52 protein-coding genes and 1 tRNA gene (2 of these 53 only partly in view) are annotated in these 56,324 nt (G+C 60.8%); 29 read left to right on the plus strand and 24 right to left on the minus strand.

The genetic code is table 11. The annotated features are described in order from the left end of the window. The 4 genes from coaBC to ACR0JN_RS13620 all read left to right on the plus strand — a co-directional run. Positions 1-867 carry the 3' portion of a bifunctional phosphopantothenoylcysteine decarboxylase/phosphopantothenate--cysteine ligase CoaBC gene (coaBC, locus tag ACR0JN_RS13605; RefSeq protein ID WP_480886280.1) on the plus strand. 330 nt of this gene lie to the left of the window's left edge, so only the last 867 of its 1,197 coding nucleotides appear in the window; its start codon lies off the left edge, out of view; its stop codon occupies positions 865-867. A 21-nt stretch (positions 868-888) separates the two neighbouring features. Next, positions 889-1,344 carry a dUTP diphosphatase gene (gene dut / locus ACR0JN_RS13610; protein WP_480886282.1) on the plus strand — a complete coding sequence of 152 codons (456 nt, stop codon included), beginning with the start codon at positions 889-891 and terminating at the stop codon, positions 1,342-1,344. After that, the gene (locus ACR0JN_RS13615; protein ID WP_480886284.1) at positions 1,344-2,390 is read left to right on the plus strand and encodes a HesA/MoeB/ThiF family protein; all 1,047 of its coding nucleotides are present in this window, start codon (positions 1,344-1,346) and stop codon (positions 2,388-2,390) included. The genes dut and ACR0JN_RS13615 overlap by 1 nt, the downstream gene beginning before the upstream one ends. 74 nt (positions 2,391-2,464) lie before the next feature. Further along, positions 2,465-4,480: a M3 family metallopeptidase gene (locus tag ACR0JN_RS13620; protein ID WP_480886286.1), complete on the plus strand. Its 2,016-nt coding sequence runs from the start codon at positions 2,465-2,467 to the stop codon at positions 4,478-4,480. 13 nt (positions 4,481-4,493) lie between these two features. Here ACR0JN_RS13620 and ACR0JN_RS13625 read toward each other — a convergent pair whose 3' ends face one another. The 6 genes from ACR0JN_RS13625 to ACR0JN_RS13650 are packed head-to-tail and all read right to left on the minus strand — an operon-like array spanning position 4,494 to position 11,060. After that, the gene (locus tag ACR0JN_RS13625) at positions 4,494-5,426 is read right to left on the minus strand and encodes a 2-hydroxyacid dehydrogenase (protein ID WP_480886288.1); all 933 of its coding nucleotides are present in this window, start codon (positions 5,424-5,426) and stop codon (positions 4,494-4,496) included. A gap of 15 nt (positions 5,427-5,441) precedes the next feature. After that, positions 5,442-6,581, minus strand: a complete 1,140-nt coding sequence (gene rodA / locus ACR0JN_RS13630) for a rod shape-determining protein RodA (protein WP_480886290.1) — start codon at positions 6,579-6,581, stop codon at positions 5,442-5,444. Beyond that, positions 6,578-8,527: a penicillin-binding protein 2 gene (gene mrdA, locus ACR0JN_RS13635; RefSeq protein WP_480886293.1), complete on the minus strand. Its 1,950-nt coding sequence runs from the start codon at positions 8,525-8,527 to the stop codon at positions 6,578-6,580. Before mrdA ends, rodA begins: the two co-directional genes overlap by 4 nt. Beyond that, the gene (locus tag ACR0JN_RS13640; protein ID WP_480886295.1) at positions 8,524-9,060 is read right to left on the minus strand and encodes a rod shape-determining protein MreD; all 537 of its coding nucleotides are present in this window, start codon (positions 9,058-9,060) and stop codon (positions 8,524-8,526) included. The genes mrdA and ACR0JN_RS13640 overlap by 4 nt, the downstream gene beginning before the upstream one ends. Further along, positions 9,053-9,955, minus strand: coding sequence for a rod shape-determining protein MreC (mreC, locus tag ACR0JN_RS13645; protein WP_480886297.1), 903 nt, complete (start codon positions 9,953-9,955; stop codon positions 9,053-9,055). Before mreC ends, ACR0JN_RS13640 begins: the two co-directional genes overlap by 8 nt. A 58-nt stretch (positions 9,956-10,013) precedes the next feature. Continuing rightward, a complete protein-coding gene (locus ACR0JN_RS13650) occupies positions 10,014-11,060 on the minus strand; it encodes a rod shape-determining protein (RefSeq protein WP_480614337.1) in 1,047 nt (348 codons plus the stop codon). Between the two features lie 155 nt (positions 11,061-11,215). On the opposite strand from ACR0JN_RS13650, the gene ACR0JN_RS13655 reads away from it, so the two are divergent. Next, positions 11,216-12,001 (plus strand): 23S rRNA (adenine(2030)-N(6))-methyltransferase RlmJ, encoded by a 786-nt coding sequence (locus ACR0JN_RS13655; RefSeq protein WP_480886299.1) that lies wholly within the window; start codon positions 11,216-11,218, stop codon positions 11,999-12,001. A 76-nt stretch (positions 12,002-12,077) separates the two neighbouring features. Here the strand turns inward: ACR0JN_RS13655 and ACR0JN_RS13660 are convergent, their stop codons facing one another. Continuing rightward, positions 12,078-13,646 carry a 2-isopropylmalate synthase gene (locus tag ACR0JN_RS13660; protein ID WP_480886301.1) on the minus strand — a complete coding sequence of 523 codons (1,569 nt, stop codon included), beginning with the start codon at positions 13,644-13,646 and terminating at the stop codon, positions 12,078-12,080. A gap of 275 nt (positions 13,647-13,921) precedes the next feature. On the opposite strand from ACR0JN_RS13660, the gene ACR0JN_RS13665 reads away from it, so the two are divergent. After that, the gene (locus tag ACR0JN_RS13665) at positions 13,922-14,587 is read left to right on the plus strand and encodes an SDR family NAD(P)-dependent oxidoreductase (protein ID WP_480886304.1); all 666 of its coding nucleotides are present in this window, start codon (positions 13,922-13,924) and stop codon (positions 14,585-14,587) included. A 4-nt stretch (positions 14,588-14,591) separates the two neighbouring features. Here the strand turns inward: ACR0JN_RS13665 and ACR0JN_RS13670 are convergent, their stop codons facing one another. Then, entirely contained in the window at positions 14,592-16,100 is a 1,509-nt protein-coding gene (locus ACR0JN_RS13670) for an MORN repeat-containing protein (RefSeq protein WP_480886307.1), read from the minus strand. A gap of 129 nt (positions 16,101-16,229) precedes the next feature. Between ACR0JN_RS13670 and ACR0JN_RS13675 the strand changes: the two genes are divergently transcribed. The 3 genes from ACR0JN_RS13675 (at position 16,230) to ACR0JN_RS13685 (ending at position 19,916) form a co-directional block, all read left to right on the plus strand. After that, on the plus strand, positions 16,230-17,888 hold the full coding sequence (locus ACR0JN_RS13675; protein ID WP_480886309.1) for an NAD+ synthase: 1,659 nt from the start codon (positions 16,230-16,232) through the stop codon (positions 17,886-17,888). Between the two features lie 257 nt (positions 17,889-18,145). Next, complete coding sequence (locus ACR0JN_RS13680) at positions 18,146-18,421, plus strand: hypothetical protein (protein ID WP_480817583.1); 276 nt, start codon at positions 18,146-18,148, stop codon at positions 18,419-18,421. A 163-nt stretch (positions 18,422-18,584) separates the two neighbouring features. After that, entirely contained in the window at positions 18,585-19,916 is a 1,332-nt protein-coding gene (locus ACR0JN_RS13685; RefSeq protein WP_480886312.1) for an NAD(P)/FAD-dependent oxidoreductase, read from the plus strand. Between the two features lie 5 nt (positions 19,917-19,921). On the opposite strand, the gene ACR0JN_RS13690 is transcribed toward ACR0JN_RS13685, so the two are convergent. Beyond that, positions 19,922-20,854 carry an MBL fold metallo-hydrolase gene (locus ACR0JN_RS13690; RefSeq protein ID WP_480817581.1) on the minus strand — a complete coding sequence of 311 codons (933 nt, stop codon included), beginning with the start codon at positions 20,852-20,854 and terminating at the stop codon, positions 19,922-19,924. Positions 20,855-20,970: 116 nt separating this feature from the next. On the opposite strand from ACR0JN_RS13690, the gene ACR0JN_RS13695 reads away from it, so the two are divergent. Further along, a complete protein-coding gene (locus ACR0JN_RS13695) occupies positions 20,971-21,405 on the plus strand; it encodes a DUF1801 domain-containing protein (RefSeq protein WP_480886315.1) in 435 nt (144 codons plus the stop codon). Between the two features lie 89 nt (positions 21,406-21,494). After that, positions 21,495-22,820 (plus strand): glutamate--tRNA ligase, encoded by a 1,326-nt coding sequence (gene gltX / locus ACR0JN_RS13700; protein WP_480886319.1) that lies wholly within the window; start codon positions 21,495-21,497, stop codon positions 22,818-22,820. An 82-nt stretch (positions 22,821-22,902) separates the two neighbouring features. On the opposite strand, the gene ACR0JN_RS13705 is transcribed toward gltX, so the two are convergent. Beyond that, positions 22,903-23,472 (minus strand): gamma-glutamylcyclotransferase family protein, encoded by a 570-nt coding sequence (locus ACR0JN_RS13705; RefSeq protein ID WP_480886321.1) that lies wholly within the window; start codon positions 23,470-23,472, stop codon positions 22,903-22,905. Positions 23,473-23,567: 95 nt separating this feature from the next. Between ACR0JN_RS13705 and ACR0JN_RS13710 the strand changes: the two genes are divergently transcribed. Further along, a complete protein-coding gene (locus ACR0JN_RS13710) occupies positions 23,568-24,014 on the plus strand; it encodes an RrF2 family transcriptional regulator (RefSeq protein ID WP_480817577.1) in 447 nt (148 codons plus the stop codon). 2 nt (positions 24,015-24,016) lie between these two features. On the opposite strand, the gene ACR0JN_RS13715 is transcribed toward ACR0JN_RS13710, so the two are convergent. Together ACR0JN_RS13715 and ACR0JN_RS13720 are read right to left on the minus strand one after the other, a co-directional pair. Then, complete coding sequence (locus ACR0JN_RS13715; RefSeq protein ID WP_480886322.1) at positions 24,017-26,545, minus strand: ABC transporter permease; 2,529 nt, start codon at positions 26,543-26,545, stop codon at positions 24,017-24,019. Further along, positions 26,542-27,237 (minus strand): ABC transporter ATP-binding protein, encoded by a 696-nt coding sequence (locus ACR0JN_RS13720; protein ID WP_480886324.1) that lies wholly within the window; start codon positions 27,235-27,237, stop codon positions 26,542-26,544. The genes ACR0JN_RS13715 and ACR0JN_RS13720 overlap by 4 nt, the downstream gene beginning before the upstream one ends. 50 nt (positions 27,238-27,287) lie before the next feature. On the opposite strand from ACR0JN_RS13720, the gene ACR0JN_RS13725 reads away from it, so the two are divergent. After that, positions 27,288-27,929 carry an arylesterase gene (locus tag ACR0JN_RS13725; RefSeq protein ID WP_480886325.1) on the plus strand — a complete coding sequence of 214 codons (642 nt, stop codon included), beginning with the start codon at positions 27,288-27,290 and terminating at the stop codon, positions 27,927-27,929. 3 nt (positions 27,930-27,932) lie between these two features. Then, positions 27,933-28,544 carry an SOS response-associated peptidase gene (locus ACR0JN_RS13730; protein WP_480886328.1) on the plus strand — a complete coding sequence of 204 codons (612 nt, stop codon included), beginning with the start codon at positions 27,933-27,935 and terminating at the stop codon, positions 28,542-28,544. Positions 28,545-28,552: 8 nt separating this feature from the next. On the opposite strand, the gene ACR0JN_RS13735 is transcribed toward ACR0JN_RS13730, so the two are convergent. From ACR0JN_RS13735 to ettA, 4 genes are all read right to left on the minus strand, one after another. Continuing rightward, positions 28,553-29,107, minus strand: coding sequence for a L,D-transpeptidase (locus tag ACR0JN_RS13735; protein ID WP_480886330.1), 555 nt, complete (start codon positions 29,105-29,107; stop codon positions 28,553-28,555). A 188-nt stretch (positions 29,108-29,295) separates the two neighbouring features. Next, entirely contained in the window at positions 29,296-29,502 is a 207-nt protein-coding gene (locus ACR0JN_RS13740) for a cold-shock protein (RefSeq protein ID WP_480614380.1), read from the minus strand. Between the two features lie 405 nt (positions 29,503-29,907). Further along, positions 29,908-30,768: a hypothetical protein gene (locus ACR0JN_RS13745; protein WP_480886332.1), complete on the minus strand. Its 861-nt coding sequence runs from the start codon at positions 30,766-30,768 to the stop codon at positions 29,908-29,910. A gap of 380 nt (positions 30,769-31,148) precedes the next feature. Beyond that, on the minus strand, positions 31,149-32,816 hold the full coding sequence (gene ettA / locus ACR0JN_RS13750) for an energy-dependent translational throttle protein EttA (protein WP_480886334.1): 1,668 nt from the start codon (positions 32,814-32,816) through the stop codon (positions 31,149-31,151). 137 nt (positions 32,817-32,953) lie between these two features. Between ettA and ACR0JN_RS13755 the strand changes: the two genes are divergently transcribed. The 3 genes from ACR0JN_RS13755 to dacB all read left to right on the plus strand — a co-directional run bounded on the left by ACR0JN_RS13755 (position 32,954) and on the right by dacB (position 35,622). Continuing rightward, complete coding sequence (locus tag ACR0JN_RS13755; RefSeq protein ID WP_480886335.1) at positions 32,954-33,424, plus strand: MOSC domain-containing protein; 471 nt, start codon at positions 32,954-32,956, stop codon at positions 33,422-33,424. Between the two features lie 32 nt (positions 33,425-33,456). Continuing rightward, entirely contained in the window at positions 33,457-34,077 is a 621-nt protein-coding gene (locus tag ACR0JN_RS13760; RefSeq protein ID WP_480886339.1) for a nicotinate-nucleotide adenylyltransferase, read from the plus strand. Positions 34,078-34,143: 66 nt separating this feature from the next. After that, entirely contained in the window at positions 34,144-35,622 is a 1,479-nt protein-coding gene (gene dacB, locus ACR0JN_RS13765) for a D-alanyl-D-alanine carboxypeptidase/D-alanyl-D-alanine endopeptidase (protein WP_480886342.1), read from the plus strand. Positions 35,623-35,630: 8 nt separating this feature from the next. Here the strand turns inward: dacB and ACR0JN_RS13770 are convergent, their stop codons facing one another. Next, positions 35,631-36,053 carry a tellurite resistance TerB family protein gene (locus ACR0JN_RS13770; protein WP_480817566.1) on the minus strand — a complete coding sequence of 141 codons (423 nt, stop codon included), beginning with the start codon at positions 36,051-36,053 and terminating at the stop codon, positions 35,631-35,633. A 215-nt stretch (positions 36,054-36,268) separates the two neighbouring features. Here ACR0JN_RS13770 and ACR0JN_RS13775 point away from each other — a divergent pair, with 215 nt between their 5' ends. From ACR0JN_RS13775 to ACR0JN_RS13795, 5 genes are all read left to right on the plus strand, one after another. Continuing rightward, complete coding sequence (locus tag ACR0JN_RS13775) at positions 36,269-37,843, plus strand: lysine--tRNA ligase (protein ID WP_480886344.1); 1,575 nt, start codon at positions 36,269-36,271, stop codon at positions 37,841-37,843. A gap of 48 nt (positions 37,844-37,891) precedes the next feature. Next, the gene (locus ACR0JN_RS13780; protein WP_480886346.1) at positions 37,892-38,293 is read left to right on the plus strand and encodes a DUF4864 domain-containing protein; all 402 of its coding nucleotides are present in this window, start codon (positions 37,892-37,894) and stop codon (positions 38,291-38,293) included. A 138-nt stretch (positions 38,294-38,431) separates the two neighbouring features. Further along, positions 38,432-40,717 carry a glycosyl hydrolase family 28-related protein gene (locus ACR0JN_RS13785; protein ID WP_480886347.1) on the plus strand — a complete coding sequence of 762 codons (2,286 nt, stop codon included), beginning with the start codon at positions 38,432-38,434 and terminating at the stop codon, positions 40,715-40,717. A 130-nt stretch (positions 40,718-40,847) separates the two neighbouring features. Then, positions 40,848-41,174 (plus strand): antibiotic biosynthesis monooxygenase family protein, encoded by a 327-nt coding sequence (locus ACR0JN_RS13790; RefSeq protein WP_480886351.1) that lies wholly within the window; start codon positions 40,848-40,850, stop codon positions 41,172-41,174. 64 nt (positions 41,175-41,238) lie between these two features. Next, positions 41,239-41,646 (plus strand): universal stress protein, encoded by a 408-nt coding sequence (locus ACR0JN_RS13795; protein ID WP_480886353.1) that lies wholly within the window; start codon positions 41,239-41,241, stop codon positions 41,644-41,646. Between the two features lie 3 nt (positions 41,647-41,649). On the opposite strand, the gene ACR0JN_RS13800 is transcribed toward ACR0JN_RS13795, so the two are convergent. Beyond that, the gene (locus ACR0JN_RS13800; RefSeq protein WP_480886356.1) at positions 41,650-42,132 is read right to left on the minus strand and encodes a HugZ family pyridoxamine 5'-phosphate oxidase; all 483 of its coding nucleotides are present in this window, start codon (positions 42,130-42,132) and stop codon (positions 41,650-41,652) included. Between the two features lie 212 nt (positions 42,133-42,344). Here ACR0JN_RS13800 and ACR0JN_RS13805 point away from each other — a divergent pair, with 212 nt between their 5' ends. Both ACR0JN_RS13805 and ACR0JN_RS13810 read left to right on the plus strand, forming a co-directional pair. After that, complete coding sequence (locus ACR0JN_RS13805; protein WP_480886359.1) at positions 42,345-42,665, plus strand: excalibur calcium-binding domain-containing protein; 321 nt, start codon at positions 42,345-42,347, stop codon at positions 42,663-42,665. Between the two features lie 149 nt (positions 42,666-42,814). Then, positions 42,815-43,105, plus strand: a complete 291-nt coding sequence (locus tag ACR0JN_RS13810; protein ID WP_480886363.1) for a hypothetical protein — start codon at positions 42,815-42,817, stop codon at positions 43,103-43,105. Positions 43,106-43,177: 72 nt separating this feature from the next. Here the strand turns inward: ACR0JN_RS13810 and ACR0JN_RS13815 are convergent, their stop codons facing one another. After that, entirely contained in the window at positions 43,178-43,408 is a 231-nt protein-coding gene (locus tag ACR0JN_RS13815) for an aspartate aminotransferase (protein ID WP_480886366.1), read from the minus strand. A gap of 90 nt (positions 43,409-43,498) precedes the next feature. On the opposite strand from ACR0JN_RS13815, the gene ACR0JN_RS13820 reads away from it, so the two are divergent. After that, positions 43,499-43,852 (plus strand): MmcQ/YjbR family DNA-binding protein, encoded by a 354-nt coding sequence (locus ACR0JN_RS13820; protein ID WP_480886367.1) that lies wholly within the window; start codon positions 43,499-43,501, stop codon positions 43,850-43,852. Here ACR0JN_RS13820 and ACR0JN_RS13825 read toward each other — a convergent pair. The 3 genes from ACR0JN_RS13825 to uvrB form a co-directional block, all read right to left on the minus strand. Then, the gene (locus ACR0JN_RS13825; RefSeq protein WP_480886368.1) at positions 43,849-44,550 is read right to left on the minus strand and encodes an ORF6N domain-containing protein; all 702 of its coding nucleotides are present in this window, start codon (positions 44,548-44,550) and stop codon (positions 43,849-43,851) included. The two genes, ACR0JN_RS13820 and ACR0JN_RS13825, sit on opposite strands and share 4 nt — an antisense overlap. A 90-nt stretch (positions 44,551-44,640) precedes the next feature. Then, positions 44,641-45,459, minus strand: coding sequence for a S1 family peptidase (locus ACR0JN_RS13830; protein ID WP_480817554.1), 819 nt, complete (start codon positions 45,457-45,459; stop codon positions 44,641-44,643). Then, positions 45,460-47,649 (minus strand): excinuclease ABC subunit UvrB, encoded by a 2,190-nt coding sequence (gene uvrB, locus ACR0JN_RS13835; RefSeq protein ID WP_480886369.1) that lies wholly within the window; start codon positions 47,647-47,649, stop codon positions 45,460-45,462. It lies immediately after the preceding gene. 259 nt (positions 47,650-47,908) lie between these two features. On the opposite strand from uvrB, the gene ACR0JN_RS13840 reads away from it, so the two are divergent. From ACR0JN_RS13840 to ACR0JN_RS13850, 3 genes are all read left to right on the plus strand, one after another. Next, entirely contained in the window at positions 47,909-48,220 is a 312-nt protein-coding gene (locus ACR0JN_RS13840) for an ETC complex I subunit (protein WP_480886370.1), read from the plus strand. Continuing rightward, a complete protein-coding gene (locus ACR0JN_RS13845; RefSeq protein ID WP_480886371.1) occupies positions 48,221-48,697 on the plus strand; it encodes a GNAT family N-acetyltransferase in 477 nt (158 codons plus the stop codon). A 22-nt stretch (positions 48,698-48,719) separates the two neighbouring features. Continuing rightward, positions 48,720-48,796, plus strand: a tRNA-Arg gene (locus ACR0JN_RS13850). A gap of 22 nt (positions 48,797-48,818) precedes the next feature. Here ACR0JN_RS13850 and ACR0JN_RS13855 read toward each other — a convergent pair. Beyond that, on the minus strand, positions 48,819-51,758 hold the full coding sequence (locus tag ACR0JN_RS13855; protein WP_480886372.1) for a caspase family protein: 2,940 nt from the start codon (positions 51,756-51,758) through the stop codon (positions 48,819-48,821). Positions 51,759-51,933: 175 nt separating this feature from the next. Here ACR0JN_RS13855 and ACR0JN_RS13860 point away from each other — a divergent pair, with 175 nt between their 5' ends. Beyond that, entirely contained in the window at positions 51,934-54,900 is a 2,967-nt protein-coding gene (locus tag ACR0JN_RS13860) for a glycosyltransferase (RefSeq protein WP_480886375.1), read from the plus strand. Here ACR0JN_RS13860 and ACR0JN_RS13865 read toward each other — a convergent pair. After that, on the minus strand, positions 54,890-56,324 hold the 3' portion of the coding sequence (locus ACR0JN_RS13865) for a glycosyltransferase (RefSeq protein ID WP_480886376.1). Its footprint extends 770 nt past the window's final position; 1,435 of the gene's 2,205 nt are visible here — the last part of the coding sequence; its start codon lies off the right edge, out of view; its stop codon occupies positions 54,890-54,892. The two genes, ACR0JN_RS13860 and ACR0JN_RS13865, sit on opposite strands and share 11 nt — an antisense overlap.

The raw sequence follows: 56,324 nt of genomic DNA on the forward strand, positions 1-56,324 counted from the left end.
ATGGCGACGGATACGCCGGTTCTGTGTGCGCCCGCAATGAACGTACGCATGTGGGATCACCCCGCGACCCGACGCAACCTGCAGCAATTGCAGGCGGATGGGATCACGTTTGTCGGGCCCAACGAGGGCGACATGGCCTGCGGAGAATACGGCCCCGGTCGCATGTCCGAACCGTTGGAGATTGCTGCGGCGATCGAAGCGCAGCTTGCCGATGGGCCGCTGAAAGGGAAGCGCGTTCTGGTGACCTCTGGCCCAACTCATGAACCGATTGATCCGGTGCGTTATATCGCCAACCGGTCCTCGGGTGCGCAGGGCACCGCTGTGGCGCGGGCGCTGTCGGCATTAGGGGCCGAGGTGATTTTTGTTACCGGTCCCGCCGATGTCCCTCCGCCCGACGGCGTGCAGGTCGTGCGCGTGGAAACTGCGCAGCAGATGTCGGATGCGGTGGATGCTGCCTTGCCCGTGGATGCAGGCGTGTTTGCCGCGGCGGTTGCTGATTGGCGGGTTGCGTCGGCCTCGGACCGGAAGCTGAAGAAAAGTCATGATGGGCTGCCGTCGCTGGAGTTCGCGGAAAACCCCGACATCCTGAAACGGGTTGCTCAGATGGATGCGGGTCGGCCTGAACTGGTCGTGGGATTTGCAGCAGAAACCAATGATGTTGTCGAAAACGCCACCGCCAAACGGGCGCGTAAGGGATGTGACTGGATCGTCGCCAATGACGTCAGCCCGGCCACCGGCATCATGGGCGGGTCGGAAAACACGGTGATCCTGATCTCGGAATCCGGGGCCGAAAACTGGCCGCGCATGGGCAAGGATGCGGTGGCGGATCGGCTGGCGAGGAAAATCGCCGATGCTCTGACAGGGTAAGGCAGAACAAGAGGTACAGTGATGGTAGCAATTCGTGTGATCCGCGAAGAAGGGTCCGATGCGTCGGTGGCCTTGCCCTCGTATGCGACAACCGGGGCCGCCGGGGCGGATATACGCGCGAACCTGCCAGGTGGGGCTTCCATTGTGCTGGAGCCCGGCCAACGCGCTCTTGTGCCAACTGGTCTGCGGATCGAGATCCCCAGCGGGTATGAAGTGCAGGTGCGCCCCCGCTCGGGCCTTGCGCTGAAACACGGGATCACGCTGCCCAACACACCCGGCACCATCGACAGCGATTATCGCGGCCCGCTGGGCGTGATCGTGATGAACGCCGGGCAGGAACGGTTCGAGATCACGCACGGCGAGCGCATCGCGCAACTGGTGGTCGCCCCTGTCGTGCAGGCCGTCTTTGAACCGGTCGAGGCGTTGGGCGACACCGCGCGCGGGGCCGGAGGCTTCGGCTCGACCGGGCGCGGCTGATGCTACTGGTTCTGATCCTGTCCGCCGGGCTTTGGGGCGTAGGCTGGCTGGCGGGTGTGTCCCGCACCGCCCGCTGGGTGTCGATTGGCGTGCTGCTATTGGGCGTGATCATCGCCCAACTGATCCTGCCCGACGGGCATCCTCTGCGTCAGGCAACGGGTGGAACTGCGGCACCATGGCTGATCCTTGCAGGTTTCGCCGCGCTTGTTTTGGTGTATGGCAGAGGGCTGAAAGCGTTGCGCAACCGCGCCACGCCCGCGTCAGACAAGGAGCCCGCCATGCCATCCGACCGCTTCAGCGAAACCGAACTTGAACGCTACGCCCGTCACATTGTTTTGCGCGAACTGGGCGGTCCGGGGCAGAAGAAACTGAAACAGGCGCGGGTTCTGGTGATCGGCGCAGGCGGTCTTGGCGCGCCGGTGCTGCAATACCTGGCGGCGGCTGGCGTGGGCACCATCGGGGTGATTGATGATGATGAGGTCGAGAACGCCAATCTGCAGCGGCAGGTGATCCATAGCGATGGTGACATCGGCATGCCCAAGGTCTTTTCGGCGCAGCAAGCGATGCAGGCGCAAAACCCGAACGTATCCGTTCTGCCCTATCACCGCCGTTTGACCGAGGACATTGCTACAGACCTGTTGGCCGACTTCGATCTGATCATGGACGGCACCGACAATTTCGAAACGCGCTACCTAGCCAACCGCACCGCCGTTGCCTTGGGCAAGCCGTTGATCTCGGGCGCGCTGTCGCAATGGGAAGGGCAGCTCAGCGTGTTTGACGCCGCCAACGGCGCGCCCTGCTATCAGTGCATCTTCCCCGAAGCGCCCGCTGCAGGGTTGGCGCCCTCCTGTTCCGAGGCTGGCGTGATTGGTCCCCTGCCGGGTGTGGTGGGGTCGATGATGGCGGTCGAGGCGATCAAGCTGATCACCGGCGCAGGGACTGCATTGCGTGGCGAGATGTTGATCTACGACGCGCTTTACGGCGAAAGCCGGAAAATCACCCTGTCGCGACGCGCGGATTGCCCGATCTGCGGCACGGCTGGTTGACCAGCATCAAATTTCCCACCTGATCTGGATCATCGCGGTGGTCCTGCCTAGCTATTGGGGCAAAGGAGATCACAATGACCAACCCGATCCTGTCCGACTGGACCACCCCGTTCGAGCTCGCCCCCTTTGCGCAGATTTCCGACGATGATTTCGCGCCGGCGCTGGAGCAGGCGATGCAAGCGCACAACGCGCAGATCGACGCGATTGCCGCGAACCCCGAGGCACCCAGCTTTGCCAACACAATCGAAGCGCTGGAGGCTGCGGGCGAGGCATTGGACAAGGTCCTGTCGGTTTTTTTTACCGTCGCGGGCGCGGACAGCAATCCCCGGCGGGAGGAACTGCAGCGCGAGTTCTCGCCCAAGCTCTCGGCGCATTTTTCGGGGATTTCGTCGAACAAGGCCCTGTTTCGGCGCGTCGCTGATCTGTGGAACCGCCGCGATGATCTGGGCCTGAGTGACGAACAGGCCCGCGTTCTGATGCTGACGCATCGGGGCTTCGTGCGGGCCGGAGCCGCGTTGCAGGGTGAGGATGATGCCCGGATGCAGGATATCAAGTCCCGGCTGGCCTCGCTGGGCACATCCTTCACGCAGAACCTTCTGGCGGATGAGCGGGACTGGTTCATGGAGCTGACCGAGGAGGACCTGCAAGGCCTGCCCGATTTCGTCACTGACGCTGCCCGCGCCGCAGGGCAGGAGAAGGGGGCGGGTGGCCCCGTCGTTACCCTGTCGCGGTCGATCATCGTGCCGTTTCTGCAGTTCTCACCCCGCCGGGACCTGCGTGAAAAGGCCTATCGCGCGTGGACCGCACGCGGAGCAAATGGCGGTGAGACTGACAACCGAGAGATTGCGGCGGAAATCCTGCGCCTGCGCGAGGAACGCGCCAAGCTGCTGGGCTATGACAGCTTCGCCGACTACAAGCTGGAAACTGAAATGGCGCGCACGCCAGACCGGGTGCGCGATCTGTTGATGCAGGTCTGGGAACCGGCCAAGGCACGGGCGGATGCCGATGCCGACATTCTCACCCGGATGATGCAGGAGGATGGTGTGAATGGCCCTCTGGAAGCCTGGGACTGGCGCTACTACGCCGAGAAGCGCCGCAAGGCCGAGCATGATTTGGATGAGGCCGCGCTGAAACCCTATCTGCAGCTTGACCGGATGATCGAGGCCGCTTTTGCCTGCGCGGGCCGCCTGTTCGGGTTGGAGTTCGCCCCGCTGGACGTGCCGCTCTATCACTCCGATTGCCGCGCGTGGGAGGTCACGCGGAACGGCGAGCATATCGCCGTGTTCATTGGGGACTACTTCGCGCGCGGCTCGAAACGCTCGGGGGCATGGTGCAGCGCCATGCGGGGGCAGGCCAAGTTTCCCAAGGAACAGGCCCCGGTGGTGATCAATGTCTGCAACTTTGCCAAAGGCGAGCCCTCGCTGCTGTCTTATGACGACGCTCGGACTTTGTTCCATGAGTTCGGCCACGCTCTGCATCAGATGCTGTCGAACGTGACCTATGAAAGCATCTCGGGCACCAGTGTCGCGCGGGATTTTGTCGAACTGCCCAGTCAGCTTTACGAACACTGGCTGGAAGTGCCCGAGGTTCTGGCCGAGTTCGCAACCCACGCGGAAACCGGTGAGCCAATGCCGCAGGAGATGCTGGAAAAGGTCCTGCAAGCCGCAAACTTCGATCAGGGGTTCCAGACAGTCGAATATGTCGCCTCGGCGCTGGTCGATCTGGCCTTCCATGACGGCGACGCTCCGGCTGATCCGATGGCCAAACAAGCCGAAGTGCTCGACGGTATCGGCATGCCCGCCGCCATCGGCATGCGCCATGCCACCCCGCATTTCGCCCATGTCTTTGCGGGCGACGGCTACAGCGCGGGCTATTACAGCTACATGTGGTCCGAAGTGATGGATGCGGATGCGTTCGCAGCGTTCGAGGAAGCGGGCGGTGCCTTTGACCCCGACCGCGCCAAGGCGTTGGAGGAGAACATCCTGTCAACCGGCGGCTCGCGCGAGGCCGAAGATCTGTATCTGGCCTTTCGCGGACGGATGCCGGGGGTTGAGGCCCTGCTGAAGGGGCGCGGCCTGATCGCGGCCTGAGCGGATTGGACCGTCAGTATCCCAACTGACGGTCCACCAGATGCAGGAACGGCTCGCCCGCCTCACCGCGCCGGATGTTGTCGCAGATGACCTGCGCGGCGGTCTCTGGGCGGGTCTCTGAGGCGATATGCGGCGTAACGGTCACGTTGGGATGCGCCCAATAGGGATGCTCGGGCGGCAGGGGTTCGACGCGGAACACGTCCAGCGTGGCGTGGCCGATCTGACCCGAGTTCAGGGCATCCAAGAGCGCCTCATCGTCGATCAACGGCCCACGGCCCGGATTGATGATCTTTGCGCCTTTGGGCAACAGGGCGATGGTCTCGGCGTTCAGCGTGTTCTCGGTGGCAGACGTGTCGGGCAGCAGGAGGATGACGACTTCGGCTTGTGACAGGGCTTTGCGCAGCCCCTCGGTCCCACTCAGGCAGTTGACGTCGGGGATATCCTTCTGTGTCCGGCTCCAGCCTGTCACCCGAAAGTTCAGCGCGGTCAGTGCTTCGGCGGCGGCCTGCCCCAGCGACCCCAAGCCCAGCACGCAAACCCGACGCTCGGAAGCCAGCGGTGGGGCGTCGGGCGTCCAGACACCGTCCTGAACGGTGATGTGTTTGTCCATGCCAAGGTGATAGCGCAGCACGTGACCCACGACCCATTCGGTCATGCCCTGTGTCAGCCCGTGATCCACCATCCGCGCCAGCGGGACGGTGAGGGTTTCATTGTCCGCGATCTGTTCGACACCGGCCCACAGGCTCAGAACCGCTTTGAGGCGCGTGTAAGACGTGAAATCCAACAAACCGCCGTTGGGGGCGTAGACGACGTAATCCACCTGATCGGGCGCGATGTCGGTGGCCAGATTGAATTCAAGGCCCGCGTCGCGCAGACCTTGCGACAAGAGCGGCTCATAGATCGGCCATAGGGCAGAGCGCGCGGAAAACAGGACGTTCACGGGCATGGAGGGCCTTTCAGATCAGCGGGGCCGGTGGATATGGGCGCTTTGCACGATGCCGAAGGCGGCCATCAGGACCAGCATCGCCGAACCGCCATAGCTGACCAGAGGCAGCGGCACGCCGACAACCGGGGCCAGCCCCATGACCATCGACATGTTCACGGCAAAGAACAGGAAGAAGTTCAGCGCGATGCCCAATGTGACCAGCGACGAGAACCGGTCTTTGGTCGATAGTGCCGTGACCATGCAAAAGACCAGGATCAGCGCGTAAAGCACCAGCAGGGTGATGCCGCCGACAAAGCCGAACTCTTCAGCCAGAGTGGTGAAGATGAAGTCGGTGTGCTTCTCGGGCAGGAAGTTCAGGCGGGACTGCGTGCCCTGCATGAAGCCTCGGCCATTCCAGCCGCCCGATCCCAGCGCGATTTTCGATTGCGTGATGTGATAGCCCGCGCCCAGCGGATCGGTCGAGGGGTCCAGAAACGTGTCGATGCGGCGGAACTGGTAATCCTTCAGCAATTGCCACTCGGTCCCCCGGCTGTTGAATACCGCTGCAATTAGCCCGACAACGGCGGCTATGACGGCGGCAAAATAGGCCCAGTGCACACCGGCGAGGAACATCAGTCCTCCACCCGCAGCCAGCAGCAGGATCGAAGTGCCAAGGTCCGGCTGGCGCAGAACCATGAAGGTTGGGATCAGGATCAGGATGACCGGGATCAACACCCACAAAGGGCGTGAGGTTTTGTGCGACGGCAGCCAATCGTAATAAGCCGCCAACAGCATCACCAGCGTGACTTTCATGACCTCGGATGGTTGCAGCCGCATGAACCCAAGGTCGATCCAGCGTTGCGCGCCCATGCCGATGGTTCCGAAGAGTTCAACGAAAACCAGCAGGGCGATTGACCCGAGATAGGCCACCACAGACATGTTCCGCCAGAACCAGATCGGCACCAGTGCGATAATGAACATGGCCGTCAGGCCCAGGCCAAAACGTTCCATCTGCGGCTCGGCCCAGGGCCGCCACGAGCCGCCCGCGACTGAGAACAGCATCAGGAACCCGGCGCTGGCGGTGCTGATCAGCAGCAGCGTCAGGGGCCAGTTCATATACAGAAATTTGCGGAACCCCGATGGCGTGGATTTTACGGCATATTCAAGATAGCTCATGCGCGGTCCTTTTCGTCAGGACGCGCTTTGGGGCGGCGGTCGCCCTCGAGCCGTTTTTGCTGTTCCTTGATGCGGTCGCGGTCGGCGACGGGGTAGGCTTCGAGCGGAGGCGTGCCGTTGTAAAGCGCCTGCAGCATGATATCGCGCGCCACCGGGGCCGCTGCCTTGGACCCGCCGCCGCCATGTTCGACCACCACCGCAATGGCGTATTTCGGATTGTCGTAGGGCGCGAAGCTGACGTATAGCGCGTGGTCGCGGCGTTCCCACGGCAGATCCTCGTTGCGGATCACGCCTGCTGCCCGTTCCGCCTTGGTGATGTTGCGGACTTGACTGGTACCGGTTTTGCCCGCCATGCGGAACTCATTCGCGATGATGCGGCTGCGATAAGCCGTTCCGCGCCGGTCGTTCGAGACGGCCCACATCGCCTCGCGGATGTGGTGCAGGTTGGACGGGTTGAGGCCCAGCGGCTCACCCGCACCGCTGGGCTGTTCGATCCCGTCAATGGATCGCACCAGCCGAGGCGTGACGGCACGACCGGTTGCGATCCGCGCGGTCATCACCGCCAGTTGCATCGGCGAGGCCAGCATGAAGCCCTGCCCGATCGAGGCGTTGGCCGTATCGCCGATCAGCCACTCTTCGCCGTGAACCCGGCGTTTCCAGTCCTGATTGGGGGCCAATCCGGCGCGCACCGCTGACATTGGTATGTCGTGCTTGATGCCCAGTCCAAGGGTGCGAGCCATGTCCGAAATCTTGTCGATCCCGACCTTTATCGCAACATCGTAATAGTAGACGTCGCAACTGCGTTTCAGGGAAGTATCCAGATCGACCATCCCGTGCCCCCCGCGTTTCCAGCAGTGGAAGCGGCGGCTGCCGACTTTCAGATGACCGGGGCAGTAAACTGTATTGCCCGGGCCGATGACACCGGCCTCAAGCGCGGCCAGCGCCGTGACCATCTTAAAGGTTGAACCCGGCGGGTAGGTGCCCTGGACAGTTTTGTTCGCCAGTGGGCGATACTTGTCCTGCGTCAGTATCTGGTAGTCTGCGACCGAGATACCGCGCACGAACAGATTGGGATCGAAACTAGGGGCCGAGGCCATCGCGCGCAGATCGCCGGTTTCGCAATCGATGACGACGGCGGCGGCGCTTTCTCCGGCCAATCGGGCTTGGGCGTATTGCTGCAGGTCTGCGTCGACGGACAGTTGTAGATCGGCGCCGGGCTGGCCCTCCTGCCGGTCCAACTCGCGCATCACGCGACCGGTGGCGTTGACCTCGACCCGTTTGGCCCCGGCTTTGCCGCGCAGTGAGATCTCCTGTCTCGCTTCCAGCCCTACCTTGCCGATCTGGAACCGGGGGATACGCAGCACTGGCTCGGGGTCTTCGATCTGGCTGAGGTCATAGTCGCTGACCGGGCCGACATAACCCACGATATGGGCGAAATCCTCGTAGCGGGGGTATTGGCGCGTTTGGCCGACCTCGGGCGTGACACCGGGTAGGGCCGGGGTGTTGACCGCAACTTTCGAGATATCTTCCCACGTCACCTGATCGGCCAGCGTGACCGGCAGGAACGGTGCGGTGCGGCGCATTTCGGTGCGAGCGCGTTCGATCTCATCTTCGTTCAGCGGGATCAACTCGGACAGTTTGGCGATCACCTTGTCCACGTCGCCTGCATCCTCGCGCACGATCACAATGCGGTAGGACGGAGAGTTCTGGCCGATGATCTGCCCGTTGCGGTCGTAAATCCGGCCCCGGTTTGGCGGGATCAGGCGGATGTTGATGCGGTTTTCCTCGGCCAGCAGCCGGTATTCGTCGGCCTGATCCACCTGCATGAACCGCATCCGCGCCGCCAGCCCGCCGACAAACGCGGCTTGCAGCCCGCCCAGAACCAGCGCTCGCCGCGGCAGGCGTTTATAGGCCAGTCCCTGAGATTTGGGCTTGCGCTGCTTCATACCCGCGACCCCACTGCGCTTGCATCCGCCGAGGACATGCGGCGGATGCCAAAGACGCTTTGGCTGAGCCAAACGATCAGGGGATAGGCCAACACGGTCAGAACCAGTTGCACGGCCACGGGGGTCAGTGAGGTTTGTTCGACGGACAGAACGGACAGGACAATGCGGTTGGTCAGAAAGATGGCGGTAATCACGACTGAGACCGACGACCACTCGCCCACGAAACCGGCATCCCGCATGCCCGGAGCCGCAGACCGCAGATAAGCTGCGCCAAGCACCACCAGCGCCGCCATCAGGCCGGGTGGGCGTTGCAGCAGCAGGTCCGACATCAGCATCGCAGCGGCAATCAGCAGGGTCGGTACATAGTCCGGTCGCCGCAGGACCCAGGCAAAAGTCAGCGCGATCAGTACGTCGGGAAACGGCCACCGATCCGGCGGCGTGTTCAGCGGCAGCAGGTGCAGAAACAGCACCAGAACGGTCAGCAAGACATAAAGCCCGCGCATTCCCCAGTTGTGAGAGGCCGGTTTATCCATCGACGGCCTCCTCGGGTGTCAGGGCAGCTTCGGGGCGGGTGGGACCAACGATGCCTCCGGGGTCGTTAATGCGTGGGGCAGCGTTAAAGCGCAGAACCCGCAGGAATTCCAGCCGTTCGAAATCGGCGGAGAGGCGCACGCGCAACCGGCCGCCGGGGTCCGCCGCAATCTGCCCGATCAGCAGACCGGCGGGAAACACCCCGCCATCGCCGGATGTTATGACCCGGTCACCGGGTCGCACCAGTTCGCGATTTTCCAGAAACTCGATGGCAGGGGCGGGGGTGTTGTCGCCTTTGATCAGGGCGGTCTGGCCCGAGGGCTGAATGGTAGCGGGGATCGCGCTTGAGGCATCCGTCATCAGGATCACCCGGGCGGTGTCCGCGCCAACGCCGGAAATCCGCCCGACCAGCCCGATGCCGTCCATCGTTGCCCAGCCATCGACGATACCGTCCCGTTCACCGACGTTCAGCAGAACCGATTGCCGGAAGGGCGAGCCGCTATCGGCCATCACAACGCCGGTGATATAGGTCAGGCGCGGATCAAGGCGGACGTTGTTCAGGTCCAGCAGCCGTGCGTTTTCCTGTTCCAGCTGCAGGGCGGCCTCTTTCCAGGCGCGCATCAGGCGCAGCTCGCTACGCAATTCGCGGTTCTGTTCGCTCAGCCGCTGGTAGCTTTTGAAATCCCGGATCAGGTTGACGGTGGCGGTCACAGGCACCATTGCCCATTCCATGGAGGGCACGACCTTGTCCACCACCTGTGCGCGGAACCGTTCCACACGCGGGCTGTCGATGCGCCAGACCAGAAAGATGCCCATCAGGCACAGGACCACGATCCCCAGCAGCAAGCGGCGCAGAGGGGTCGTGTATTCGTCGCGCTGTGATCGGTCTTTTGCCACAGGTTACCTTCCCGTGCTGCCCGTGCCGAATTTACCCTATCTGCAAAGGGTGCGCGCCTTAGCTTTCGTAGTCAATCGCGTGGCGCAGCTGTTTTTCATATTCCAGGGCTTTGCCGGTCCCCAAAGCCACACAATTCAAGCTTTCGTCAGCAATTGAGACGGCCAGACCGGTCTGTTCGCGCAGCGCCAGGTCCAGATCGCCCAGCAACGCGCCGCCGCCGGTCAGCATGACGCCCCGGTCCACGATGTCGGCGGCCAGATCAGGCGGCGTGGTTTCCAGCGCGGTCATCACTGCTTCGCAAATCTGCTGAACCGGTTCCGAGAGCGCTTCAGCCACCTGCGCCTGGCTGATCTCGATTTCCTTCGGAACTCCGTTCAGCAGGTCTCGGCCCCGGATATGCATCGACTGGCCACGGCCATCGTCGGGCATCCGTGCGGTGCCGATAGTGGTCTTGATGCGTTCGGCGGTGGATTCACCCACCAGCAGGTTCTGCTGACGGCGCAGGTACGAGATGATGGCTTCGTCCATCCGGTCGCCACCCACACGGACCGAACGCGCGTAAACGATGTCGCCCAGCGACAGAACGGCCACCTCGGTGGTGCCGCCGCCGATATCGACAACCATGTTACCGGTCGGGTCAGTGATCGGCATGCCCGCACCAATCGCGGCGGCGATGGGTTCGGCGATCAGGCCCGCGCGGCGGGCCCCGGCGGACAGAACCGACTGACGGATGGCGCGTTTTTCAACCGGGGTTGCGCCATGCGGAACGCAGACGATGATCTTGGGTTTGGAAAAGGTCGAGCGTCTGTGCACCTTGCGGATGAAATGCTTGATCATTTCCTCGGCGGTGTCGAAATCGGCAATCACGCCTTCGCGCATCGGGCGGATCGCCTCGATCGAACCGGGGGTCCGGCCCAGCATCAGCTTGGCGTCTTCACCGACGGCCAGAACTTTCTTCACGCCATCCTTGACGTGATAGGCGACGACCGAGGGCTCCGACAGGATCACACCGCGCCCCTTGACATAGACCAGCGTGTTCGCTGTCCCGAGGTCAATCGCCATGTCCGCTGTGAACAGGCCGCCCAGATTGCCAAAGATTCCCATGTTTTCCGTGATCCTGTATGTCGGTTTTTCTACTGCCCGCGACTCGACGGTTCCGGGACGGATGCCTTATAGGGTGCCAACACGCCCGGTAAAAGGGCTGATTCCGCGACAATCAGCACCTTTCCGCCTTATTGATAGGGACTTTAGAAGGCAAAATGCTCTCATATCAACATATTTACCACGCGGGAAATCTGGCTGATGTACAAAAGCACGCTTTATTGGCGTGGACGCTGGATTACCTGACGCAAAAGGACAAACCGCTCAGCTATATCGAGACGCATTCGGGACGTGGCTTGTACCACCTGGACGCGGTTGAGGCTGTTCGAACGGGCGAAGCCGCAGCCGGGATCACACGGGCCCAACGGGAGGGCTGGTTTGGCCCCGATCATCCGATGGCGCGGGTGCTGCGGGCGGTGCAGGCCCGTCAAGGTGGTGAAGCCTATCCGGGCTCGCCGCTGATTGCGGCCAATCTGTTGCGCGCGCAGGACAGCCTGCACTTCGCCGAGTTGCATCCGCAGGAATATGCGGCGCTTTCGTTGGCGATGTCGCCGTTTGGCGCGAAGGTCTATCAGCAAGACGGGTTTGAACTGGCGCAGTCCTTGCTTCCGCCGACGCCACGGCGTGGGATGATGCTGATCGATCCCAGCTATGAGGTGAAAGCGGACTACGACCGCCTGCCGGGTGTAATCGCCAAGCTGCACCGCAAGTGGAACGTTGGGGTGATCGCGCTGTGGTATCCGATCCTTACGGACGGGCGGCATGGGCCGATGATCTCGGCGTTGAAAGCGGCAGGTTATCCCAAGGCCATCTGCCATGAGGTTATGTTCCCTCCGGCGCGTGAGGGGCATCGGATGGTCGGTTCGGGCATGTTCGTGCTGAACGCGCCCTTTGGGCTGGCGCAGGAGGCTGAACGCCTGACGGCTTTGTTCGCCCGGCTCTGAGCGGGTGCCGGGGGCCTGAAACTTTGAAAGTTTCAGGCACGGTTTCTTTTCAAGAAACCGGTCTCACCCGCCGCGCTCAGGTCAGGTCTTTGTAGCTGATCTCGCGCGCGTCCGCGCCCGGACCGGCCTTTTCACGACGCACGATCAGACGGTTCAGCGCGTGAAGATAGGCTTTGGCCGAAGCCACTACCGTATCCGTATCGGCAGACTGGCCGGTGGCGATCATGCCATCCTCTTCCAGCCGGACAGAGACGGTCGCCTGCGCATCCGTGCCTGCAGTGACGGCGTGGACCTGATAAAGTTGCAAATGCGCCTTGTTGGGATAGATCGCACGGATCGCCTTGAAGGTCGCATCAACCGGGCCGTCCCCGTGTTCGGTGGCGATGACATCCGCGCCGTCGACCTCAAGCTCGACGGTCGATTCCGCCTGACCGCCGGTGCCGCAGGTGACTTTCATCGACACCAACTGCAGGTGATCATCGGCCTCATCCAGGGTCATCAGGGCGATCAGGTCGTCGTCAAACACCTCTTTCTTGCGGTCGGCCAGATCCTTGAACCGCACAAAGATGTCCTTGAGCTGGTTGTCGCCAACTTCAAACCCCAGCGTTTCCAGCTTGTCGCGCAGCGCCGCGCGGCCCGAGTGTTTGCCCAAGGGCAGCGAGGTGCCCGAAAGGCCGATGTCCTCGGGGCGCATGATCTCGAAATTCTCGCGGTTCTTCAGCATGCCGTCCTGGTGGATGCCGCTTTCATGGGCAAAGGCATTCTTGCCGACGATGGCCTTGTTGAACTGGACGTTGAAGCCCGACACCGTCGCCACCCGGCGCGAGATATGCATGATCTTGGTGGTGTCGATGCCCGTATTCCAAGGCATGATGTCGTTGCGGGTGCGCAGCGCCATCACCACCTCCTCCAGCGCGGTGTTGCCGGCGCGTTCGCCAAGGCCGTTGATGGTGCATTCGATCTGCCGCGCACCGCCCGCGACAGCGGCCAGCGAATTCGCGGTCGCCATGCCAAGGTCGTTGTGACAATGGGTGGCAAAAACCACCTCGTCCGCGCCCGGAACAGTTTCGATCAGGCGCTGGATCAGGTCGGCGGATTCCATCGGGGCGGTATAGCCCACCGTATCGGGGATGTTGATCGTCGTTGCGCCCGCCTTGATCGCAATTTCGATCACGCGGCACAGATAGTCCCACTCGGTCCGCGTTGCATCCATCGGCGACCATTGCACGTTTTCGCACAGGTTGCGCGCGTGGCTGACGGTTTCGTGGATCTTCTCGGCCATCTCGTCCTGCGTCAGGTTCGGGATGGCGCGGTGCAGCGGAGAGGTGCCGATGAAGGTGTGAATGCGGTTTTTGCCTGCGTGTTTCACCGCCTCCCAACAGCGGTCGATATCGGCGAAATTGGCACGCGCAAGCCCGCAGATGCGGCTGTTCTTCGACCGCTGGGCGATCTCGGTGACGGCCTTGAAGTCACCCTCGGAGGCGATGGGGAACCCGGCTTCGATGATGTCGACGCCCATCTCGTCCAGCAGCTCGGCGATTTCCAGCTTTTCGTTATGGGTCATGGTTGCGCCGGGGCTTTGTTCGCCGTCGCGCAGCGTTGTGTCAAAGATCAAGACGCGGTCTTGGTCGGTCACGTTTGTCATGGGATACTCTTTCTTCTTCTGTCCTAAAGCCTATGGCGCGCGGGCGTCCTCCTCTGAGCGGGCGCGCCGGTTGGCACGCTCAGAGGCGGATTAGGATCAGTAGGCCACACAGAGACGCACCGCGAAGGGCGGTGGCGGCAAAAGGGATATCTGCGTGGTTGATCATGCCGTCAGGTTATACAGCGCGCAACGGGAATGAAAAGAACCAAATTGCAAGGGGCTGCTTTGGGTTCATTGCATGTTGATCGCGTCGGTCTGGCCGCTAGGTGTGGAGCATGGAGAAAGCACTGATCATCGGCGCGACGGGTGGCATCGGCGGCGCAATCTGCGACCGGCTGGTGACCCAGCAGGTCGCGGTGACGCGTCTGTCGCGGTCTGCCCAAGGGTTCGACCTGACCCAACCAGATGCGGCGCTTGGGATGCTGGACGCACAACCCGGCCCGTTCGACCTTGTGCTGGTCGCTTCGGGCTCGTTGGAGATCAAGGGGGCGGAGCCCGAAAAGACCCTGCGCGCGGTGTCGGCGCAGGCGATGATGGATCAGTTTGCCCTGAACGCGGTCGGTCCGGCGCTGGTTCTGAGTCGGGCGCAGCGGCTGTTGCCCAGAAAGGGGCGTTCGGTCTTTGCGGTGCTGTCGGCCCGGGTCGGGTCGATCGGAGACAACCGCGCGGGCGGGTGGGTCAGTTATCGCGCCGCCAAGGCTGCAGTGAACCAGATCGTGAATACGGCGGCGATCGAACTGGCGCGCACCCATCCCGAGGCGATTTGCGTCGCGCTGCATCCCGGTACGGTCAAAACGGCGTTTACACAGAAATATCTGGGCAGGCATCCGGCGGTCGAGCCGCAGGACGCTGCCGAAAATCTATTGAACGTGATTGGGGCGCTGACGCCCGCCGATACGGGCGGCTTCTTCGATTGGGCCGGGAAATCGGTGCCGTGGTAATGGCTCAGCCGTCGGATGGTTCAGTTGCCGTTTCGGCATCAGTGTTCTCAGCCTCAGCGGGCTGATCTTCTGCCTCGGTCGCGTCTGAAGTCGCGTTACGTTCGGGCAGTTCGTCATTCTCCCAGACGCCCGATTCCTCCTGCCCGTTGGCGTAGCGCATGGTTCCTTCGCCCTGACGTTTGTTGTCGAGGAAACCGCCCTCATACACATCGCCGGTGCTGTAGGTCGCAACGCCAATGCCGGTGATCTTCCCCTCGACCCAGTCGCCGGTATAGGTGAAGCCGCCGGGCGTCGTGATGGTGCCCGCGCCGTGGCGTTTGCCATCGAGGAAATCGCCTTCGTACTCGGTGCCGTCCGCAAAGCTGGACTTGCCCTTGCCCTGCCGCACGCCATCGACCCACTCGCCTTCATAGCGATAGCCGTTCGCAAAGGTGATGACGCCGGTGCCGTGGCTGACCGCGTTGCGGAACTGACCGGAATAGACGACACCATTGGGATAGGTGGCCTTGCCGGTGCCCTCGAACACGCCGGCGATCCACTCTCCGTCATAGATCGTGCCGTTGGGATAGGTGTTCTGCCCTTTGCCGTGGGGCAGGTCGGCGCTGAGTTCGCCGATATAGGTCGCGCCGTCGGGATAGGTGATTTCGCCGAAGCCTTCGATCTGGCCATCCGCCCAGTCGCCGGTATAGCGGTATCCATCGGTGCCCACGAAACTGCCCTTACCGTGGCGGTTGTCATCCAAATAATCGCCTTCGTAGGTGTTGCCGTTGGCGTAGGTTTCCTTGCCTTTGCCCTGACGACGGCCTTCGAGCAACTCGCCCTCGTAGACATCGCCATTGGCAAGCGTCAGCCGCCCGGTGCCGGTCATCAGGTTATCCACCCATTGCCCCTCATAGATTAAGCCATCGGCTTGGGTCAGTTTACCGTATCCGTGTCGTTGCCCAGACCGCACTCCGCCCTCATAGACCGAGCCATCGGCCAGGGTGATTTTACCTGCGCCCAGTTTCTCCCCGTCCAGCCAGTCGCCTTCATAAGTATAGCCGCTGGGATCAGTAAGTTTTCCCGCGCCGTGATGGCGGCCATCTTTGAATTCGCCTTCGTAGCTGACCCCATTGGCGTAAGTGGCCAAGCCGGTGCCGTTGATCGCACCACCGGCCCAGTCGCCCTCATAGCTGCCGCCATTGGCATAGGTGATCTTGCCGTGCCCCTCGGGCTGGCCCTTGGCAAAACTGCCTTCGTAGATCGAGCCATTGGCAAAGCGGGCGACGCCTTCGCCCTGAATCTCGCCCCCGACCCACTGGCCGGAATACTCGAACCCGCTGGGCAGGCGATAGGTGCCGGTTCCGTGGCGCAGGCCGTTTTCGAATGTGCCTTCGTAGACGCCGCCGACCTCATCATCCTTGATGATAACATTGGTGTCCTGCGCAGCGGCAAAACCTGCCGCTATGGCCAAAACACCTGCGGTCACTGAGATGCGGATCACGTTCATGGTTGCTTCTGCCTGCCCGGTCATCTTGGTTGCTTTCCCGGGCGCAAAACTAGGGCACCGCACGGGGCAGAGCAACGGCTTTTGCCGCATTGGTCTTCCACTCGGGCGGTGATCTGCTAAATGGCAATAGAAGGACGAAGGCAAGAGGGCAGCATGGCCGACCGTTTCCGTATTACTCTGGCGCAGCTTAACCCCGTTGTCGGGGATATCGACGGCAACGCAGCCAAGGCCTTGGCCGCATGGGAAGAAGGCCGCGCGGCAGGGGCGGATCTGGTGGCGTTCCCCGAGATGTTCATCACCGGTTACAATACGCAGGACCTTGTTATGAAACCGGTGTTTCACCGCGCTGCCATGGCCGCGGTCGAGGCGTTGGCGGCCCAATGCGCGGACGGTCCGGCTCTGGCCATCGGTGGGCCGTGGGTCGAAGGCGAAAGCCTGCACAATGCCTATCTGATCCTGAAAGGGGGTCGGATCACCAGCAAGGTGCTGAAACATCACCTGCCGAATGAGACGGTCTTTGATGAGGTGCGCCTGTATGACTCAGGCCCTCTGGGCGGGCCCTATTCCGTCGGCAATTCCCGAATCGGCAGCCCGATCTGCGAGGACGGCTGGCACCCGGACGTGGCCGAAACGCTGGAAGAGACCGGGGCCGAGTTTCTGCTCATCCCCAATGGCTCGCCCTATTTCCGTGACAAATACGATGTGCGTCTGAACCATATGGTCGCCCGCGTGATCGAGACCGGCTTGCCGCTGATTTATCTGAACATGGTGGGTGGTCAGGACGATCAGGTCTTTGACGGGGCCACCTTTGGCCTTAACCCCGGCGGGGAACTGGCCTTCCGCATGCCCGTTTTCGATGAGACCGTGACCCACGTGGACCTTGCGCGCGGCGATGAAAGCTGGCGGATCGTCCCGGCTGAGATCGTGCCGCAACCGGATGCTTGGGAGCAGGATTACCGCGCGATGGTGCAGTCCCTGCGCGACTATATGGGCAAGACCGGGTTCAAAAAGGCGTTGCTGGGTCTGTCCGGCGGGGTGGATTCCGCGCTGGTCGCGACGATTGCGGTGGATGCGATCGGGGCCGAGAATGTGCGCTGCGTGATGCTGCCCTCGGAATACACCAGCCAGTCCTCGCTGGATGACGCCGAGGCGGTCGCCAGGGCGCTGGGCGTTCACTATGATTTTGTGCCGATCTCGGACAGCCGCGCGGCGGTCACGGATACTCTGGCGACGCTGTTTGCGGGGCGTGACGAAGACCCGACCGAGGAAAACATACAGTCTCGGCTACGTGGACTGTTGTTGATGGCGATCTCGAACAAGTTTGGCGAGATGCTGTTGACCACCGGCAACAAATCCGAGGTCGCGGTGGGCTATGCCACGATCTATGGCGACATGAATGGCGGCTACAATCCGATCAAGGACCTGTACAAGACCCGCGTGTTTCAGACCTGCCGCTGGCGCAACGCCAATCACCGCGACTGGATGATGGGCCCCGAGGGTGAGGTCATCCGCCCCTCGGTCATCGACAAACCCCCAAGCGCCGAACTGCGCGCGGATCAGAAGGACAGCGACAGTCTGCCGGATTACCCGGTGCTGGACGGTATTCTAGACATACTCGTCGATCAGGACGGCTCGATTGCCGATTGTGTCGCCGCCGGGTTCGACGAAAGCGACGCCCGCCGGGTCGAGCATCTGATCTACATCAGCGAATACAAACGGTTTCAGTCGGCCCCCGGAACCCGCCTGACCAGCCGTGCCTTCTGGCTGGACCGGCGCTATCCGATTGTGAATCGCTGGCGGGATCGGGGCTGAATTTGCGCTGAAATAGGGACAGTGCGGGCCGAGATTCATCGACTGTTTCCGGCTTCGTTTCAATACAGCATGTTTTTGCCCGATTCTGGCTATCTCGCTTGTTTGACTGACATTTTTCCGCCACATTTATGCTTGGAAGTTGCCTCATGTGGGGTGGGTGTGACGCAAGGCTGCTAAGTTGCAGAACGTTGGCGAAAGCTGATCTGACTGTGAAGCACCCCGGGGCTGTTTATCTGAGTTAACGGTTTGGTGTTAAAATGTACGAGGAATACGACAAGACCCTTCACGGGCCATTGAAGTACAAGACGATGGAATCTCCGGCGCAGGAGCTGGATGAAGCAAAGCTGGATGCCGCCATCGCGGATATGCTGAAACAAGAGCCTTCGGTGGACAACAAGGTCGAGCCCATCCGCCGGCCCGAATTCCCGGACCTGAAGTCGCAGGAAGACGTGACGGCGCTGGACGCGCATAAGGATGCCGGACTTTCGGCAGTCCTGCGTCAGAAATGGGCCGAATTCTCGGGCGCAGCCTAAGTACCTGACCAAACCCAAAGTCAGCCCGGGCCCAAGTTCTGGCCCGGGCTTTTGCACGTTGGCCACAGGTTCCGACAATCGTCGCGGTAACCCGCCAAACCAGTTGCTTGCATCCGGTTCCTGCGCCTCCATGGCGGTCCGAGCGATTGAGTAAGAGCCGTTGATGCCCGGTCCCAAACCGACCCCCGTAGAGTCTGATCTGTCTTTGCCCAAAACGGTGGATGTCGTCGTGATCGGCGGCGGCATCATCGGAACGTCGACCGCGCTTGAACTGGCGGAACGGGGGCTCTCGGTGCTGCTGTGCGAAAAGGGCCAGATCGCGGGCGAGCAAAGCTCGCGAAACTGGGGATGGGTGCGGCTGGGAATGCGCGATCCGCGTGAGATTCCGCTGATGCAAGAGGCTTTGCGCATCTGGCAGGGGCTGGATGCCCGTCTGGGCCGCCGGACCGGATACACGCAATCCGGCATTCTGTTCGGGGCCTCCGGTGACCGATCCGCTGGAAACCTGGAACGTTGGCTGCGCAATGTCGAAGGGCTGCAGACCGGTGCGCGGATCGTTTCGGGTGATGAATTAAACGCCCTCTTGCCGGATCATCAGGACGTGTTCCAATGCGCGCTCTACATGCCGCAGGATGGCCGGGCCGAGCCGCAATGGGCCGCTCCCGCCATTGCGGAAGGAGCCCGCGACAGGGGCGCTGTGGTCATGACCAATTGCGCCGTGCGCAGCGTCGACATGCAGGCGGGCCGGGTCGCCGGGGTCTTTACCGAGCGCGGGCGGGTGTCCTGCGCAGGTGTTGTTCTGGCCGGGGGCGCGTGGTCGCGCCTGTTTGCCGGAAACGCGGGGATCGACCTGCCGCAGCTAAAGGTGCTGAACACGGTGATGCGCACATCACCCGCCGGGAATGGCCCCGAGACTGCGCTATGGTCAGACGGTTTTGCCATCCGAAAACGGGCGGACGGCGGCTACACGATTGCATCGGGCCACGAAAACACTATGGACCTGGTGCCCGACAGTGTCCGGCTGGCCCGGCAATTCCTGCCCGCGTTCGCTCAGGAATGGAAATCGCTCCGCTTACGCCTGTCCAAACGCTGGCTGGTCGAGGCGCGCGAGGACAGGTCGTGGTTGCCCAGCGATGTGACCCCGTTCGAACAGTGCCGGGTGCTGGACCCCGAGCCGTCGCAGAAGATTCTGCGCAAAACATGGGCCAAAGTGCGCAAAGGCTTTCCGGTGCTGGAACAGGCTGAAATCGTTCAAAGCTGGGCGGGCATGATCGACGTGACGCCGGATGCGATACCGGTGATCTCGGGCGTGGACGCGCTACCGGGGATGTTCATCGCAACCGGATTCTCGGGACACGGCTTTGGCATCGGCCCCGGAGCGGGCCGGTTGATGGCTGATCTGGTGACGGGGGCAACACCTTGTGTTGATCCGGCCGCCTTCCGCCTGTCCCGTTTCACGGATGGCTCAGAGGTGCGGCCGGACCCGGGCTACTAACCCGCTCAGCCCATCATCTGATAGCTGACCGGTACAAAGCGGAACCCGTCGCCGCGCGTTTCCACATAACCGGCGGCGGGGAAGGGCATGTGGTAGCCGATCATCGGCACCTTGTCGGCGGCCAGCAGTCCCAACACCTTGCGGCGCGAGGCGGTTGCGGCGGCTTTGTCCATGTCAAAGCGGACCTCCCATTCGGGATGTGCAAACGACCAGACATAATGGTTGGCCAGATCCGCCGTCAGGATCAGGCGCTGTCCGTTGCTTTCCAGATGATAAACCATGTGGCCCGGCGTGTGCCCAAAGGTCGCCATCGCCGTCACGCCGGATACAACGTCGTTGCCATCTTCGACAAAGGTCATCTTCTCGGCCAGCGGCGTGACCTTGGCGGCCACCAGATCACCGACGCGGTTGCCGGCCTCCTGCGCGGCCCAGAAATCATATTCGGGGGCGGCGGTGACATAGCGGGCGTTCGGGAAGGTTGCTGCGTCATTGGTGGTCATGCCGCCAATATGGTCGGGGTGCATGTGGGTGATGACCACAACGTCGATCTGATCCGGCGTCACGCCCGCATCCGCCAGCGCCGCCTGAATGCCGCCCTGCCCAAGCCCGGTGTCGAACAGAACCAGTTCAGCCCCGGTATTGACCAGCGTGGGCGTAAAGAAGAACTGGGCCACGTCGGGCGAGATGAAGTTGTCTGCTGATACCTTGGCAAAATCCTCGTCCGAGGCCCCGCCGCCGAAAATTTCTTGCGCGCCGTCGCGGGGCAGGCTGCCGTCGAGCAGAGTGGTGACGGTGAAATCGCCAAGCTTGAAGGATTTTGCGATGGTCGAATTGGCCTTCGTCTCGGTCCCCGCAGCCAGAACCGGGGCGGCGGCCGAGGCGAAGGGCAAGGCTGCTGCAGCGCCAAGCGCCGCTCTGCGTGTCAAATTGATGGTCATTTTGGTTCTCCCTGTCAGAACATCAGAACTTCAACTAGGTCGGTCAGTGTCGTCTGCCACTTTGTACCCGCAACACATGGGCTGCGTAGATGAACATTACGTGTTAATTTTTGTTCATGTCGCGATCAGAGAACAAAACCGTCCCCACTGGGCGCAGTGTCGCGCGGTTTCTGGGCGCGGTACATCCCGCGCGTAAAGCGGACGAGGCACTCATACTGGATGCACTATTCCGCAAAGTGACCGGTTATGCACCTGTTATGTGGGGCCCGTCGATGATCGGGTATGGGAAATACCGTTACCGCTACAAATCCGGACGCGAGGGGGAATTTCTGGCCACCGGGTTTTCGCCGCGCAAGGCAGCGCATTCGATCTATATCATGCCCGGCTATGCCGATTTCGGAGATATCCTGTCCCGGTTGGGGAAACACAAGCTGGGCAAGTCCTGTCTCTACGTGAACAAGCTGGCGGATATCGACTTGGATGTTCTGTCAGACCTGATCTGCGCCGGGCTGAAAGACCTTGAGACGCACTGGCCAGTCGAGCCGACCTGAGCCCTGGCCTGCGCTGCCTGGCGCGTTTCCCTCATTCGCTGGACAATTCATCCATCCTGTGACAAGAGCCGCGCCAACAGGAGACTCCCATGACCACCACCCGTTTCGCCCCGTCGCCCACCGGTTACATCCATGTGGGCAACCTGCGCACCGCCCTGATGAACTATCTGATCGCCCGCAAGGCAGGCGGCACCTTCATCCTGCGCATCGACGATACTGACCCCGAGCGGTCGAAGGAAGAATATGTCGACGCGATCAAGCAGGATATGGAGTGGCTGGGCCTGCATTGGGACCGCGTTGAACGCCAGTCCCAGCGGCTGGACCGTTATGCCGAGGCTGCCGACAAGCTGCGCGAGATGGGCCGGTTCTATGAGGCGTTTGAGACGCCGACCGAGCTGGACCTCAAGCGCAAGAAGCAACTGAACATGGGCAAACCGCCGGTCTATGACCGCGCTGCGCTGGCTTTGTCGGAGGCTGAGAAAGAGGCGCTGCGCGCCGAGCGTGGCAACGGTGTCTGGCGGTTCAAGCTGAACCATGAGCGGATCGAATGGGCCGATGGGATTCTGGGCGATATCTCGATCGACGCGGCCTCGGTCTCTGATCCGGTCCTGATCCGGGGCGATGGTCAGGTTCTTTATACGATTGCCTCGGTTGTGGACGACACCGAGATGGGCGTGACCGATGTGGTGCGCGGCTCGGACCACGTGACCAATACGGCGACGCAGATTCAGATAATCGAGGCGCTGGGCGGCACCTGCCCGCGCTTTGCACATCATTCGCTGCTGACCGGTCCACAGGGCGAGGCGCTGTCGAAACGTCTGGGCACGCTGGCCCTGCGTGATCTGCGTGAGCAGGGGGTGCAGCCGATGGCCCTGCTGAGCCTGATGGCGCGGTTGGGGTCCTCCGATCCAGTCGAGCTGCGCGCGGAAATGGCCGAGCTGATCGACGGCTTCGATGTCACCCGCTTTGGCGCGGCCCCGACCAAGTTCGATGTGCAGGACCTGTTCCCGATGACCGCGAAACACCTGCAAACGCTGCCGCTGGCTGATGTGGCGGATGCTGTGGCTGACGCAGGTGTGCCCGCTGATCTTGCCGAGCCGTTCTGGGCGATGGCGCGTGAAAATATCACCACGCTGGCGGACCTCAAGGACTGGTGGGCGCTGTGTCGTGACGGCGCCGATCCTCTGATCGACGATGAGGATCGCGACTTCATCGCCGAGGCCGTGGCGCTGCTGCCCGAAGGCCCGTTCGATGGTGAGACCTGGGGTGTCTGGACCAAAGCTGTCAAAGAAGCGACGGGCCGCAAGGGCAAGGGCCTTTTCATGCCGCTGCGCAAGGCTCTGACGGGCATGGAGCGGGGGCCGGAAATGGCGGCTCTGCTGCCCTTGCTGCAGGTGATCCGCGCGCGGGGGTAAGGGAACGCGCCTTGCGGCGCGTGTCTCCGACGGAAGTATTTTTGAACAGAAGAAGGGGTGGGCTGCTGTGCCTGCCCCTTTGTTAGATCTGGTGGACGATCTTGCTGTCTAGGCGGGTCAGGTGGGCGTCGACAAAGCGGGTTTCGTCGGGGTTCAGTTGTTGGTGACGTGGGTAGCGGGGGGCGGCGCGGTCGTTCAGGATCGGGGCCTGCCAGCCGTCAGTCGTGGCAAAGAAGCGGTCGGCGCCATCCGGGCCATAGGCGCGCAGATAGCCCTGAACCACGACGTCAATATAGCTGAGCAGAAGCGGGTGGCGGTTTGTCGGCTCGGCATGTTTGCCGGATGGAACCGCATAGACGGCGATTTCAACCTCATGAGCCAGAGGATGAGTGATTGAGTCGGTCGCAGGGACGCGGTCATAGGCCCATTCCCGTTCATCCAGCGCGGCCCAGTCGTTTTTGGGGACATGGGCGATCATGCCTTCGATTTCTGAGTCTGGATCGGGGACGGCGGTCAGAAAGGCTACCGGGCGCAGGTCGGTATGCCGCCATGCCCTGCGCCACCCCTTCAATCGGGCAGGCCTGGGATCGGGGAAGTCATGCGTCGCCAGATTCACCAGGCTGCCATAGCCGAAGAAATAGGGGTCTGCCATCTGGGGGTGCGTCCTTTTGGTGCGATTGATGTATGTCAAACCGGTTTTTTCCCTGACATGCAATAAGGCCGCATCTTGATTTTTGGGAGGTCCCCATGCGGATTACCAAACGAACGAACATTGCCGTGCGGTTGCTGATGTACTGCGCCGCCCACCCCGACCGGCTGGTGACGAAATCCGAGATTGCCGAGGTTTGCAACATCTCTGAGAACCACTTGGCGCAGGTGATAAACCAACTGAGCCAACTGGATTTCCTGAGCACGCAGCGCGGCCGTAATGGCGGCATGTCGCTGGCGCGCCCGGCAGATCAAATCCATATCGGCGCGATTTTCCGACATGTGGAAGGGTCCCTTCCGATTGCCGAGTGTTTTGCGGATGCCGACAACACCTGCCCGCTGACTGATGCCTGCCGTCTGCGGCTGGCCCTGCAGGATGCGGCCGAGGTGTTTTATGCCTCGCTTGACGACATCACGCTGGAAGCGCTGATCTGCGACAACGATCCGCTGATGAAAATCCTGCAACCGGTCGCTTGCGTGCGCTGAAGTCAGTCGCTGGCGCGCAGAATGCGGGCCGGGCGGACGGACAAGGGGCGCAGGGCAAAGACGAGGCTCGCGCCTAAGGTGACGATAACCCCGGCCACGACGATGCCAAGCGCCGAGGACCAGATGACTGAGAAGTTGGTGTCAAAGATATAGGTGGCGACGGCCCACCCGCCCAGAATTCCTGCAAACAGCGCAACGCATCCGGCGGCGGCCCCCAGCAGGATGGCGCGGAGGGCGAAGCTGAGCAGGATGCGCCGCCGGTCGGCCCCCAGTGTTTTTAGAATGGCGGCCTCGTACCGGCGCGCGGGTTCGCCTGCGGCGGCTGCGCCGATCAGAACCAGAAACCCAGTCAGTAGCGACACGCCCGCCCCGTAAGAGGTAGCCGCCGCAATCCCCGCCAGCAGGCCCGAGACACGGTCGATGGCATCCCGAACCCGGATGGCGGTGACGTTGGGATATTGCCCGGCCACATCGCGCAGAATGGCGGCCTCGGCCTGTTCTTCGGCGTAGACCGTTGCGATGAAGCTGTGTGGGGCCCCGGCCAGTGCAGTTTGGTTCATCGACATGATAAAGCCCATGCCCGCCGTCGAGAAATCTACTTCGCGCAGCGAGGTCAGTTCCGCCGTTATATCGCGCCCCAGGATATTGACGGTGAGTTGGTCGCCCAGTTTCAGGCCCATTTCTTCGGCCTCTTCGGCGGCGAAGCTGACCTGCGGCGGGCCTGTATAGTTCTCGGGCCACCAGTTGCCTGCGGTGATCCGGGTGTTCTCGGTTGGTTGGGCGGAATAGGTCACGCCGCGATCGCCTTCCAGTACCCAGTGGTCGCCCGCAACCTCGGCTGCGGGGCGGTCGTTGATTTGGGTGATGATACCGCGCAGCATCGGGGCGCTTTCGATGCGGCTGACGGCGGGGTCGGTTTCAAGCCGTTCGGTGAAGCCCGGCATCTGGTCCTTTTGGATATCGACAAAGAAATAGGACGGGGCGATTTCGGGCAGGTTGCCCGAGATTGCGTTGCGCAAAGTGCCGTCGATTTGTCCAACCGCCGCCAGCACCGACAGGCCGAGGCCAAGGGACAGGACAACTGACCCGGCCCCCTCGCGCGGGTCGGAGATGGCCGACAGCGCCCATCGGAACGCGGGTCGACCGCGCGCCCATGGGGCCCCGGACCGGGCAAAGCGGCGGATCGCAAAGGCGGACAGCGACAGCAGGACAAGCGCCCCGGCCAGCCCGCAGCTGGTCCACAGGGTTAGTCGGGTCGAACCGCTGAACCACGCTGCCGAGGCGATCAGGATGGTGAGCCCAACCCCGGTCGCGATGACAAAGGTCGCGCGCGGGATGGCGCTGGCCGAGGTCAGCGCGTCCCGGAACAGGGTGGCGGCGCGAACCTTCTCGGTTCTGGCGAGCGGCCAGAGGGTGAACAGGAAGGCGGTTAACACGCCGTAGAGTGCGGCCTCGGCCAGCGGTTGAGGGTAGAGGGAAAACACTGCCGGTACGGGCAGGCGGCTTTCGAGGATCGGGGCCAGAGCCAAAGGCGCAAACCCGCCCAGCAGCAGCCCGATGATGATGCCGACGCCCGACAGGATGCCGATCTGGATCATATAGGTCTGGAAGATCGTGGCCCGGTCCGCCCCCAAGGTCCGCAGGGTGGCGATGGTCTCGGTCTTTTGGGTCAGGTAGGCACGAACGGCGGCAGAGACGCCGATGCCACCGACCGCCAGACCGGACAGGCCGACCAGCACCAGAAACGCGCTGAGCCGGGTGACGAACTCGGTGATCCCCGGCGCGCCGTTGCGGGCATCGGTCCAGCGCATGCCGGTGCCGTCAAACGCGGTGTTGGCCTGCGCTGACAGGGTGGCGAGTTCGGCATCATCCGGTAGATCTAGCCTGTATTTGGTCGAAAACAGGGTGCCGGGTTCTAACAGGCCCGAGGCTTGCAGGTCCTGCGTTCGCACCAGCGTTCGGGGTCCGAGGGCGAACCCGTCCGCCGCGCCGTCGGGTTCCTTTGTCAAAGCGGCCATCAGGACAAAATCCTGCGTGCCCAGGGCAAACCTGTCGCCGATGGCAAGACCCATACGGTCTATGAGCAACTGATCCATGACTGCGCCGGGCAGGCCATCGGCTCCGTCCAGTGCTGCGGGCAACGGCATCTTCGGGTCCAGCGTGACAGTTCCGATCAGCGGATAGGCCTCGTCCACAGCTTTCACCTGCGTAAGTGCCCGTTCCGGCCCTGCGTCGCGGGGCGCAACGGCCATGGAACGGAAATCCACCACCTCGGAAACCTGTTCAGCCGCGCCATCCATCCATGCGCGTTCGTCGTTGGTGGCGAAGCGATAGGTGAATTCCATCTGCGCGTCGCCCCCCAGCAAAGACGCACCCTCGCGAGTCAGGCCAGCTTGAATCGCGTGCCGCACCGACCCGACCGCAGCGATTGCGGCCACGCCGAGGGCGAGACAGGCCAGAAAGATGCGAAACCCGCGCAAGCCGCCGCGCAGCTCGCGCCGGGCCAGCCGCCCGGCAAGGTGCAGGCTCATTCCGCCGCCTCGCTCTGGGTGTCATCGGCAATGCGCCCGTCGCGCAGGCGCACAACCCGGTCGCAGCGTGCCGCCAGCGCGTGGCTGTGCGTGACCAGAACCAGCGTGGCCCCGTGCCTGTCACGCAGTCCGAACAGCAGATCGACGATGGCGGTGCCGTTTGCCTCATCAAGGTTGCCGGTGGGCTCATCCGCCAGCAGAATTTGCGGGCGCGGGGCCGAGGCGCGGGCCAGCGCAGTGCGCTGCTGCTCGCCCCCAGACATCTGCGCCGGATAGTGATCGCGCCGGTGCGACAGGCCAACGGCCTCTAATTCTGCTTCGGCGCGGGTAAAGGCATCCGTGTGACCGGCCAGTTCCAGCGGCGTGGCCACGTTTTCCAGCGCCGTCATGGTCGGGATCAGGTGGAAATTCTGGAACACGACCCCCATCCGGTCGCGGCGAAAACGGGCCAGGCTGTCTTCGTCCATTCCGCTCAGGTCCTGACCCAGCGCGGTCACCTTGCCGCCGGTGGCCTGTTCCAACCCGCCCATCAGCATCAGTAGCGAGGATTTGCCGGAACCCGATGGGCCAACCAGCCCGAGCGTCTCACCCTGCTTTACGCTCAGATTGATGTCGTGCAGGATATCCACCCGCCCGGCATTGCCATCCAGCGACAATGCGGCATTTTGAAGGGTCAGGACAGGGTGCGTCATTGGGCTTTCCGAAAGGGACCGGTCATTTGGGATATGGAGCAGTTACAGATTTGCGCAAGACTTTGATCTCGGGGCTGTTTGCATGTTGCGGTTTTGCGGCCACAGCCGAACCGGTGGTGATTGCTGCTTTGGGGGATTCGCTGACCCAGGGCTATGGGCTGGTGCGGGAGGACGGGTTTGTCCCTCAGCTTGAACGCTGGTTGCTGACGCAGGGCGCAGAGGTTCGGCTGATCAACGCAGGCGTATCCGGCGACACAACCGCAGGCGGCGCGGCGCGGGTCGGCTGGACGCTGACGCCCGAGGTGGACGGGATGATCGTAGCGCTGGGCGGCAATGACCTGCTGCGCGGGATCGATCCGGCGGTGTCTCGGGCCAACCTTGAAAGCATTCTGACCGCTGCCGAGGCCGAGGACGTTGCCGTTTTGCTGGTCGGTATGCAGGCCCCCGGAAACTATGGCGTCGAATACAAGCAGGATTTCGATGTGATGTATCCGGAACTGGCGCAGGCGTATCAGACCCTGTACGCGCCCGGTTTCTTTGACGGTTTGGCCGCAGATGGCGATCCGAATGCCGTTGGTCAGTTCATGCAGCCGGACGGCATTCATCCCAACGCCGAAGGGGTGGGTCGGATTGTCGAAGCGCTGGGGCCCTTCGTTCTGGACCTGACCCGCGAATCCAGCCAAAGGGAGTAAGCTGTGCCGGGGCGGTTTTTTCTGACGCGACCGATTTCTGAGATTGCCGACCTGCTCGGCACTCCCGACGTTGCCGCACAGCCGCCGCGCAGGAACATCCAGCCGGGGCAGGAGGTTGTGGTGCTGACCTCGGACGGATTGGTGTCCATGCGCTGGGGCATGATCCCGGTGGGGCGGGTCAACGCGCGCGGGCGCCCCGTAATGGAGACCATCATCAACGCCAGATCGGAGACCGTGTTTGACAAAACGGCTTTCGAGGGCGTGGGTCGTGCCGTGGTCCCGGTTGATGGCTGGTACGAATGGACCGGTGAGAAGCGCCGCAAAACGGCATGGCGCATCGCATCCGCCGATGGCGCGCCTCTGTTCTTTGCCGGGATTACCGACAGGTGGCAGGCTCCGGGCGGGGTGACGGTCGACCAGTTCGCGGTGGTCACCTGTGAGCCGAATGGCGATGTGAAACCGATCCATCATCGCATGGGTGTTCTGCTGGATCGGGCTGGGGTGGACGTCTGGCTTACGGGGTCTGAGGATCAGGCAAAGGCCTTGGCCCAGCCCTGGCCAGACGGGTTGCTGACGATCGAAGAAGCGACAGATGTGGATTGGACGGCCCCCTGAGGGGCCGGTCAGACGACCGTCACGACCGTTCCGATTGGAACTCTGTTATACAGATCTATGACATGCTCGTTCAGCATGCGGATACACCCATTTGACGCGGCGCGTCCGATTGTTTGCGGTTGCGTGGTTCCGTGGATGCGGAAGTAAGTATCGACCCCGTTCTGGAACAAATACAGCGCCCGCGCGCCCAGAGGGTTGTCGCCCCCGCCGGGCTGGACATAGTCATTGTCCTTGAACTTGGTGTAGGCGACCGGGTCACGCTCGATCATCTCTTGGGTGGGTCGCCAGGTGGGCCATTCCTTTTTGACGTCGATTGTCGCGGTACCCGTGAACTCGAGCCCCGCTTTGCCAACACCGCAGCCATAGCGGACCGCCTTGCGCGGCTCGGTCACATAATACAGGTAGAACGAGCGCGGAACGACCAGAAGTTGGCCGGGCACAAACTGCTTTTTGATCCGCACGAATTGCGGTGTCGGATCGTATTCGACGGCCTTCTTGGCGCTTGCGACGCCGGGCAGCAGGCTGGCTGCCGTTCCGGCCAGAAATACACGGCGAGTGAACATTGCGAACCCCTTCAAATGATCAAATAAATCTTAGCACTATTTCAAAATGATAGCTGATTTGGTCAATTGTAGGGCAGAAATAACTGAAAAGTGATGTGTTCTGATCGCCACTCGGGTCGAGACCGGAGGCGACTCAGATTGTGTCGAAACGAAAAAGGGTGAGAGAACCCCCTCACCCTTTCAGAAGCTTATGCAAGCTCGATATTGTCGGCGCTTTCGCGACCATCGCGACCGGCGCGCAGTTCGTACGTGACTTTCTGGTTGTCAGCCAGACCGGTCAGGCCTGAGCGTTCCACAGCCGAGATGTGTACGAAGATGTCTTTGCCGCCCTCTTCGGGCGCGATGAAGCCGTAGCCTTTGGTGGTGTTGAACCATTTTACGGTGCCTGCGGGCATGTCCGTTGTCTCCTGTTTAATGCTGCCCACGGGGATGCGGCAGCCTGGCGTCGTCGGTCTGTATCGATAGACTGAGCGCCGTAAAAGGAGACTGCAGGTCGAAATAGAAAAACGTATGCTCTTTGGATATGGCATTGAGGAGGGCGTGTGGCAAGAGTGGATTGTGCGGAATTCACTTTGCTTTCAGGGCTCAACGGGTGCTTTTGGTCGGAAATCCGCCGAGCAAAAGGCATCGGGCTGGTTGGCCTTATTTGTCAATCCGTTGCGGTTTTAGGGCAGGCGGGGGCGATCCAGAGTGGTGTAGATATCCGACCAATGGGGCGTATAGTGGAACAACCGGGAGGGTTTTGTCCCTTCCTGCGCGGGAATTCTGGGCGGGCCTTCGCCAGCGTCACGCGATGGGGCTTATTGTGTGAAGTTCCGGGCGAGCGTCCCGTTGAGTGCCTGCTCAAGCAGGCTGCCCGAGGGGAGCCGGTCGTAGGATTTTGTTTCGGGCGTCCAGTAGCGACCGCACGCCTTGCGCACCATTGAGCCGAAAAAATGAATGGTCTCACTTCGGTTCGGGTAAGCCAGCGGAAACCTGACGGGATCATGAGTGTTCTTTCGCAGCTTAGGGGCCCCGAAAGGATAGTGGACATACGGAGGGATCAGTTCTGCTTGCTTGTGCTCCAAAGCCAAAAGGGTCAGCAGAATCGGGCCGAAAAAGTTCCTTGGGAGGTCGTCTGAGAAGAAATTCACCTCTCCCAATCTGGCGAACATGTCTCGGGCTGACTTGTTGTCGACACCAGTTTCCACGTTGATATCCCAACCGTCACGGAACGGGATTGTGTCGGCGCTGGCCAGCGACAGGTAGTCGGCGAATAAATCCGAGCCCGGGTCCAGATACATGACGCCGTTCCATAAAAACCGGGTGCCATCCTTAAACGCACGGCCAACGGTGATCAGGTTGTTCTCGAAGGTGACCGGCTTCAACAGGTAGACATCGCAATCAACCCAGACCAGATTTTCTGCCTGCATCATCTTCAGCCGGAACAGGTCGGAAAAGCGGGCTGTATGGTTCGAGAGTACGCGTTCCAGCCCGTCTGCCAGGGGCAAGATTTGCGCCGCATCGCGTAGGGTAACCCCGTCCGGGACGCCCTCCACATGCGGGTCATAGGAATACAGGGTGATCGGTTGACCAGCCTGCACGAAGGACAACAGACAAGCCTGTTCCAGCGGGCCGAGGGATGGGCCAGACCAAAATGTTCCGTAACCGTTGTGACCCATGATCCGGCCTCTTGTTATGTGGCAGTTGAAAGCCCGCGAGCCTGCGTTTTCAGGTGAAATCACGCATCTTAATGCGCTTCTGCGACGGCTTTCTTAAGACAGTCTTCATGAACAGGATTGTGCCCGGCAGCGAGCATGGCGATCTCTGCACCGCGTTTTGATTTTGCCGATGGTCGAGAGCATTTCGATCATGCATTCGGCAAGAACTTGGTTCTGTGCTGGCGTCATGTCATCCCTTGAAAAGTAGTGCACGTACTTCTCTTGTGCGGCCGTATCGTTGGGATCGGCTGCGACTGAAACTGAGGTCAGTAGGAGAACGCATCCTGCTCTAATAACATGCATTGCAGATTTACCGCTATCCGTTACGTCTCCTCATTCACTCACCGCGCAAACTTCTTATGCTTCAACCGCTTGGGCTCCAGCGCGTCCGGCCCCAACCGGCGCTTTTTGTCCTCTTCGTAGTCCTCGAAGTTGCCCTCGAACCATTCCACATGCGCGTCGCCTTCGAACGCCAGAATATGCGTGCAAATCCGGTCGAGGAAGAAGCGGTCGTGCGAGATGACCACGGCGCAGCCGGCGAAATCGACCAGTGCGTCTTCCAGTGCGCGCAGGGTTTCGACGTCCAGATCGTTGGTTGGTTCGTCAAGCAGCAGGACGTTGCCGCCCTCTTTGAGCAGGCGGGCCATGTGGACGCGGTTGCGTTCACCGCCGGATAGCAGCGAGACCTTTTTCTGCTGGTCGCCGCCCTTGAAGTTGAAGGACGAGCAATAGGCGCGGGAATTGACCTGTGCGTCGCCTAGCTGAATGATCTCGGCGCCGCCGGTGATCGCCTCCCACACGGTGTCGTTGTCTTTCAGGTCATCGCGGGACTGGTCGACATAGGACAGCTCGACCGTGTCGCCCAGCGTGATGGTGCCGCTGTCGGGCTGCTCCTGACCGGTGAGCATTTTGAAGAGCGTCGATTTACCCGCACCGTTGGGGCCGATGACGCCGACGATGCCGCCGGGGGGCAGGGCGAAATCCAGCCCTTCGATCAGTTGCTTGTCGCCCATGTGTTTCGACAGGCCTTCGACCTCAATCACCTTGCCGCCAAGGCGCTGGCCGTTGGGGATGACGATCTGGGCGCGGGTCAGTTTTTCGCGCTCGGACTGTTCGGCCAGTTCGTTATAGGCGTTGATCCGGGCCTTGGATTTGGCCTGACGGGCCTTCTGGCCCTGACGCATCCATTCCAATTCGCGCTGCAGGGTCTTCTGCTTGGACTTGTCCTCACGGGCTTCCTGTTCCAGCCGTTTGGCTTTTTGCTCCAACCATGCGGAGTAATTGCCCTCGTAGGGAATGCCACGGCCGCGGTCGAGTTCGAGGATCCAGCCGGTGATGTCGTCCAGGAAATAGCGGTCGTGGGTGACGATCAGGATGGTGCCCTTGTATTCGATCAGGTGCTGTTGCAGCCACGCGATGGTCTCGGCGTCCAGGTGGTTGGTCGGTTCGTCAAGAAGCAGCATGTCGGGCGCTTCCAGCAGCAGCTTGCAGAGCGCCACGCGGCGTTTCTCACCGCCCGAGAGGTTGGCGATGTTGGCATCGTCGGGCGGGCAGCGCAGCGCCTCCATCGAAACGTCGATCTGGCTGTCGAGGTCCCACAGGTTTTCCGCGTCGATGGCGTCCTGCAGGGTGGTCATCTCTTCCATCAGTTCGTCCGAGTAGTTCTCGGCGATTTCCATGGCGATTTCGTTGAAGCGGTCGACCTTGGCCTTTTTTGCGGCCACGCCCAGCATGACGTTTTCACGGACGGTCAGGCTTTCATCCAACTGCGGCTCCTGCGGCAGATAACCGACCTTGGCGCCTTCGGCGGCCCATGCTTCACCGGTGAAATCGGTATCGAGGCCGGCCATGATCTTCATCAGGGTCGATTTACCCGCGCCGTTGACGCCGACAACACCGATTTTCACACCGGGCAGAAAGCTGAGGTGGATGTTTTCAAAGCACTTCTTGCCACCGGGATAGGTCTTGGAGACACCCTGCATGTGGTAGACATATTGATAGGCGGCCATGTCGCGTCCTCTGGGTCGGGGAATTGGGTTGGAACGCTGGATATCCGAGCGCGGCGGGCGGGGCAAGCTGGTGGTTTTGTGAATTTGGCGCGGGCTTTTTCTACCCTAGAGGTATCCGGGCAGAGGCGGAGGGTGTTTTGACAGAACTGGCAGAGTTGATTGCCGGGTGGGCGCAGCCCGGGCGGGTGGAGTGGATTGGTCTGCGACCGGACCGTCGGAACGCGATGGTGGCAAGCCGTGAAGGGTTGATCGCTACTGACGGCCTCAAGGGCGACCGTGCCAGCGCGGGCAAGCGAGCCGTGACCCTGATCCAGCGGGAGCATTTGGCGGCGATTGGAAGCTATCTGAGACGCGGGCCGGTCTCGCCCGAAATCCTGCGGCGCAATCTAGTGGTATCGGGGATCAATCTCTCCGCACTCAAAGGGCGCGAAGTGCAGGTTGGTGAAGCCGTTCTGCGGTTCACTGTGATCTGTGCGCCTTGCAGCCGGATGGAGGAAGCGCTGGGCAAGGGTGGCTATTCCGCCGTGCGCGGGCATGGCGGGTGGTGTGCCGAGGTGGTGCATCCGGGACAAGTGCGACTAGGCGATGTCGTGCAGCCGGTTGATTGACAACGCGCGCCAGTTCTGAACATCAGCGAAGGATGGAACGTTTCCAAATCCCATATGCGCGGGCCGGGCAGGTCGTGGGACTGTTCGGTGGGTCTTTTGATCCGCCGCATCGGGGTCATGTGCATGTGACGCTTGAGGCGATGAAGGCGTTCGGGCTGGATCGGGTGTGGTGGCTGGTGTCTCCGGGAAATCCTCTGAAGGAACGGGGGCCTGCGCCTCTGGCGCAGCGGATGGAGGCGGCGCGGGCGGTGATGCAGCACCCCAGGGTCGAGGTGACGGATATCGAGGTGCTGACCGGGACGCGGGCGACGGCGGATACTCTGGCGGCGTTGCAGCGGCTCTACCCGGAGGTACAATTTGTCTGGCTGATGGGCGCGGATAATCTGGCGCAGTTTCACAAGTGGAAGGACTGGCGGCTGATCATGGACAGCGTGCCAGTGGGCGTTGTGGCGCGGCCGGGGGATCGGATTTCGGCCCGGATGTCGCCGGCGGCGCGGGTCTATGCGCAGTACCGCATCGACGGACAGGCGCGGCAGTTGCTGGGCCGCGCGCAGGCCCCGGCGTGGTGTTTTGTTAACGTGCCGATGGTTGACGTCAGTTCAACTGATCTTCGCAATCGCGGCATCTGGGGTGATGGGGTGTTGCCGGAATAGCCACACCGGTCGCATAATCTCATGCGATGGTTGTGTGGATTTAATCTGTGGGATTTTAATTGGCGCATGGTTGATCGTATTTCGCGTCGTTTGTTTCTGGCGGGATTGGGGGCGTCTGTGGTCCCCGGCGCGGCATGGGCCGGTGCGCCGCTGGAATCCCTGCGCCCCCAGCTGCGTGGCAAACAGGTCAGCGGGGCCGAACGGTTCATTCGGGCCGCAGGGCTGAAAGGCGATGTGGTTTTTGCGGTGGCCGACGTTGAAACCGGGGCCGAGCTTGAGGTCTTTGGGGGCGAAGCGGGCCTGCCGCCTGCCAGCGTCGCCAAGGCGTTGACGGCGCTTTATGCGCTGGATGTTCTTGGTCCGGATTATCGGTTTGAAACCAAGCTGATGGCCGACGGCCCGATCGAGAATGGCATCCTGAAAGGCGATCTGATCCTTGTGGGAGGGGGCGATCCTCTGCTGGACACGGACGCGCTGGCCAGCATGGCCGCCAATCTGCGTGAGGCCGGGATTACCGAGGTGCGCGGCGCCTTCAAAGTCTATTCCGGCGCATTGCCTTACGTGTTCAGCATCGACCCCGGACAGCCTGATCATGTTGGCTACAGCCCGGCGATCAGCGGTATTTCCCTGAACTTCAACCGGGTGCATTTCGAATGGAAACGCGACGGCACCAGCTATGACGTGACCATGGATGCGCGCAGTGCCAAATACAGGCCGGATGTGGACATGGCAGCCATGCGGGTCGAGGCGCGGCGTCTGCCGATCTACACCTACCAGCCCAGTGCGCGGCAGGACCGGTGGACCGTGGCAAAGGCAGCGTTGGGCAATGGCGGTGCGCGCTGGCTGCCGGTGCGCAAACCGGCGCTTTATGCGGGGGATGTGTTCCGCACGCTGGCGCGGGCAAACGGCATCGTTCTGGGCCGGGTTCAGGTGACGCGTGAGGCTCCGCAGGGTACGGTTCTGGTGGTGCATGAGAGCGACCCGCTGAAGAGCATTCTGAAAGGCATGCTCAAGTATTCGACCAATATCACCGCCGAGATGGTGGGTCTTGCGGCATCAAAGGCGCGGGGGGCGGCACCGCAGAACTTGCAGGACTCAGCAGCCGAGATGAACCGGTGGGCCGCCGAGACCTACGGCGCGAACCGGATCGCGATGGTTGATCACTCGGGGCTGGGCGATGCCTCGCGCATGGTGCCGGGTGATCTGGTGTCTGCGCTGGTGGCGGCGCGCAAGTCCGGGGTATTGCGTCCGTTGTTGAAGCCGTTTGTTCTGACTGACAAGCAGGGGCGCGCGGTTCGGGATCATCCAATCAAGGTCAATGCCAAGACCGGGACCCTGAATTTCGTATCGGGCCTCGGTGGGTTCCTGACAACGGCGGACGGCTCGGAACTGGCCTTTGCCATCTTCACGGCAGATGTGGACCACCGCGCGACCATCCCACGGGAACACCGCGAGCGCCCGGAAGGCGCGCGCAGTTGGAACCGGAGGTCTCGCAAGTTGCAGCGGGCGCTGATTGAGCGCTGGGGTGCGCTTTACGGCAGCTAGGGCGGTTCTCAGACCACGTGACGCGCGCGGGCCCCACGCTCGATGGCGGCGGCGTGCAGGCGGTCGATGTTGAGCTCGTAGCGGATTTCTTCCAACAGGCGCAGTTCGGTCTCGGCCAGCGATCCGTCGGCGGCGGCCACGTCACAGGCCAGCGCATAGGCGGTTTCGTGAAGACGCTCGGGCAGGTTTTCCCGGATCAGACCGAACAGGGCATCTAGCCCGTCTTCTTGCTCGAACAGGTCAAACACGATCTGCGAGACACGGCGGGTGCGGTCGATGTCATACCCGGCGAAAACCGGCAGCATATTCACCGCGCCTTCGATCTTGACCAGTTCGGCAGTGCGGATGTTTTCGTCCGACGCCGAGATCGCAACCATGATCGCCACAAGGCAATCCTGCGGGGACATGGGTTGGGGTGCTTGCTCGGTCATCGCGTTGTCCTTGATAGGGGTGTTCGAGGACGGAAGATATGAGGCAGAGCGGGCAGGTTCAACACATTGTTTTTTCGCCCATGTGGATGAAAGCCGACGCCGGTCCGAAGGAAACATACCTCGGCTCATTGACTCATGCTGCACTGGCACAATAGGAGGGGCCGGTCGATTGCGTGGGGCAATCGGCAGTTTTTTCGGATGGAGCTGATAATCAAATGTCTGACCTGCGTGAAACCGCGATGACGTCCAAGGCCTGGCCTTTCGAAGAGGCGCGGCGGGTGCTGAAACGTTACAGACAGGCACCGCCGGAAAAGGGGTATGTGCTTTTTCAGACCGGTTACGGCCCGTCCGGTCTGCCGCATATTGGCACGTTTGGCGAGGTGGCGCGGACCTCGATGGTGCGGCATGCGTTCGAACAGATCAGCGATATTCCGACCAAGCTGATCTGTTTCTCGGACGATATGGACGGGTTCCGCAAGGTTCCGACCAATGTGCCGATGCAGGAAGAGCTAAAGCAGGACCTGCATTTGCCGCTGACCAAAGTGCGCGATCCGTTCGGCACGCATGAGGGCTTTGCGCAGCACAACAACGCGATGCTGTGCGAGTTTCTGGACAGTTTCGGGTTCGAGTACGAGTTCGCCTCGGCCACGGACTATTACACCCTCGGTCGGTTCGACGAGATGCTGCTGACCGCGCTGGAGCGGTTCGACAAAATTCAGGAGATCATGCTGCCGACGCTGGGGCCGGAGCGGCGCGAGACCTACTCGTGCTTTTTGCCGATCAGCCCCAAGACCGGACATGTGCTGCAGGTTCCGACGCTGGAGCGGAACGTCGCCAAAGGGACGATCGTGTATCAGGAGCCCGATGGCGAGAAGGTCGAAATCCCGGTCACCGGCGGCAATGTCAAGATGCAGTGGAAGCCCGACTGGGCGATGCGCTGGGCTGCGTTGGGCGTGGATTATGAGATGTCGGGCAAGGACCTGATCGACTCGGTCACGCAATCGTCCAAGATCTGCCGGGCGCTAGGCAAGCAGCCGCCCGAGGCGCTGAGCTATGAGCTGTTCAACGATGAAGAGGGGCAGAAGATTTCGAAATCGAAGGGCAATGGCCTGTCGATGGAGGAATGGCTGACCTACGCCGCGCCGGAAAGCCTGTCGTATTTCATGTACCAGAAGCCCAAGACGGCGAAGCGGTTGTATTTCGATGTCATCCCCAAGGCGGTCGATGAGTATCACCAGCAGTTGCGCGCTTATCCAGGGCAGGAGTTGAAGGCGCAGTTGAACAATCCGGTGTGGCATATCCATGGCGGGGATGTGCCTGCATCCACGCTGATGGTGCCCTTTGCGATGCTGTTGAATCTGGCGTCTGTTTCTGGAGCCGAGGACAAAGAGGCGCTGTGGGGCTTTATCCGCCGCTATGCGCCCGAGGCCACGGCCGAGACGCACCCCGATCTGGATCAGGCGGCGGGCTTTGCGGTGCGGTACTTCAACGATTTCGTGAAACCTACCCGCCAGCACCGCGCGCCGACCGACCAGGAACGTGAAGCGCTGGAGGCGTTGAAAGCTGCGCTTGAGGCCTATGACGGGCCCATCGAGGATGAGGCGCTGCAATCGGCGGTCTACTCGATCGGGCGCGAGCGGTTCGATCCGATGCGGGGCTGGTTCACAGCGCTGTACGAAGTGCTGCTTGGGGCCTCGCAGGGGCCGCGCTTTGGCGGGTTCATTGCGCTTTACGGTGTGCCTGAAACCATCGCCCTGATCGACAAGGCGCTGGCTGGCGAACTGGTCTGATTTGACCTGAACCTGCGTGGGGCTACTCTTGCAACAGGAGGTGGCCCCATGCGTCGACTTTTGCTTGCTGTATCTCTGAGCGCTGGACTGGCCTCGGGCGCGTTTGCCCAGAGCGCCGAGATTGAGGCCAATATCGCGGCCCAGATACAGGCGTTCAAGGCGGATGATTTTGCCACCGCCTTTACCTTTGCCAGCCCGAATATCCAGCGCTTGTTCGGCAACCCTGAGAATTTCGGGACGATGGTGCGCAATGGCTATCCGATGGTCTGGCGGCCTGCGGATGTGCGGTTTCTGGAGCTGCGCGAGGTTGCTGGCCTTCTGTGGCAGAAGGTGATGGTTGTTGATGGTGACGGTCGGGTGCACATTCTGGATTATCAGATGGTGCAGCAGGAAAACGGCTGGAAGATCAACGGTGTGCAACTGTTGGGGAACACGGACCCGGCGGCCTGATGCAACACCGCCGTGACGGTGCTGTGAGCGGCGGTTAATCCCTTTTCGATACTCAAATTTTCGCGTTCGGGCTGGACCTGAACACGGGGTTTGAACGTGCTGCAGGTAGCGGCGGCGCGCTTGAGAAAGGGATTTTTCATGAACAAGGCAATCACCGACGGCATCGTGTTCATGCCGCCTGCTTTCGCGAATGGCTTGGGTGTCTGGTCTGCGGGCGATGGCACGCCGGGCACGCCAACTTATGACGGATCGGGCACCGGGGCTTTTGTGCCTGCGGATGCGGATTTTGGCGGCTGTCTGGAAATCCTCAAGGTCAATGCCACGCAAAAGCTGCGGTATATGGGGCAGACGCCTCTGATCCCTGGCTGCTATCTGCAGATCAAGGCGCGGGTCAAGGCGATCAGCGGGCCGCTGCCGCAAGTGCGTATTGCTGCGTGGGCCGGTGGGGCCGGGGATGCGCATGTGACGGGCGTGATCGAACAAGGGCAGGTTACCCAACTTTCCGGCTATGGCACCGTGCATGAGATAACGGCAATCGTGGGGTCCGGGCGACGTCCGGGGGTGGACATGCCCTGGGGTGTTGCGGCGTTGTATGGGCATTTCGGACTGGATATCGAGGGCGCGAACGGGGCTTTGGTGCGTGTCGATGATATCGAGATCACGGATGTCACCGGCGTGTTCCTGCGCGAGATGATCAGCGTTGTGGATGTACGCGATTACGGCGCTGTTGGGGATGGCGTCACGGACGATTCCGCCGCGTTCGAGGCGGCGGATCAGGCTGCGGGTGGTCGCCGGGTTTATGTCCCGCAAGGCACCTATCATCTGGCCGCGAACACCAGCATGGCGGCCGAGATGGATTTTGAGGGCACGGTCACAATGCCCGATGACAAGATGCTGTTGCTGACCGGGGATTTTGACCTTTCGGCTTACATCGCGGCCTTTGGCGACGAGGAACTGGCGTTCAAAAAGGCATTTCAGGCGCTGCTGAACAACTCGGATCATGAATCGCTGGATCTGGGCGGTCGCAAAATCTCGGTCACCGCTCCGATTGATATGGCGGCTGCGGTGCCGAACAAGCCGGGCTTTTCGACGCGCAGGGTTATCCGCAACGGGCAGTTCGATGTCAAATCCAGCTCGGCTTGGGATACCGAGACCTTCACGTCGGTCGCGACCTATGACCCATCGGATTCCAAACGGCTGACGAATGTGGTGAATGTGACAAATATCCCGGTCGGTTCACTGGTGCAGGGCAGTGGCGTTGGGCGTGAGATTTACGTGCGGTCCAAGGATGTGGCCGCAGGTGAGATAACACTGAACGCGCCCATTTATGACGCGTCTGGCACCCAGACCTTCACCTTTGTCTCGTTCAAATACCTGCTGGATTTCAGTGGCTTCGGCACTCTGCGCAAGTTCGGGATGGAGCAGATCGAATTTCAGTGCAACGGACGCTGCAGCGCAATCCGACTGGCCCCGTCGGGCAGCACATTCTCGCTGTCGGACTGCTTTATCAGCCGTCCGCTGGATCGTGGCATCACCTCGATTGGGACCGGCTGCAAGGGCATGCTGATCGACAATTGTCAGTTCCTGTCGTCCGAGGAATCCTTTGTCGTCACCGACCGCAAGTCGATTGCGCTGAACACCAGTTCGAACGATGTGAAGCTGCGGCACAACCGGGCTGTGCGCTTCAAGCATTTTGCGGTTCTGGGCGGCGACAACAACATGGTTCTGGGCAACCACTTCTTTCAGGGTGACAGCATTCCGCAGGGCGTCCGCACGGCTGGCCTGATCATGATCGGAACCTACAACAGTTCGACCATTGCCGAGAATTACGTGGATAACTGCTTTGTCGAATGGACGAACGAACGGGACGCGAACCCGACCTATGTTTCGGGTTATTCGTTCAGCGCGATGAGCATCACGGACAATATCTTTTATTCCAGCGAAGCGCCGCCGTGGTTCAGCTATATCGTCATCCGCCCGCATGGTCCGGGGCACTTCCTGAACGGTCTGGCTGTGACGGGCAACAAATTCCGGTCCAGTAGCAGCGATATTCAGCGGGCGGAACGGGTGGATACCACTTTTGCCGATTTGAACAAGGATCGGCATGTGAATGTCACCTTCCAGAACAACACCTATCACGGCGTCGACAATAAAGCGCAGAACCCGCTGCGTGTCCGCTATTCGCAGAACAGCGTGGCCTCGGCCTGGTCGGTCTGGTCAAGCGGGCAGTTGCCCTTTGACGGCAAGGCGCGCAGTTGCGATGCGGTGACCGCACTTGGGCCGCTGCGAAATGCCTTCGGGTCGTTCCGCTATCTGGCCCCATATGTCGAACTGGAGCAGGGCAGCAATGGCAATGGTGTGCGGTTGCGCTGGTCGGAAAGCGTCCGGGGGGAGGTCTCGGTTCTGATGCGGATGGAGCGCTGAACCGCTGGGGTGGTCGTCTGGGAACGGGCGGCCACCCGTCTTGGCTTGCGAAACTGCTTGGAGAAGCACAGGAAAGGGGCGACGTTCGGAATTCCTGTGCTAGGCTTGATCCAGTCAAAGGAGAAGCCAGATGCCCACAATATCCAAAAGCGCCAGCGTCCAGACTGTTATAACCACGTTTGAAATGTCTCCGGGCACATGTCAGGACCTGTTGGAGGCGCTAACCGATGCCTATGCCGAGTTCATCTCGAAACAGCCCGGCTTCATATCGGCGGGGCTGCATGTAAACGACGCTCAGACCCGGATCGCCAATTATTCGCAATGGGAACGGCGCGAGGATTTTCTGGCCATGCTGCGCTCGACCGAGATGCGCGAGCGCAATCGCAAGATCAACGAATTGTGCAGAAGTTTCGAGCCGGTCATGTATGACGTGGCCGAAACCTTTGACGTTTCCTGACCTGGATCAAGGCCTAGATGGCCCCGTCGGTTCACTCTGAGTTGGAACCACGGAGGCTTGCGCCATGTATCACAACATTCTTGTCCCGATTTCCTTTGATGCCGAGCGGGATACCTCTGGCCCGTTGAAACTGACCGAGATGCTGGGGACACCCGACGCGCAGGTGACATTGCTGCACGTGGTCGAGCATATCCCGAACTACGTGATCTCTTACATGCCTGCCGAGTATCTGAGTGAAGCACGAAAGGCGATTCAGGCCGAACTTGATGAACTGGCGGCCGGTCTGCCCAATGCGCAGGGGATTGTGATCGAAGGTCATTCGGGACGCTCGATTCTGGATTGGGCCGATGCCAACGGGCCGGATCTGATCATCATGGCCTCGCACAGACCGGGAATGCAGGACCTGTTGCTGGGGTCCACGGCGGCTCATGTTGTGCGCCACGCCAAATGCGCCGTGCACGTTGTGCGCTGAGGGTCAGAAATCTGAAGCGGCCAGGCGATAGGCTTTGCCGAACCCGCCGTTCAATACGCCGTCCTGAATTTCAAAACGGACGAAGGTGAAATCCGCGAAGTCGATATACAGTTTGGATTTGGGGCGCAGGCTTAGATATCGGGCGCGCAAACCCTCATGATCTGGTGTGCCGCGCGTTATTTTGTGCGCTACGGCGTGCAGCGTCAGCCGGGGATGTGTCAGGGGATCGCCGCTTGCCTGTGGCTCGCCAACCAGCAAGGCGCAGGACGGGTTGGCCTGCAGCGCCTGTGTGTGATCGGACAGCTCGGAGATCAGCGTTATGGGGTGGCCCTGCTCATCCGTTGCCAGCGCAATCCGCGATACGGAGGGTAGGGCCACGTCCGGTCGCAGAACGGCGAGCGCGGCGAAACGCGCTTCTGCAATCAGGTCCCCTGCCAGCTCTCGGGCGGCAGTATCGGTGGGTCGATAGGGGCTGTCTTTGGTCACGGCATTCGTTCCATCAGGGCTCCCCAATGATACCGGTTTGGCACACCCGGTGTCACTAAGCCCGATTTTTCCGGACTTGCCTCGGCTTTGCCATATAAGTCGCCTAAAACGAGGGCATGTTGTTTGGAAAACCCCCTTCGGACGGGGATGACCCACCCCTTTCCAGACGCCAGCGCCGAGCAGATGCTTTGCGGCGTCAGGCGCTGTCTCCAGTGCGTATACTGACGATGGTTCTTGCGCTGCCGCTGACCACGGCGTTGATTGGTGTCGGCGTTTACATGCGGGTGTCGGACTATGAACGCAATGAAGCGGTTGTTCACCTGATCGCAATGGCCGGTTGCGACGCGGCTGAGACCTTTGGGCTGGGCCCCTTCCGCAGGGGACAGCCGGGATATCATAAGCGCAACGACCCCGACGGGGATGGCTTGGCGTGTGAGAGAAATGCACCCGCGCTGGTCACGAACTCGGCCCCGCAACGCGGTGAAGGCGCGCGGGCCAGGATGGTTGGCAGTGCCAAATTCGTGCGGCCCTGATCGGGCCGCCTTTTGGTTGATCCGAGACGGTCGGAGAACCGCTAAGCCTGTGAATGTAAGGGAATTCCTTTTAACGTGTTAAACTGCTCGCGGTGGGGGCCGTTTTGGTGCCGCCAATGGGCAATTTCGCCCTGAAACGGAGAAAACACATGTTTGCACGCGTTACTCAATTCAAAATGAAACCCGGCACGCGCGACGCGGCCACGGCGAAGATGAATGACCTTAAGGCCGAGATTCTGGGGATGCCCGGCATGCATTGCTTTACAAATGTTATGAACGAAGACGGCAGCGGCTATGTGATCTCGGTGGTCGAAAGCGAAGAGACCTCGAAAGCAAATGCACCCAAGGTGGCTGCGTTGTGGGGGCAGTTTGCCGAGTATCTGGAAGGACCGCCAACGCCTGTGGGCTTTGACGTGATTGCGCATTGGCACAACGGATAGGCATCGCGACGGGGAACCGAAACCTTGAAAAGATTTCGGTTTCGCTTTCTTTTTAAGAAAGCGATGCTCGGCTCAGGTGAGCCATCGCACCGGAGCGCGGTTGCAGAAAATCACGATCTGTCCGGAGTTCTCGGCCACCTGATACCCGCGGCGGTGGATTTCGGTCATGAAACGCTCCATCCCGGCAAAGCGTTCGATATCCCGGGCCTTGCGGCGGATAACGCCGCCCTGTTGAACGGCCTTGGACGTGAACAGATCTTTCAGCCAGACATCAGGCGACAACGGAGAGTTTCGGTTTTCCATGACCGCAGCATTGGGCCGTCTGGGTTAAAGCCTGGTTAACCTACGCGCTGGCGGTTGCCTTACGCAGGGCCGACCGCCAGTATCACCTCCATGACCCGCGATGAATTCAACACCTTCTGCTCGGGCCTCAAGGCCACCTCGCACGTGGTGCAATGGGGCAATGCGGATGTGTGGAAAGTGGGCGGCAAGGTGTTTGCGATCTGCGGTTGGAATGACGGGCGCGATGCGTTCACCTTCAAAGCCACCGATCTGGCCTTTGAGGTTCTGAGTGATGAACCCGGCATCCGCCCAGCGCCCTATCTGGCCTCGCGCGGGATGAAATGGCTGCAGGTCTACGAAGAGCGCGGGATGAGCGACGCCTCCCTGCGCGACCATATCGTGACGTCTTACGAGATGGTCGTGGCCAAGCTGACCAAGAAGGCGCGGGCCGAGTTGGGCGTCTAACCCTTCATCGCCTGCAGCAGTTCCAGCAATTGTCTGCGGTCATCGTCATCGGCGTAGTCGCCGGTGGCCAGACGTTCAGCAATGCGCAGGCGCAGGCGTTCCTGCTGGGTGCGGACCTCTTCGCCGGCGGTCTCAGCCAGGGTCTTCATGATCGCCGCCACCGCCTGCTGGCGCTTGGTGGTGGGGTTGGCGATGTAGTCCACAAGGCTCTGCTGCCCGGAATCGAGGATATTTTCGGCCAGATCGCGCAACTGCTGGCCATTGGGCAGCAGCGGGGCGGGGGCGCCCTCGGGCGGCAGGACTTCCGGCACGCTGCGCGGGGTCTCGGCCAGCGCATTTGCGCCATCGACAAAGGCCTCGGTGATCATCCTTGTGATCCGGATCGCGCGCGGGTCCTTGAACAGGGCCGAGGCGATGGCCACGCCGTAATCCGTATAGACCCACGGATTGACCCGCCGACCGCCGCGCCCCTTGGGTTTTGAGATCACATTCTGTGATTGCAAATCGGCGACCTCGGCGTCGGTCAGTTGAAAACGATAGCCCTCGAACAGGTCCTTGTTGCGCGAGACGGCCTGATTGAAGGCGCTGACGGATTTTCCGTAGAACTGCGCCAGATCCTCGGCCAGCACCACACGGGTGCCGCGCACCCGGTGAATGGCGCTTTGGACCTCATGCGTGCTGGGCAGGGTGTTCTTCATGGCAACCGTTTGGAATCACAATTTGTGATTTCAAACGTGGAGGAGGGAGGGGTGGGGCGCAAGGGTGGAGTGTGGGGAATGTAGGGCGTTTCACCGAGCGGGTTTGTTACTCGCGAATGGGCTGCTCGGTGACTTGGGATTAGCCAACATCTCCTCTATTATGCTAGCTTTCCAAACACGGCCAAGTTGGAAACCTTCGTTCTCGTCGCCGTTTCGCCCAGCGTAGACACCTATGAACCTGGTCCAATAACCAAAGAAACCACTATCTGATTTCGGACCGCCTTCTTTTCCGAAGTTGCCAATTGCTTTAATAAATGTCGGAGAGCCGGACATTCCGGGTCGAGTTGCCGTATCGCACAAAAAAACTGGCAGTTCCTCATATTCGAGTGATGGCTCCGTAGCGATTGAGCCGCGCTTCCATATAGGCGTCATTGCCGGACCAGTTAACTTCTCTGGAAACCCCACTACGAAACAGTCCGCGCCCACCTCTGTCCAAATCTCTTCGTTTTGTTGTTTGTCATTTACTGCAAAAACATCCAATTTTGGGCTTAGGTCTAGTGCAACTATGTCAAAGTTCCGCCCATCAGGATGCTCAATCCAATCCGGTGTTCCATCTTTCCAAAGGTTAATTCGGATTGATTTGAACTCTACGGGAAGAACACCCTCATTGGGTTCTCCAATTTTTCGATAGAAGTAAGCGTCAAGATATAGGGGATCGAAACCCTCGGGAACCGGTGAGTTGTCAGAGTGCCTGCCGGTCACGACATGCCGATTGGTAATCAAATACTCTTTCTCATCGTATCGCCAAAAGAAACCTGTTGCAGGCGCCGTCTTGGGATTTTCTTGGTTTTCGGAGCGGACAACCAAATAAGCTACACACTTTGTCTCAAACGCAACTTCGCCAATCACTTATCGTTTCTTCCTCCGCTTCACATTCCCACCTCTCTGACCCGGCCGTCCAGCCGTTGACCGCCCGCGCGACTTGACCGCATCCTCAGACGCCTTCTCGACCGCCCACTGCCGCGCCATAGGGTCGTCGGCGACGGCCAGATCGACCGCTTCCAGACGTTTGATCTCATCCCGGATGTTGGCCGCCTCTTCGAATTCAAGGTTCTCGGCGGCTTTGCGCATCTTCTCGCGCAGACCGTCCAGATGGGCCTCGAGGTTGGCACCGTGCATCGGCTTGTCGATGGTGGCGGTGACGCGGTTCATGTCGACATCGCCTTCGTAAAGACCGGCCAGAACGTCCTCGACATTCTTCTTCACCGTCTCGGGCGTGATGCCGTGTTCCTCGTTATAAGCGATCTGCTTGGCGCGGCGGCGGTTGGTCTCGTTCAGGGCACGCTCCATCGAGCCGGTGATCTTGTCGGCATACATGATCACCCGACCCTCGGCGTTGCGCGCGGCGCGGCCGATGGTCTGGATCAGCGAGGTTTCCGAGCGCAGGAAACCCTCTTTATCCGCGTCCAGAATGGCGACCAGCCCGCATTCGGGGATGTCGAGCCCCTCGCGCAGCAGGTTGATGCCGACCAGCACGTCAAACGCCCCCAACCGCAGGTCGCGCAGGATTTCGATGCGTTCCAGCGTGTCGATGTCCGAGTGCATGTAGCGCACCTTGATGCCCTGTTCGTGCAGGTATTCGGTCAGGTCCTCGGCCATGCGTTTGGTCAGCGTCGTGACCAGCGTGCGGAAGCCATTCGCAGCCACTTTGCGCACCTCGTCCAGCAGGTCGTCCACCTGCATGCTGACGGGGCGGATTTCGACCTCGGGGTCCAAAAGGCCCGTGGGGCGGATCACCTGTTCGGTGAAGACACCGCCAGTCTGCTCGATTTCCCACTTTGCTGGCGTGGCCGAGACAAAGACGGATTGGGGGCGCATGGCGTCCCATTCCTCGAACTTGAGGGGGCGGTTATCCATGCAGGACGGCAAGCGGAAGCCGTGTTCGGCCAGCGTGAATTTGCGCCGATAGTCGCCCCGGTACATGCCGCCGATCTGCGGCACGCTGACGTGGGATTCGTCGGCGAAGACGATGGCATTGTCGGGGATGAATTCGAACAAGGTCGGGGGCGGCTCGCCCGGTGCGCGGCCTGTCAGATAGCGCGAATAGTTCTCGATCCCGTTGCAGACGCCGGTGGCCTCTAGCATTTCCAGATCGAAATTGGTGCGCTGTTCCAGGCGTTGCGCTTCCAGCAATTTGCCCTCGCCGACCAGTTGGTCGAGCCGGATGCGGAGTTCCTTTTTGATCCCGATGATCGCCTGCTGCATCGTCGGTTTCGGCGTCACGTAATGCGAGTTCGCGTAGACCCGCACATGCTCCATCGTCGCGGCGCGTTCGCCGGTCAGGGGGTCGAATTCGGTGATCTGTTCCAGTTCCTCGCCGAAGAAGGATAGCTTCCATGCGCGGTCCTCAAGATGGGCGGGCCAGATTTCCAAGGAATCGCCACGTACCCGAAAGGACCCGCGCTGAAACGCCTGATCATTGCGGCGGTATTGCTGGGCGACGAGATCAGCCATCACCTGCCGCTGGTCGTATTCGTGACCGACCTTCAGGTCCTGTGTCATCGCCCCGTAGGTCTCAACCGAGCCGATGCCGTAGATGCAGGACACCGATGCCACGATGATCACGTCATCGCGTTCCAGCAACGCGCGGGTGGCCGAGTGGCGCATACGGTCGATCTGTTCGTTGATCTGAGATTCTTTTTCTATGTAGGTATCGCTGCGCGGCACATAGGCCTCGGGCTGGTAGTAGTCGTAATACGAGACAAAGTATTCGACTGAGTTTTCAGGGAAAAAGCCCTTGAATTCGCCATATAGCTGCGCGGCCAGCGTCTTGTTGGGGGCAAGGATGATGGCTGGGCGCTGTGTTTCCTCGATCACCTTGGCCATGGTGAAGGTCTTGCCCGTACCCGTCGCGCCCAGCAGAACCTGATCGCGTTCGCCGTCATTCACGCCGCCGGCCAGCTCCTTGATTGCCGTCGGCTGGTCGCCTGCTGCGTTGAACTCGGTATGCATCACGAACTGCTTGCCGCCTTCCAGTTTCAGGCGGGCGCGGACGTCTTCGGCGGTCAGCTGGGTCTTGTCGGAATGGGTGTAGGGCATCGGTGCGCTCCGGGGATCAGGCCCTTACATTTGTTCTTATTTTGTCCATCTGCAAGGGGGGATCGGGGGTCAGGCGGGCCGCATCTATGTATTCTCGGGCAGTTTTGCGGCACGTGCTGTCCCTATGTTTGAATTGCGCCCGGTCTAGCGCGGGTTGATGACAGGTTCTGACATCAGCGCACCGCGACATTTGTCATCTTGTCCCCGGTCGCGCTGTGGCGCATAAACGGGGCCAGCCAAGTGAGTACGGAGAGGCGACATGCGCGCACGGATTTACCAGCCTTCGCGAAACGCGATGACCTCGGGGATGGCCAAGACCCGAAAATGGGTTCTGGAATACGCCCCGGCCTCGGCGCGCGAGGTTGATCCGCTGATGGGCTGGACCTCGTCATCGGACACGCAGACGCAGGTGCGGTTGAAGTTCGACACCCGGGAAGAGGCGCTGGATTACGCCAAGGACAACGGCATCGACGCGCAGGTCGTGGCCCCGCACAAGCGCAAGCCGAACCTGCGCGCGGGCGGCTATGGCGAGAACTTCGCCACCAACCGGCGCGGTCCCTGGACCCACTGAATGATCGACATCCGTGAGGTCGATCCGGGTCACGAGAGCATTCGCCCCATCATCGAGGCCCACCTTGCCCACAGCTGGGAGGCGACGCCGCAGACCTCGAACCATACTCTGGACGTCGTTGCGCTGCGCGAACCCGGAATGCGGTTCTGGGCGCTGTATGAAGGCGGCACACCGCTGGGATGCGGCGCGCTGAAAGCGTTGCCGGATGGGTCGGCCGAGGTGAAATCCGTTCATATCCTGGCGGCCGCGCGCGGGCGCGGTCTGGCGCGCGTGATGATGACCCATCTGGCGGATCTGGCGCAGGCCGAGGGGATTTCAGCGCTGGTTCTGGAAACCGGCGCGGCGCATTTGCCCGAATATGACGCGGCGCGCGGGCTGTATGAATCGCTGGGCTACAGCTATTGCGGCCCGATCCATGGCTACGCGCCAGACCCCAACAGCGCCTTCATGCGCTTGGCCCTTGAACCCCGCCGCTAAAACCCGCAAGAAGGGCGCAAGCGGTCCCTTAGCTCAACTGGATAGAGCAGCTGACTTCTAATCAGCAGGTTGAGGGTTCGAGTCCTTCAGGGATCGCCATGTTACAGCGACTGTACTTTTATTATTGCTGGTTTCCGGCCAGGCGCACCAATTCGAAAAAGACCACCGTTGGGTTGGACGGGTCTTTGCCAGCGTCCTGCAGTTCCGATCTGGCTTCGCTGGTTGAAAGAGGTTGGTTGGGACGTGCCAGTTGCCCGTATGCGGCGACCAGTGCATCTGCGCCCAGATTTTCGGCTCGGTCGCGGGCAATCTCTGCCGATTTTGCATCGACAAGAGCGGCAGCGCGCGCAAGCCAGACGCTTGCGTTGACCGGATCGGCATCTGTGCCAACTCCATCCGCATAGTATCGTGCAAGATCGAGCCTGGCCCACGGGTTTTCAGCCTCGGCGGCCTGGCGCATATAGCCGAATGCCACTTCCGGATCGCGGGTCCCGCCGAAACCCGTTTCCAGGTTCCGGGCATGATCGCGGAAGGCGTAGATGTTGCCCTTGGCAGCGGCGCGCTGGGTAAGCCTTGCCGATTCCGGGGCATTCTGAGGTACGATTTTGCCGTCCTTATAGATCGCCGCCAAATCCCGAAGAGCCCATTCATCGTCCGTTTTGGCGATCATATCCTGCAGGACGCTGACGGCGGCAGGGCCATTGATCTGGCCGTCAAATCCCTTGGCATGGGCGGCGGCCAGTCGTCTGGCGGCGGGCGGGAAACCCAGATCCCAGGCCCGTTCGTACATTGACAGGGCAAAAGGCAGATCGACGGCTACTTTTTGTCCGCGTTCATGGAGTTCCCCAAGAAGGAATGCGGCCTGAACATTTTCCTTTGCGGCAGACAGCCTGAGCAGCGCAACTGCAAGCTCTGGGTTTTCCGGGCGGCCGTCGCCGTTTAACAAGGCTTTGCCAAGCAGGTACTCGCCTTCTGCATCCCCCTGAGTGGCTGCGGTTTCATACCACGAGGCCGCAGCTTCCAGGTCGCGTGGGACGAGTTCACCGATCTCGTATTCCCGCCCAAGCCGGGCTTGTGCGAATGTCCAACCTTGTCCGGCTGCACTCTCAATCCACTTCAGCGCTTCGGTGGGATCGCGTTCAACCCCTTGCCCTTTGCGATAGGCATCGGCAAGTTCAAGCTTGGCCGATGGGTCCCCCAGCTCTGCCGCTTTCAGATACCATTCGACGGCAGTTTCGTCCGAAGGCGCAACGCCCCATCCGTTTTCGTAGACACGTCCCATCAGAGTGTGTGCCCAATCGTTGCCCGTATCTGCCGACTGGCGGATCAAACCCACACCTCGCTCGGTGTCCACGGGCACGCCATTGCCGAACAGATAGGCCTCGCCCAGGGCGTTCAGCCCCCAACTGTCACCAAGTTCGGCGCCTTGACGGAAATACTCAGCCGAAGCCTCGGGGTCCGCTGGGCCGCCCTGACCCAAAAGTGACATTTTCCCCAAGGCAACAATAGCCGTCGAATACCCCTGATCCAGAGCGAGACCGTTCCAAAGACGGGCTGCTTCGTAATCACCGGCGCTGCGATAGGCCCGCCCGAGCACTGCTTTGAACCGCGCGGACTCCGGATATCGCTCGACGGCGGCGAGGCAGGCTTCGATTGCCAGACGCGGCTTCATCAATTCAAGCCGCGCCCCGCGCCCCACGCGGTTCGGATCATGAGGGTAGCCCGCAACCATGTCGCACGTATCGTATTCAACGATAACGTCGCGCACTTGCAGCGAATTCCCGTCGAAATCGGCCAGCTCGATCCGTCCCTGACGTCCGGCGGTTGTGGGCGCGGTTTCGATCACGATCTTGGGCACATCGATGACGGACACCTGAACCGGAGCCCGAAGCTCCTGATCCTCTGTGGTAAGAAAACGAACACCGTCTGCAGGCGCGGCAAGGTTCAGAAACGCAACTTCAGCAAGTTCTTCGGCCGAGAACAGGGATGACAGGGGTGTGCGGACACCTGACGCGAGTGTCAGCGTGGACTGCTCTGTCTCGTCACCCTCCAGACCGATTTCCGGTTTGTTTCCTTTGCCCGACAACCAGGCACGGGCTTGGCGAATGAACCCGCCATTCGGAAATTCATCCAGATACAGTTCGAAATGCTCGCGCCGCCCGCTCTGGACGGCTGTGCGCCACAGCGATCGCTCGAGCACAAGCGACGGGGGTAACGAGCCAAGTGTGTCGACCTGATTACCCGCCCCGCGTTCCGCGGCAAATACGTCCTCGCGAAACACAAAGCCCGAGTCCATGGCCGAATGGATCCAGGGGACCTGCTTTCCTTCGGTGGCTTGCGAAACCTTGTCTCGTACCTCGGTAAAGACATCCAGAACGTCCATCGCGGGTTTCTGAATGACGTCTATCAATGCCGTAGTGAACGGGCTGTTGCCACCGTCCGGCCCATCAAATGCAACGCGTCCGGGACTGGTGGAAAACGCCATAAGAAATTCGTTGTCCGAACTTACGTCAATTTTGGCCAAGCCGCCGGAGGGTTCGCTGATTGGCAGTTTGGCTGCCGCGTTCCCAGCTCCTGCGGAGTGGAGGACAAAGGGGTTATCCCGACATGCGTCAAGCACCAGGATCGACAGTGAAGCCCCCGAATTCGCTAAGGCAGACGCGATTTCGTTTGCGGAAACTGCCGACTTCAGCGCCGCTCTTTCTCCGTTGGCAAGATCCACGTCCTTGGCCAGCAAATAGTTGCTGTTCGCGACCTGAACCCCGTGACCCGCGAAGAAGAATGCCGCATGTGAGCCGGATTCCATGCGCTCGCCCATGACTTTGATCGAGGCTTTTAGCAACTCGACATTGGGGTCCAGGATTTCGATAACTTCGAAACCCGAACGCCAGAATTCAGCGGCTACAGCGCGCGCGTCACTGATAGGGTTGGGCAGGTCGGGTGCCCGATCATAGTCGCCAACACCGATGACCAGCGCAATTCGACGCGTTGACTGATCTGAAAACTCTGCGGCGTCCTGGGCCGTCGCGAAAGGCGCGATACCCAGAAGTACGAACGTCAAAACTACAGATCGAATACTCAGAACCACGTCGGGAATCCTCATAATCAAGAATTGGGGAAGCCTAGCAGAACCTTGTCTCAGCAAAAAGGCTGAGGGTAATGCCGAAACATTGCACGATTCGAAACCCATTGATATCTTTTGATAAGTGGCACCGGATTGGAGCAAGAGGCACGGCATGGCACGCGTGACGATAGGTGTTCCGGCCTACAACAATGTTTCGACCATCAAGCGTGCGATCCAGTCTATTGCAGCGCAGTCCTTCACCGAGTTCCGGGTCATTCTGTCCGACGATCAGTCCAAGGATGGAACATATGAGCGATGCTGCGAACTGGTAAAAACCGATGGACGTTTTCAGGCTATCCGGCAATCCGAACGGCAGGGGTTCATGCATTTCCGCCGCCTCGTCGAGGCGGCCGATACGCCATATTTTGTTTGGTTGGCGGGCGACGACTACTGGGCCCCCGAGTTTCTTGAGAAAACTGTGGCCGTGCTCAACCAGAACCAGAACGCGGTGTCGGCAATCCCAAAGGTCGCTTTTGTCGACGCACCTGCGGGTACTGACGCCCCGGATACCAGCACGTTGTCCGGCACATGGGCTGATCGGGCGGGTGCCTTTTTGTCCCGGCCAAACGGAAGCCGGATGTACGGCCTTTTTCGCACCAAAGACCTACTGGCTGCCTTTCCCAAGCGGACGATGAATGCGTATGACTGGTATCTGACCCTCGGGTTCTTGCGGCGGGGTCCACAGATTGAGGTGCCGCATGTGCTGCTGTATCGTGAAAGAACGGATTGGCGAGACTATTCCCGTATTGCAGATGCCGTTTACGATGAGGGCATTTTTCGGCGTTACCCGTTGCTTGATTTCTCAGTCGCAGCATTGCGGGACGGTTTGATCCCGCCGAAGCCATCCCTTTTCAGAACTCTGTATCAGATGAATCTCGAAAAGCATGACGAGCGTCTGATGGTGGTCGAGCCCGAAGTATTTTTTCGCGGGATTGCGGGGCAGGGCACAGGCGATCTGCGGGCCAAAAGCGCGACCCTCGCGGTAAGCGAAGTTGTGAATCTGATCGCGGATCCTAAAACTTCCGACGCGGTGCGTGATGCCGCAGAGGCGGCCCTTTTTAAACTGGCAGAAGCCGGTAACGTTCGGGCGCTGCGATATGCCGGGCGTCATCTGATCGAAACCGGCAACCTGCCCGCTGCAGAAAACGCGCTGACCCATGCGGCGCAATTGGGCGACCCTGAAGCCCGCGTAAGGCTTGCGGTTCTGAGATTTGACACGGGAAATCTCGAAGCCGATGCGTTGAGCCGGTTACTGACGCAGGAAACCCGGGCCGGAAGTGATTTTGCAGCCGCTCAGCTTGCGGCAAAATTTTGTGAAGGGCGGCTTGCGGGCATTTCCCCAGGCTCCCTTGCCGAGTTGTTTTCGCGCTGCGCATTGGACCCGGGCGGCACCGTTGTCCGGGCCCAGGCGAAGCTGATGTCAGATGGAATTGCGGTGCCACGGGACCTGAAAAAGGCGGTGCGGCTGCTGGATGGTGTTGCCCCTACAAACCCCTGGGCCCGGAAGGATAGGGGGCTTCTTCATCTGGAGTTGGGGCACGTTGAGGATGCAATCGTTGATCTGACATCTGCGGCAGAGTCCGGGGCCGATTGGGCGCTGCTGAACTTGCTGGATATCCCTGAAGCCTATGACCGCCCAAGGACCGGGCGCATCGTGACCGACCTGCTGCGCCGTTCAGAGGACGAAGAACTGACCCAAGCCGTTCTGGACAAGTGGCGCAACGGACTGGTCCCTGAGGCGGAGCCGATCAAAGAACACCCAAAGGTGTCACCGGCTTCCGCAAAATCGGAAACGACAATGACCGCAATTCTTGTTGCCAGAAACGCAGAAGCCACGCTGGACCGGGTCTTGTCTCATTACGCGGCCGAACGCATACCGGTCATTCTTGTCGATCACGGCTCGACAGATGGGACTTCTGGAATTGCGATGGCACGCCGGGATGCACCGGTCGTGGGTTATTTCCATGAGCCGTATCTAGGGTATTTCGACCTCACACGGCAGTTGATGCTGAAGCGAGACCTTATTTTCGGTATCGACAGCGATTGGATTCTGCATGCGGATGCTGACGAATTCGTCGAGACGCAGGATGGAACGCCGCTCATCGACTTTGTTGGCCGGTATTCCGAAAGCAAGGCGGTTACGTTCGATTGCACCGAATATACCTTTGTGCCGCGGTCCGAGGCAGAGGAACACAGCCCGGAAGATTTCCCCGAGACGATGCGGCACTACGTCATTTCGTCCGAGAGGGACCGGAAGCAGCGCATTTTCCGTAAGGATTGCGATCTTGCGACCTGGATGCAGACCGGAGGGCACACTGTCAGCTTGTGTCCCGGGTCCGTCGCAGGGGAAAACCTGCGATTGCGCCATTATCTTGGTCTGTCGATGGATCACATCCGATCGCAATACCTTCCCCGAGTGTTTTCCGGCGAAGACCGCGCAAAATCGTGGCACGGCAATCGGTTGGCGCAATCCAAGGACTTAGTTCAGGCTCCGGATAACTCTGTTCTGTTGAGTGTCGATGCCGTCGGTTTTCGGCATCATCCTACCGTGACCAGCCCGCCGGTATTCGCCACTGTTGCGCCAGGCATCGACAGCACGCGGCAAGGGTTTTCTGAAGATGTGGAATTGATTGTCGGAACCGCCTGCCGTGACACGGCTGACTGGGCACGGCAGGAACTGTGTTCCGAGTTTCCCGATCTGCGCGTTGTCATCCACCTTGGCCCCGCGCAAACGGTTGCCGAGGCGGGAACCCGCCCCACGCTGCACGTATTGGGGTTCCCCGCCAATGGCGCAACGTCACCGTCTGACTGGCTGTGCGGGGTCGCGGGGCTTCGGCAGGCTGCCATGATAGGTCAACGACGTTATCGCGAGGTGCGGCGCGAAGACTGCGAGGCGAATGCTGGCTGGTTCAGAGAAGCGGTTCTTGATCTTTTGTCGAGCCAATCGACCAAAGTAACGTCTTTTCCACGACACAGTTCCCTGGACGTTCAGGTTTCCCATCCCGAATGGCAGGCTTTGGGTCGGGATTTTCTGAAAGACCTCGGATACAATTTGATCGGGCCAACCGCTATCGAATGACCTCTGACGATGTCCGGCCTGCTTCTGCCAGAAGCGCGACAATTTCAGCGGCCTGGGCAGCCCCGGTTGCCTGCGGTACATGTTGCATGCCCATGCGGAATGCGGCCCGCCGATCCGGGTTGCACATCGCTTCTACGGCGTCTCTGATTTTGTATTCCTCGCCCTTGCGAATGCACAGGCCCATGCCGCGCCGCTCGGCAAAACGCGCGCGGAGATCCTGCCGATCCATGATCGGATTTTCATTTGGAACGAATATGGCAGGCAGCCGTGCCGACATCAGTTCCGCAAAGGAATTGTAGCCCCCGGCAGAGACCGCAAAGTCAAAGGCCGAGAACCAGCGATGATAAGGATACCCTTTGATACGCCGGACAAAGGTCGGAAGCGGTGATGTCCGATCAGACATCAACCATTCGGCGAACACAACGTTCAGACCCTGGATGCGGCCGAATTCAGCGATCAGATTTTGCCAGACGCCGGATGTGTCGAAGTTGTTCTGCGCACCGGGAAGGATCAAAATGTTCAGGGCATCAGGGTCCAGCCCCAATTCGGTGGCAGCCTGGTGCCGTGACAGGATGTCGACGTCATCAAGCAGAACAATCGGAGGCACTTTTGCCCGTCTTTCGCCGGCCAGTGACGTCGGGCCCTTGTCATAGGCCTCGGCGATTTCGCCGGGCTCGATGATGGCGTCGAACATCTCGGCTTTTTGCAGGGCGGGCAAGTCCCGGCCCTCGCCCCACATGCCGCGCCGAACCCAGACAAATGGCAGCTCGGGATGTTTCTCTCGAAGATATTCGATCGCCGCGAAGGGGATATTTGCATCAAAGATGAACGCGCTTGGTCGGTAAAAGCGCAGGGCACTTTCGAGATAGTCGTGCATCGCCAGGTTCCAATAGGATGAGTTCATCCCTGAATGCGTGTGGAAGGGCTGAAACTCGACGGCGTATCCAAAGTCGCGTACCACGTCTGCGGCGTGCGAGAAGCTGATGAAGACCGATTGAATATTGTTGGGCAGCTTCCGCGCTATCGCCAATTGACGGGTCAGGTGCCCCATGCCGACACCGTTGGTTGACAAGTTGATTACGATTTTTGCGGGACGGGCCATGCGGCTGGAAACCAGGGGCGTGGAATGTTCCGGGCCAAGCGCCTTTCGCACCTTGCGGGCAAACTCAGTTGGCGAGAAATGCATATCCCGCAGTTCCCGCCATGCCGCCCGAATATCCTGCGCGTGTGTCTTATCCGAGAACACCTCGATAGCCGTGTCGGCCAAACGCGACAGTGGCGCATATGCTGCCGCATACATGAAATTTCTTTGCCAGTTCGGCTGCAGAAGAGGGATTACACCTGAATCCAATGACCGGATCAATTCTTCCGGGTAGGGGTCGTCTTCCGGTGAGTCCGTTGTCAGAATGAAGTCACAGCCTGAC

Source organism: Ruegeria sp. G12 (assembly GCF_056533565.1).

What these genes read in the sequence shown, in the direction of transcription:
- dut (WP_480886282.1), top strand. Translation starts at nt 889, where the DNA reads ATGGTAGCAATTCGTGTGATCCGCGAAGAAGGGTCCGATGCGTCGGTG.
- ACR0JN_RS13615 (WP_480886284.1), top strand. Translation starts at nt 1,344, where the DNA reads ATGCTACTGGTTCTGATCCTGTCCGCCGGGCTTTGGGGCGTAGGCTGG.
- ACR0JN_RS13620 (WP_480886286.1), top strand. Translation starts at nt 2,465, where the DNA reads ATGACCAACCCGATCCTGTCCGACTGGACCACCCCGTTCGAGCTCGCC.
- ACR0JN_RS13625 (WP_480886288.1), bottom strand. Translation starts at nt 5,426, where the DNA reads ATGCCCGTGAACGTCCTGTTTTCCGCGCGCTCTGCCCTATGGCCGATC.
- rodA (WP_480886290.1), bottom strand. Translation starts at nt 6,581, where the DNA reads ATGAGCTATCTTGAATATGCCGTAAAATCCACGCCATCGGGGTTCCGC.
- mrdA (WP_480886293.1), bottom strand. Translation starts at nt 8,527, where the DNA reads ATGAAGCAGCGCAAGCCCAAATCTCAGGGACTGGCCTATAAACGCCTG.
- ACR0JN_RS13640 (WP_480886295.1), bottom strand. Translation starts at nt 9,060, where the DNA reads ATGGATAAACCGGCCTCTCACAACTGGGGAATGCGCGGGCTTTATGTC.
- ACR0JN_RS13650 (WP_480614337.1), bottom strand. Translation starts at nt 11,060, where the DNA reads ATGGGAATCTTTGGCAATCTGGGCGGCCTGTTCACAGCGGACATGGCG.
- ACR0JN_RS13655 (WP_480886299.1), top strand. Translation starts at nt 11,216, where the DNA reads ATGCTCTCATATCAACATATTTACCACGCGGGAAATCTGGCTGATGTA.
- ACR0JN_RS13660 (WP_480886301.1), bottom strand. Translation starts at nt 13,646, where the DNA reads ATGACAAACGTGACCGACCAAGACCGCGTCTTGATCTTTGACACAACG.
- ACR0JN_RS13665 (WP_480886304.1), top strand. Translation starts at nt 13,922, where the DNA reads ATGGAGAAAGCACTGATCATCGGCGCGACGGGTGGCATCGGCGGCGCA.
- ACR0JN_RS13670 (WP_480886307.1), bottom strand. Translation starts at nt 16,100, where the DNA reads ATGACCGGGCAGGCAGAAGCAACCATGAACGTGATCCGCATCTCAGTG.
- ACR0JN_RS13675 (WP_480886309.1), top strand. Translation starts at nt 16,230, where the DNA reads ATGGCCGACCGTTTCCGTATTACTCTGGCGCAGCTTAACCCCGTTGTC.
- ACR0JN_RS13680 (WP_480817583.1), top strand. Translation starts at nt 18,146, where the DNA reads ATGTACGAGGAATACGACAAGACCCTTCACGGGCCATTGAAGTACAAG.
- ACR0JN_RS13685 (WP_480886312.1), top strand. Translation starts at nt 18,585, where the DNA reads ATGCCCGGTCCCAAACCGACCCCCGTAGAGTCTGATCTGTCTTTGCCC.
- ACR0JN_RS13690 (WP_480817581.1), bottom strand. Translation starts at nt 20,854, where the DNA reads ATGACCATCAATTTGACACGCAGAGCGGCGCTTGGCGCTGCAGCAGCC.
- ACR0JN_RS13695 (WP_480886315.1), top strand. Translation starts at nt 20,971, where the DNA reads ATGTCGCGATCAGAGAACAAAACCGTCCCCACTGGGCGCAGTGTCGCG.
- gltX (WP_480886319.1), top strand. Translation starts at nt 21,495, where the DNA reads ATGACCACCACCCGTTTCGCCCCGTCGCCCACCGGTTACATCCATGTG.
- ACR0JN_RS13705 (WP_480886321.1), bottom strand. Translation starts at nt 23,472, where the DNA reads ATGGCAGACCCCTATTTCTTCGGCTATGGCAGCCTGGTGAATCTGGCG.
- ACR0JN_RS13710 (WP_480817577.1), top strand. Translation starts at nt 23,568, where the DNA reads ATGCGGATTACCAAACGAACGAACATTGCCGTGCGGTTGCTGATGTAC.
- ACR0JN_RS13715 (WP_480886322.1), bottom strand. Translation starts at nt 26,545, where the DNA reads ATGAGCCTGCACCTTGCCGGGCGGCTGGCCCGGCGCGAGCTGCGCGGC.
- ACR0JN_RS13720 (WP_480886324.1), bottom strand. Translation starts at nt 27,237, where the DNA reads ATGACGCACCCTGTCCTGACCCTTCAAAATGCCGCATTGTCGCTGGAT.
- ACR0JN_RS13735 (WP_480886330.1), bottom strand. Translation starts at nt 29,107, where the DNA reads ATGTTCACTCGCCGTGTATTTCTGGCCGGAACGGCAGCCAGCCTGCTG.
- ACR0JN_RS13740 (WP_480614380.1), bottom strand. Translation starts at nt 29,502, where the DNA reads ATGCCCGCAGGCACCGTAAAATGGTTCAACACCACCAAAGGCTACGGC.
- ACR0JN_RS13745 (WP_480886332.1), bottom strand. Translation starts at nt 30,768, where the DNA reads ATGGGTCACAACGGTTACGGAACATTTTGGTCTGGCCCATCCCTCGGC.
- ettA (WP_480886334.1), bottom strand. Translation starts at nt 32,816, where the DNA reads ATGGCCGCCTATCAATATGTCTACCACATGCAGGGTGTCTCCAAGACC.
- ACR0JN_RS13760 (WP_480886339.1), top strand. Translation starts at nt 33,457, where the DNA reads ATGGAACGTTTCCAAATCCCATATGCGCGGGCCGGGCAGGTCGTGGGA.
- dacB (WP_480886342.1), top strand. Translation starts at nt 34,144, where the DNA reads ATGGTTGATCGTATTTCGCGTCGTTTGTTTCTGGCGGGATTGGGGGCG.
- ACR0JN_RS13770 (WP_480817566.1), bottom strand. Translation starts at nt 36,053, where the DNA reads ATGACCGAGCAAGCACCCCAACCCATGTCCCCGCAGGATTGCCTTGTG.
- ACR0JN_RS13775 (WP_480886344.1), top strand. Translation starts at nt 36,269, where the DNA reads ATGTCTGACCTGCGTGAAACCGCGATGACGTCCAAGGCCTGGCCTTTC.
- ACR0JN_RS13780 (WP_480886346.1), top strand. Translation starts at nt 37,892, where the DNA reads ATGCGTCGACTTTTGCTTGCTGTATCTCTGAGCGCTGGACTGGCCTCG.
- ACR0JN_RS13785 (WP_480886347.1), top strand. Translation starts at nt 38,432, where the DNA reads ATGAACAAGGCAATCACCGACGGCATCGTGTTCATGCCGCCTGCTTTC.
- ACR0JN_RS13790 (WP_480886351.1), top strand. Translation starts at nt 40,848, where the DNA reads ATGCCCACAATATCCAAAAGCGCCAGCGTCCAGACTGTTATAACCACG.
- ACR0JN_RS13795 (WP_480886353.1), top strand. Translation starts at nt 41,239, where the DNA reads ATGTATCACAACATTCTTGTCCCGATTTCCTTTGATGCCGAGCGGGAT.
- ACR0JN_RS13810 (WP_480886363.1), top strand. Translation starts at nt 42,815, where the DNA reads ATGTTTGCACGCGTTACTCAATTCAAAATGAAACCCGGCACGCGCGAC.
- ACR0JN_RS13815 (WP_480886366.1), bottom strand. Translation starts at nt 43,408, where the DNA reads ATGGAAAACCGAAACTCTCCGTTGTCGCCTGATGTCTGGCTGAAAGAT.
- ACR0JN_RS13820 (WP_480886367.1), top strand. Translation starts at nt 43,499, where the DNA reads ATGACCCGCGATGAATTCAACACCTTCTGCTCGGGCCTCAAGGCCACC.
- ACR0JN_RS13825 (WP_480886368.1), bottom strand. Translation starts at nt 44,550, where the DNA reads ATGAAGAACACCCTGCCCAGCACGCATGAGGTCCAAAGCGCCATTCAC.
- uvrB (WP_480886369.1), bottom strand. Translation starts at nt 47,649, where the DNA reads ATGCCCTACACCCATTCCGACAAGACCCAGCTGACCGCCGAAGACGTC.
- ACR0JN_RS13840 (WP_480886370.1), top strand. Translation starts at nt 47,909, where the DNA reads ATGCGCGCACGGATTTACCAGCCTTCGCGAAACGCGATGACCTCGGGG.
- ACR0JN_RS13845 (WP_480886371.1), top strand. Translation starts at nt 48,221, where the DNA reads ATGATCGACATCCGTGAGGTCGATCCGGGTCACGAGAGCATTCGCCCC.
- ACR0JN_RS13860 (WP_480886375.1), top strand. Translation starts at nt 51,934, where the DNA reads ATGGCACGCGTGACGATAGGTGTTCCGGCCTACAACAATGTTTCGACC.